The sequence below is a fragment of the Rhodococcus sp. P4_F5 genome, from assembly GCF_056401315.1.
Map to the genome: position 1 here is coordinate 223246 of NZ_JBFUJP010000001.1, position 56238 is coordinate 279483.

The 56238-nt window shown below is 70.2% G+C and carries 54 protein-coding genes (2 of these 54 cut by a window edge); 20 read left to right on the plus strand and 34 right to left on the minus strand.

The annotated features are described in order from the left end of the window. Both AC1DU4_RS01175 and phoU read left to right on the plus strand, forming a co-directional pair. Positions 1–1392: the 3' portion of an LCP family protein gene (locus AC1DU4_RS01175; protein WP_477837181.1), read on the plus strand. Its footprint begins 507 nt before the window's first position; 1392 of the gene's 1899 nt are visible here — the last part of the coding sequence; the start codon falls outside the window, past its left edge; the stop codon is at positions 1390–1392. A gap of 119 nt (positions 1393–1511) precedes the next feature. After that, entirely contained in the window at positions 1512–2186 is a 675-nt protein-coding gene (phoU, locus tag AC1DU4_RS01180) for a phosphate signaling complex protein PhoU (protein ID WP_477837182.1), read from the plus strand. A gap of 76 nt (positions 2187–2262) precedes the next feature. Here phoU and AC1DU4_RS01185 read toward each other — a convergent pair whose 3' ends face one another. The 8 genes from AC1DU4_RS01185 to AC1DU4_RS01220 form a co-directional block, all read right to left on the minus strand. Further along, positions 2263–3474, minus strand: a complete 1212-nt coding sequence (locus AC1DU4_RS01185) for a trans-sulfuration enzyme family protein (RefSeq protein ID WP_477837184.1) — start codon at positions 3472–3474, stop codon at positions 2263–2265. A 128-nt stretch (positions 3475–3602) separates the two neighbouring features. Then, entirely contained in the window at positions 3603–4379 is a 777-nt protein-coding gene (gene pstB, locus AC1DU4_RS01190; protein ID WP_477837186.1) for a phosphate ABC transporter ATP-binding protein PstB, read from the minus strand. Positions 4380–4420: 41 nt separating this feature from the next. After that, positions 4421–5326 carry a phosphate ABC transporter permease PstA gene (gene pstA, locus AC1DU4_RS01195; RefSeq protein ID WP_072843020.1) on the minus strand — a complete coding sequence of 302 codons (906 nt, stop codon included), beginning with the start codon at positions 5324–5326 and terminating at the stop codon, positions 4421–4423. A 1-nt stretch (position 5327) separates the two neighbouring features. Then, positions 5328–6377, minus strand: a complete 1050-nt coding sequence (pstC, locus tag AC1DU4_RS01200; protein WP_477837188.1) for a phosphate ABC transporter permease subunit PstC — start codon at positions 6375–6377, stop codon at positions 5328–5330. A 55-nt stretch (positions 6378–6432) separates the two neighbouring features. Continuing rightward, on the minus strand, positions 6433–7557 hold the full coding sequence (pstS, locus tag AC1DU4_RS01205; protein ID WP_477837190.1) for a phosphate ABC transporter substrate-binding protein PstS: 1125 nt from the start codon (positions 7555–7557) through the stop codon (positions 6433–6435). A gap of 181 nt (positions 7558–7738) precedes the next feature. Beyond that, positions 7739–8449: a lysophospholipid acyltransferase family protein gene (locus tag AC1DU4_RS01210; protein ID WP_072843023.1), complete on the minus strand. Its 711-nt coding sequence runs from the start codon at positions 8447–8449 to the stop codon at positions 7739–7741. Continuing rightward, a complete protein-coding gene (gene mshD / locus AC1DU4_RS01215) occupies positions 8450–9361 on the minus strand; it encodes a mycothiol synthase (RefSeq protein ID WP_477837192.1) in 912 nt (303 codons plus the stop codon). Positions 9362–9379: 18 nt separating this feature from the next. Further along, positions 9380–10150 carry a winged helix-turn-helix transcriptional regulator gene (locus tag AC1DU4_RS01220; protein ID WP_477837194.1) on the minus strand — a complete coding sequence of 257 codons (771 nt, stop codon included), beginning with the start codon at positions 10148–10150 and terminating at the stop codon, positions 9380–9382. 165 nt (positions 10151–10315) lie between these two features. Here AC1DU4_RS01220 and AC1DU4_RS01225 point away from each other — a divergent pair, with 165 nt between their 5' ends. The 6 genes from AC1DU4_RS01225 (at position 10316) to AC1DU4_RS01250 (ending at position 14409) form a co-directional block, all read left to right on the plus strand. Then, positions 10316–11095, plus strand: a complete 780-nt coding sequence (locus AC1DU4_RS01225) for an LmeA family phospholipid-binding protein (RefSeq protein ID WP_477837196.1) — start codon at positions 10316–10318, stop codon at positions 11093–11095. Beyond that, positions 11092–11571, plus strand: coding sequence for a thioredoxin family protein (locus AC1DU4_RS01230; protein WP_477837198.1), 480 nt, complete (start codon positions 11092–11094; stop codon positions 11569–11571). The genes AC1DU4_RS01225 and AC1DU4_RS01230 overlap by 4 nt, the downstream gene beginning before the upstream one ends. Before the next feature lie 239 nt (positions 11572–11810). After that, entirely contained in the window at positions 11811–12296 is a 486-nt protein-coding gene (locus AC1DU4_RS01235; protein WP_477837200.1) for a DUF4395 domain-containing protein, read from the plus strand. A gap of 47 nt (positions 12297–12343) precedes the next feature. After that, positions 12344–13177, plus strand: a complete 834-nt coding sequence (locus AC1DU4_RS01240; protein WP_072843029.1) for a sulfurtransferase — start codon at positions 12344–12346, stop codon at positions 13175–13177. Positions 13178–13180: 3 nt separating this feature from the next. Then, entirely contained in the window at positions 13181–13486 is a 306-nt protein-coding gene (locus AC1DU4_RS01245; RefSeq protein WP_072843030.1) for a DUF1416 domain-containing protein, read from the plus strand. 284 nt (positions 13487–13770) lie between these two features. Then, positions 13771–14409 (plus strand): heme-binding beta-barrel domain-containing protein, encoded by a 639-nt coding sequence (locus AC1DU4_RS01250; protein ID WP_477837435.1) that lies wholly within the window; start codon positions 13771–13773, stop codon positions 14407–14409. 315 nt (positions 14410–14724) lie between these two features. On the opposite strand, the gene AC1DU4_RS01255 is transcribed toward AC1DU4_RS01250, so the two are convergent. The 6 genes from AC1DU4_RS01255 to AC1DU4_RS01280 all read right to left on the minus strand — a co-directional run bounded on the left by AC1DU4_RS01255 (position 14725) and on the right by AC1DU4_RS01280 (position 23045). Then, complete coding sequence (locus AC1DU4_RS01255; protein ID WP_477837203.1) at positions 14725–15945, minus strand: lipase family protein; 1221 nt, start codon at positions 15943–15945, stop codon at positions 14725–14727. A gap of 87 nt (positions 15946–16032) precedes the next feature. Continuing rightward, on the minus strand, positions 16033–17763 hold the full coding sequence (cydC, locus tag AC1DU4_RS01260; RefSeq protein WP_477837206.1) for a thiol reductant ABC exporter subunit CydC: 1731 nt from the start codon (positions 17761–17763) through the stop codon (positions 16033–16035). Continuing rightward, positions 17760–19478, minus strand: a complete 1719-nt coding sequence (gene cydD / locus AC1DU4_RS01265; protein ID WP_477837208.1) for a thiol reductant ABC exporter subunit CydD — start codon at positions 19476–19478, stop codon at positions 17760–17762. The genes cydC and cydD overlap by 4 nt, the downstream gene beginning before the upstream one ends. Further along, entirely contained in the window at positions 19479–20501 is a 1023-nt protein-coding gene (gene cydB, locus AC1DU4_RS01270) for a cytochrome d ubiquinol oxidase subunit II (protein WP_477837210.1), read from the minus strand. It abuts the gene before it with no gap. Between the two features lie 14 nt (positions 20502–20515). After that, positions 20516–22012 (minus strand): cytochrome ubiquinol oxidase subunit I, encoded by a 1497-nt coding sequence (locus tag AC1DU4_RS01275; RefSeq protein WP_477837212.1) that lies wholly within the window; start codon positions 22010–22012, stop codon positions 20516–20518. 160 nt (positions 22013–22172) lie between these two features. Further along, complete coding sequence (locus AC1DU4_RS01280; protein WP_477837213.1) at positions 22173–23045, minus strand: aminodeoxychorismate lyase; 873 nt, start codon at positions 23043–23045, stop codon at positions 22173–22175. 66 nt (positions 23046–23111) lie between these two features. Here AC1DU4_RS01280 and ygfZ point away from each other — a divergent pair, with 66 nt between their 5' ends. The 4 genes from ygfZ (at position 23112) to AC1DU4_RS01300 (ending at position 26216) form a co-directional block, all read left to right on the plus strand. Continuing rightward, entirely contained in the window at positions 23112–24239 is a 1128-nt protein-coding gene (gene ygfZ / locus AC1DU4_RS01285) for a CAF17-like 4Fe-4S cluster assembly/insertion protein YgfZ (protein ID WP_477837215.1), read from the plus strand. Next, the gene (locus AC1DU4_RS01290) at positions 24236–24916 is read left to right on the plus strand and encodes an MOSC domain-containing protein (protein WP_477837216.1); all 681 of its coding nucleotides are present in this window, start codon (positions 24236–24238) and stop codon (positions 24914–24916) included. The genes ygfZ and AC1DU4_RS01290 overlap by 4 nt, the downstream gene beginning before the upstream one ends. Continuing rightward, positions 24913–25869, plus strand: coding sequence for an asparaginase (locus tag AC1DU4_RS01295; protein ID WP_072843040.1), 957 nt, complete (start codon positions 24913–24915; stop codon positions 25867–25869). The genes AC1DU4_RS01290 and AC1DU4_RS01295 overlap by 4 nt, the downstream gene beginning before the upstream one ends. A gap of 137 nt (positions 25870–26006) precedes the next feature. Continuing rightward, entirely contained in the window at positions 26007–26216 is a 210-nt protein-coding gene (locus AC1DU4_RS01300) for a DUF3073 domain-containing protein (RefSeq protein WP_072843041.1), read from the plus strand. A 153-nt stretch (positions 26217–26369) separates the two neighbouring features. Here the strand turns inward: AC1DU4_RS01300 and purM are convergent, their stop codons facing one another. The 9 genes from purM to AC1DU4_RS01345 form a co-directional block, all read right to left on the minus strand. Further along, entirely contained in the window at positions 26370–27458 is a 1089-nt protein-coding gene (gene purM / locus AC1DU4_RS01305) for a phosphoribosylformylglycinamidine cyclo-ligase (RefSeq protein ID WP_072843042.1), read from the minus strand. Between the two features lie 124 nt (positions 27459–27582). After that, positions 27583–29187, minus strand: coding sequence for an amidophosphoribosyltransferase (gene purF, locus AC1DU4_RS01310; RefSeq protein WP_477837224.1), 1605 nt, complete (start codon positions 29185–29187; stop codon positions 27583–27585). 123 nt (positions 29188–29310) lie between these two features. Then, positions 29311–29715, minus strand: coding sequence for a sterol carrier family protein (locus tag AC1DU4_RS01315; RefSeq protein WP_477837226.1), 405 nt, complete (start codon positions 29713–29715; stop codon positions 29311–29313). Next, positions 29712–30365 (minus strand): CPBP family glutamic-type intramembrane protease, encoded by a 654-nt coding sequence (locus AC1DU4_RS01320; RefSeq protein ID WP_477837228.1) that lies wholly within the window; start codon positions 30363–30365, stop codon positions 29712–29714. The genes AC1DU4_RS01315 and AC1DU4_RS01320 overlap by 4 nt, the downstream gene beginning before the upstream one ends. Positions 30366–30395: 30 nt before the next feature. After that, entirely contained in the window at positions 30396–32180 is a 1785-nt protein-coding gene (locus AC1DU4_RS01325) for an alpha/beta hydrolase (protein WP_477837229.1), read from the minus strand. A gap of 3 nt (positions 32181–32183) precedes the next feature. Next, the gene (purL, locus tag AC1DU4_RS01330; protein ID WP_072843047.1) at positions 32184–34463 is read right to left on the minus strand and encodes a phosphoribosylformylglycinamidine synthase subunit PurL; all 2280 of its coding nucleotides are present in this window, start codon (positions 34461–34463) and stop codon (positions 32184–32186) included. Positions 34464–34626: 163 nt separating this feature from the next. Further along, the gene (locus AC1DU4_RS01335) at positions 34627–35976 is read right to left on the minus strand and encodes a DUF4185 domain-containing protein (RefSeq protein ID WP_477837231.1); all 1350 of its coding nucleotides are present in this window, start codon (positions 35974–35976) and stop codon (positions 34627–34629) included. A 190-nt stretch (positions 35977–36166) separates the two neighbouring features. After that, positions 36167–37453: a M18 family aminopeptidase gene (locus AC1DU4_RS01340; protein WP_477837233.1), complete on the minus strand. Its 1287-nt coding sequence runs from the start codon at positions 37451–37453 to the stop codon at positions 36167–36169. A gap of 54 nt (positions 37454–37507) precedes the next feature. Further along, a complete protein-coding gene (locus AC1DU4_RS01345) occupies positions 37508–37861 on the minus strand; it encodes a VOC family protein (RefSeq protein ID WP_477837235.1) in 354 nt (117 codons plus the stop codon). Between the two features lie 131 nt (positions 37862–37992). Here AC1DU4_RS01345 and AC1DU4_RS01350 point away from each other — a divergent pair, with 131 nt between their 5' ends. After that, positions 37993–38928, plus strand: coding sequence for a Dyp-type peroxidase (locus AC1DU4_RS01350; protein ID WP_477837237.1), 936 nt, complete (start codon positions 37993–37995; stop codon positions 38926–38928). A 40-nt stretch (positions 38929–38968) separates the two neighbouring features. On the opposite strand, the gene AC1DU4_RS01355 is transcribed toward AC1DU4_RS01350, so the two are convergent. The 4 genes from AC1DU4_RS01355 to purS all read right to left on the minus strand — a co-directional run bounded on the left by AC1DU4_RS01355 (position 38969) and on the right by purS (position 41576). Beyond that, the gene (locus AC1DU4_RS01355) at positions 38969–39448 is read right to left on the minus strand and encodes a carboxymuconolactone decarboxylase family protein (RefSeq protein WP_072843052.1); all 480 of its coding nucleotides are present in this window, start codon (positions 39446–39448) and stop codon (positions 38969–38971) included. Beyond that, positions 39445–40539, minus strand: coding sequence for an NAD(P)H-dependent amine dehydrogenase family protein (locus tag AC1DU4_RS01360; protein WP_477837239.1), 1095 nt, complete (start codon positions 40537–40539; stop codon positions 39445–39447). Before AC1DU4_RS01360 ends, AC1DU4_RS01355 begins: the two co-directional genes overlap by 4 nt. Before the next feature lie 126 nt (positions 40540–40665). Beyond that, positions 40666–41343, minus strand: a complete 678-nt coding sequence (purQ, locus tag AC1DU4_RS01365) for a phosphoribosylformylglycinamidine synthase subunit PurQ (protein ID WP_477837241.1) — start codon at positions 41341–41343, stop codon at positions 40666–40668. Then, on the minus strand, positions 41340–41576 hold the full coding sequence (gene purS, locus AC1DU4_RS01370) for a phosphoribosylformylglycinamidine synthase subunit PurS (RefSeq protein ID WP_072843055.1): 237 nt from the start codon (positions 41574–41576) through the stop codon (positions 41340–41342). Before purS ends, purQ begins: the two co-directional genes overlap by 4 nt. 167 nt (positions 41577–41743) lie before the next feature. On the opposite strand from purS, the gene AC1DU4_RS01375 reads away from it, so the two are divergent. Beyond that, positions 41744–42391, plus strand: a complete 648-nt coding sequence (locus AC1DU4_RS01375; protein ID WP_477837244.1) for an MBL fold metallo-hydrolase — start codon at positions 41744–41746, stop codon at positions 42389–42391. Between the two features lie 2 nt (positions 42392–42393). Here the strand turns inward: AC1DU4_RS01375 and AC1DU4_RS01380 are convergent, their stop codons facing one another. The 3 genes from AC1DU4_RS01380 to AC1DU4_RS01390 all read right to left on the minus strand — a co-directional run bounded on the left by AC1DU4_RS01380 (position 42394) and on the right by AC1DU4_RS01390 (position 45166). After that, positions 42394–43095: a DUF2334 domain-containing protein gene (locus tag AC1DU4_RS01380; protein ID WP_477837246.1), complete on the minus strand. Its 702-nt coding sequence runs from the start codon at positions 43093–43095 to the stop codon at positions 42394–42396. Positions 43096–43218: 123 nt separating this feature from the next. Beyond that, complete coding sequence (locus AC1DU4_RS01385; protein ID WP_072843058.1) at positions 43219–43713, minus strand: glutathione peroxidase; 495 nt, start codon at positions 43711–43713, stop codon at positions 43219–43221. A gap of 49 nt (positions 43714–43762) precedes the next feature. After that, complete coding sequence (locus tag AC1DU4_RS01390; RefSeq protein WP_477837247.1) at positions 43763–45166, minus strand: cation:dicarboxylate symporter family transporter; 1404 nt, start codon at positions 45164–45166, stop codon at positions 43763–43765. A gap of 147 nt (positions 45167–45313) precedes the next feature. Here AC1DU4_RS01390 and AC1DU4_RS01395 point away from each other — a divergent pair, with 147 nt between their 5' ends. Together AC1DU4_RS01395 and AC1DU4_RS01400 are read left to right on the plus strand one after the other, a co-directional pair. Then, the gene (locus AC1DU4_RS01395; RefSeq protein ID WP_477837436.1) at positions 45314–46867 is read left to right on the plus strand and encodes a sensor histidine kinase; all 1554 of its coding nucleotides are present in this window, start codon (positions 45314–45316) and stop codon (positions 46865–46867) included. Further along, positions 46864–47553, plus strand: coding sequence for a response regulator (locus tag AC1DU4_RS01400; protein ID WP_477837249.1), 690 nt, complete (start codon positions 46864–46866; stop codon positions 47551–47553). Before AC1DU4_RS01395 ends, AC1DU4_RS01400 begins: the two co-directional genes overlap by 4 nt. A gap of 10 nt (positions 47554–47563) precedes the next feature. On the opposite strand, the gene AC1DU4_RS01405 is transcribed toward AC1DU4_RS01400, so the two are convergent. Together AC1DU4_RS01405 and AC1DU4_RS01410 are read right to left on the minus strand one after the other, a co-directional pair. Continuing rightward, positions 47564–48631 (minus strand): NAD(P)H-dependent amine dehydrogenase family protein, encoded by a 1068-nt coding sequence (locus tag AC1DU4_RS01405; protein WP_477837251.1) that lies wholly within the window; start codon positions 48629–48631, stop codon positions 47564–47566. A 47-nt stretch (positions 48632–48678) separates the two neighbouring features. Next, on the minus strand, positions 48679–49461 hold the full coding sequence (locus tag AC1DU4_RS01410; protein ID WP_072843063.1) for an SDR family oxidoreductase: 783 nt from the start codon (positions 49459–49461) through the stop codon (positions 48679–48681). A gap of 87 nt (positions 49462–49548) precedes the next feature. On the opposite strand from AC1DU4_RS01410, the gene AC1DU4_RS01415 reads away from it, so the two are divergent. Beyond that, positions 49549–50220: a TetR/AcrR family transcriptional regulator gene (locus AC1DU4_RS01415; RefSeq protein ID WP_477837254.1), complete on the plus strand. Its 672-nt coding sequence runs from the start codon at positions 49549–49551 to the stop codon at positions 50218–50220. A gap of 28 nt (positions 50221–50248) precedes the next feature. Here AC1DU4_RS01415 and AC1DU4_RS01420 read toward each other — a convergent pair whose 3' ends face one another. Further along, complete coding sequence (locus AC1DU4_RS01420) at positions 50249–52417, minus strand: S9 family peptidase (protein ID WP_477837255.1); 2169 nt, start codon at positions 52415–52417, stop codon at positions 50249–50251. Positions 52418–52453: 36 nt separating this feature from the next. Then, complete coding sequence (locus AC1DU4_RS01425) at positions 52454–53335, minus strand: phosphoribosylaminoimidazolesuccinocarboxamide synthase (RefSeq protein WP_477837257.1); 882 nt, start codon at positions 53333–53335, stop codon at positions 52454–52456. Positions 53336–53500: 165 nt separating this feature from the next. On the opposite strand from AC1DU4_RS01425, the gene AC1DU4_RS01430 reads away from it, so the two are divergent. From AC1DU4_RS01430 to AC1DU4_RS01440, 3 genes are all read left to right on the plus strand, one after another. After that, the gene (locus tag AC1DU4_RS01430; protein ID WP_477837259.1) at positions 53501–54922 is read left to right on the plus strand and encodes an MDR family MFS transporter; all 1422 of its coding nucleotides are present in this window, start codon (positions 53501–53503) and stop codon (positions 54920–54922) included. A 49-nt stretch (positions 54923–54971) separates the two neighbouring features. After that, positions 54972–55253, plus strand: a complete 282-nt coding sequence (locus tag AC1DU4_RS01435; RefSeq protein WP_477837260.1) for an Rdx family protein — start codon at positions 54972–54974, stop codon at positions 55251–55253. A gap of 181 nt (positions 55254–55434) precedes the next feature. Then, on the plus strand, positions 55435–56238 hold the 5' portion of the coding sequence (locus AC1DU4_RS01440) for an aldehyde dehydrogenase family protein (protein ID WP_477837262.1). 612 nt of this gene lie beyond the right edge of the window; only the first 804 of its 1416 coding nucleotides appear in the window; its start codon is at positions 55435–55437; the stop codon falls past the right edge of the window.

Below are 56238 nucleotides of genomic sequence, written 5' to 3' on the forward strand. Positions count from 1 at the left end.
GACAGCACCGACGTCGTCGACCCCGGCGGCCAGTACGGCGACGAGACCTACCTGATCGTCGGCACCGACACCCGCGCGGGCGCCAACGGCGAGATCGGCGCGGGCTCGGTCGCCGACGCCGAGGGCACCCGCGCCGACACCGTCATCCTGGTGAACATCCCGGCCGACCGCAGCCGGGTGGTCGCGGTCTCCTTCCCCCGGGACCTCGACATCGTGCGCCCCAGCTGCCAGGCCTGGGACAACGACAAGGGCCAGTACACCAACGAGATCAACCCCGGCGCCGACAACGACAAGCTGAACTCCGCGTACGCGTACGGCGGGCCGAAATGCCTGGTCAAGGTCGTCCAGAAGATGTCGGGCCTGAAGATCGGCCACTTCATCGGGATGGACTTCTCCGGATTCGAGTCGATGGTCAACCAGATCGGCGGCGTGGAGGTGTGCACGTCCACCCCCCTGATCGACGACGAACTCGGTGCCGTGCTGCCGAACGCAGGCCGCCAGACCGTGGACGGCGCCACCGCACTGAACTACGTGCGGGCCCGCAAGGTGGAGGCCGAGGGCAACGGCGACTACGGCAGGATCAAGCGTCAGCAGATCTTCCTGTCCTCGCTCTTGCGGTCGGCACTGTCGAACAAGGTCCTCTTCGACCCGGGCAAGCTCAACGGGTTCATCACCGCGTTCACCCGGGAGACGTTCGTGCAGAACGTCGACACCAAGTCGCTGGTGACGCTGGGCCGGTCGCTGCAGAAGGTGGACGCCGGCGCGGTCACCTTCCTGACCGTCCCGACCGCGGGCACCAACGAGCTGGGCAACGAGATCCCGCGACTGGACGACATCAAGGCGATCTTCCAGGCGATCATCGACGACGAACCGCTGCCCGGCGAGGAGCGCAAGGCACCCGAGCCCGACAAGTCGGCCGCCGCCGCCCCCGCGACCGCCACCACGCCGGCCCCGGAGCCGCAACTGCTCTCGGTGGACCCGAGCGAGGTGTCCCTGCAGGTGTCGAACGCGTCGGGCGTGACCGGTATCGCCGCCGGCGCCGCCGAGCAGCTCGGCGCGGAGGGCTTCCAGATCTACAGCGTCGGCAACTACAGCGGCACCAGCACGAACACCCTGATCCGCTACGCCCCCGGCCAGGCCGACGAGGCCGCCACCGTGGCCGCCTCCATCCCCGGCGCCCTGCTCCAGGAGACCTCCACGGCGGACCTCGGCGGCCTGATCGACGTGGTGCTCGGCTCGAACTTCACCGGCGCAGTCAACCCCGCGAAGCCGGCGGGCACCGCGCTGCAGCCGCAGATGGCGCCGAAGAGCACCGTCATCTCCGGCACCACGATCGAGGAGTTGCCCGCGGACCTGTCGTTCACCAATGCGGCGGACGACACCTGCGCGTGAGGCGTCCGGCCTCCGCACTGACCTGGCCGCCCGTACCGCGCTGACGTGCACTGCCGGTTCACGCAACGTTCACCCGCTGCTCGTGACTTGGTCCCTACCAGGCCGTAGGCTGTGGCATCATGCGCGTGGCATACAACGAACAGATGACCGGGCTCGCCGACATGCTCGGCGAGATGGCCGGCCTCGCCGGGACGGCGATGGAGGTGGCGACCCAGTCGCTGCTGCAGGCAGACCTCTCGCTCGCCGAGCAGGTCATCAGCGATCACGACAAGATCACCGAGCTGAGCGTCGCCTGCGAGGAGCGGGCCTTCGCCCTGCTCGCGCTGCAGGCGCCCGTCGCCGGTGACCTCCGCTCGGTGGTCAGCGGAATCCAGATCGTCGCCGACATCGACCGGATGGGCGCGCTGGCGCTGCACGTGGCGAAGATCGCCCGCCGCCGGCACCCGAACCACGTCCTCCCCGAGGAGGTCAACGGCTACTTCGCCGAGATGGGCCGGCTCGCCGTCACCCTCGGCGCCGGCGCCAAGGAGGTCCTCGAGACCCGCGATCCCGAGCGTGCCGCGCAACTGCGCGAAGAAGACGACGCGATGGACGACCTGCACCGGCACCTGTTCAGCGTGCTGATGGACCGGGAGTGGAAGCACGGAGTGGCCGCGGCCGTCGACGTCACGCTGCTCGGACGGTTCTACGAGCGTTTCGCCGACCACGCCGTCGAGGTCGCCCGCCGGGTGATCTTCCTGGTCACCGGCAAGATGCCGGTCGACCCCGACGAGACCACCGAACTCGAGTCCTGACCTACGCGCACCGAAACCTGACATGCCCCGGCCGGATTCCCCCGGTCGGGGCGTAGTCGTCTCTGACCCTCCGTCGTCAGAAGGTAGCGTCCAGCGCGGCCCGGAGGTCGCCGATGATGTCCTCGGTCTCCTCGAGCCCCACCGAGAAACGCAGATGCCCCCAGGTCCGGAACGCCTCGGGATAGGCCGCCACCCGCGGGCCCGTGCTCGACACGTGCACGATCAGGGATTCGTCGTGCCCCAGGGRCACCGCGGAGGTGATCACGCGCAGGTTCGAGACGAAGCGGTTGTGGGTGTCGGGATCGCCCTGCAGCGCGAACGCCATCATGCCGCCGAAACCGCCGTGCATCTGCCGCGCCGCCAACTCGTGCTGGGGATGTGAGGGCAACCCCGGGTAGGCCACGAACGCCACCCGCGGATCGGATTCGAGGAACTCCGCCACGGCCTGCGCGCTGGCGTTGTGCTGGCGCATCCGCAGCGGCAGGGTGATCGCCCCGCGGTTGATCAGCCAGGCGTTGAACGGGCTCATCACGCCGCCGACGTCCACCATCGCCTCGGTCTTGATCCGGTCGACCAGCGCCCGCGAACCGGCGACCGACCCGCCCATCGCGTCGCCGTGGCCGTTGACGTACTTGGTGAGGGAATGCACCGACAGGTCGGCGCCGAGTTCCAGCGGCCGCAGCAGCAGCGGCGTCGCGAAGGTGGCGTCGACCGACAGCAGCGCGCCGACGCCGTGCGCCAACTCGGCAACGGCGGTCACGTCGGCGATCCGGGTGGTGGGGTTGGCGGGTGTCTCGATGTGCACCAGCGCGGTCTCCGGTCGCAGCGCGGCGCGCACGGCGTCCAGGTCGCTGGTGTCGACGAAGGTCACGTCGATGCCGTACTTGGTAGGCAGCAGTTCCGTGAACATCCGGAACACGGCCTCGTACGTGACGTCGGCGACGACGACGTGGTCACCCGTCTTCAGGAAGGTGAAGAACACCGCGTGCAGTGCCGCCACCCCGCTGGCCAGGACGACCGCGTCCTCGGCCCGTTCGAGCGCCGCCAGTTTGCGCTGCAGCGCGACCTGGTTGACCCCGCCGTTGCGCGTGTAGAAGAGCACGTCGGTGGCCGACCAGTTCATCTGCGACGGGTCCTCGGGCAGCGCATACGAGTTCGCCAGCACCAGCGGGGTCCGGACCGCGCCGGTACCCGGGTCGATCTGGTTCCCGGCGTGCACACTCTGGGTCATCGCGCCGAGGGTCTCGGGGCTGTGCTTGTCGGGTCGGGGCCGGTCGGCGTTCGTCATCGATCCAACCTATCCCCCACCGCGCGCGGCCCTGCTCGGGTGCGCATGACGACGAACGGGCGGTTATCGGAGCATCGCCCGAGAGCGTGCCCCGACAACCGCCCGTTCGACCGAACAGTTGGCAGTGTCTACCCGAAGCGGCCCGAGATGTAGTCCTCGGTGGCCTTCTGCGTCGGGTTGGAGAAGATCTTCTCGGTGTCGTCGATCTCCACCAGCCGGCCGGGCTTGCCTGTGGCCTCGAGGTTGAAGAACGCGGTCTGGTCGCTTACCCGGGCGGCCTGCTGCATGTTGTGCGTGACGATCACGATGGTGAACTCCTGCTTGAGTTCGGTGATCAGGTCCTCGATCGCCAGCGTCGAGATCGGGTCCAGGGCGGAGCAGGGCTCGTCCATCAGGAGCACGTCCGGCGAGACCGCGATGGCCCGGGCGATGCACAGACGCTGCTGCTGACCGCCGGAGAGCCCGCCGCCGGGCTTGTCGAGTCGGTCCTTGACCTCGTTCCACAGGTTGGCGCCGCGCAGCGACTGCTCGGCGATCTCTTCGAGCTCGGTCTTGTTGCGCACCCCCTGCAGCTTCAGGCCGGCCACCACGTTGTCGCGAATCGACATGGTGGGGAACGGGTTGGGCCGCTGGAAGACCATGCCGATGGTGCGTCGCACGCCCACCGGGTCCACCTGGGAGCCGTAGATGTCCTCGCCGTCGAGCATGATGGCGCCCTCGACGCGGGCACCCGGGGTGACCTCGTGCATGCGGTTGAGCGAGCGCAGCACCGTGGACTTGCCACAGCCGGACGGGCCGATGAACGCGGTCACGTTGCGCGGGGGAACGGACAGGCCGACGTCCGCGACGGCGTGGAACTTGCCGTAGAAGATGTTGACGTCCTTGAGGTCAAGACGCTTGGCCATGGTGGCTCCCTCGGTATTCGGTGATCGAGAAGGTCATTGGGTCACTTGCTCCGCACGCGGGACAGGTGCCCGATCGCCTTGGCCGCGATGTTGAGCACCGCGATGAGCAGGATGAGAGTCAGCGCGGCGCCCCAGATCCGGTTGGCGCCCGCGGCCGTCGGGTTGTTCATCTCGGCGACCATCACGCCGGGCAGCGAACCCATCTCGCCGTTGAACATGTCGAAGTTGATGAACGGCGCGTAGCCGACCAGGATCAGCAGCGGCGCGGTCTCGCCGAGCACCCGGGCCAGCGCCAGCATGACGCCGGTGATGATGCCGGGCAGCGCGGTCGGGATCACGATCCGCATGATCGTCTTCCACTTCGGCACACCCAACGCGTACGACGCCTCACGCAGGTCCTGCGGGACGATCCGGAGCATCTCCTCGGTGCTGCGGATGACGACCGGCACCATCAGCAGCACCAGCGCCAGCGACACCGCGAACGCGGACTTCGGGAACCCGAACGTCGCGATCCACAGCGCGTAGATGAACAGCGCCGCCACGATCGACGGGACACCGCTGAGGATGTCGACCATGAAGGTGGTCAGCCGGCCCAGCCGCGAACCGTTCGCGTACTCCACCAGGTACACCGCGACGAACAGGCCCACCGGGATCGAGAGCGCCGCGCACACCAGTCCCTGGAGGATGGTGCCGATCAGCGCGTGGTAGATGCCGCCGCCCTCGGCCGACGCCGACAACCCGTTGAGGGAGTTGGTGAACCAGGTGGCACTCATCAGCGCCGGCAGGCCCTTGGCGATCACCGTCACCAGCACCCACACCAGGGGCACCAACGCCAGCAGCACCGAGCCGGTGACCAGTACGCGGGCCATCACGTCGGTGAAGCGGCGCCGACCGCTGACCCCCTGGAAGGTGGGCTTCTTGACCGGGCGGTCCAGAGTCGCCGTCATGTCAGTCCTTCTTTCCGGCGATGGCGGCGCGGGCCGCGGCGTTGACCAGGAAGGTCAGCACGAACAGCACCAGACCCGCCGCGATGTAGGCGCCGGCCTGGATGTTGTTGTTGAACTCCGCGTAGCCGAGGGCGATCTTCGAGGCGAGGGTGGAGCCGGTGTCGAACAGCGACCAGCCGAACTCCTTCGTGGTGGTGCGCAGGATCATGTACAGCGCCATCGTCTCGCCGAGCGCGCGGCCCAGTCCGAGCATCGAGCCGCTGACGTAGCCGGACTTGCCGAACGGGATCACCGTGGTCTTGACGACCTCCCACTTGGTCGCGCCCAGCGCCAGCGCCGCCTCGATGTGCGCGGTCGGGGTCTGGGTGAACACCTCGCGGGTGACCGCGGTGATGATCGGCAGGATCATCACCGCGAGCACGATGCCAGCGGTGAAGATGGTGCCGCCGCCGCGCACCGAGCCGGAGCCCGTGGCGAACAGCGGGATCCAGGAGAGGTTCTCGTTGAGCCACACCGCCAGCGGCCGGATCGCGGGCGCGAAGATCAACATGCCCCACAGGCCGTAGACGATGGACGGCACCGCGGCCAGCAGGTCGATCACGTAGGCCAGCGGCCGGGCCAGCCGCTTGGGCGAGTACTGCGTCAGGAAGATCGCGATGCCCAGCGCCACCGGCATCGCCAGCACCAACGCGAACAGCGACACCAGCACGGTGACCTGGAGCAGGTCCAGGATGCCGAACGCCATGTGGGTGATGTCGTCGGTGATCCAGACGCTGCTGGTGAGGAAGTTCGCCTCGTTGCGCGAGAGCGCCGGCACCGCTCGCCAGACCAGGAACGCCCCGATCGCGCCGATCAGCACCGTGATGAACACCGCCGACCCCGACGCGAGCGTGGTGAAGATCCGGTCGCCCGGACGGGTCACCGTCTTTGCGGGGGCCTTGGGTGACGAAGTGATCGGAGCCTCCGGTGTTCCTGGTGGACCACCCACCCCCGCCCCGGTGTCATCGGGGCCGGAGGTGAGGGGTGCCGATTGGGCTGGCGCGTCGCTCATCTGCGCTCGCAATCTTCCTGGTGTGAATATAGAGCGGAGTCCGGTTCGGGAAAACTCAGCCGATGGCGGCGATGGACGCGGTCAGCTTGTCCTGCACCGTGGCGGGCAGCGGAACGTAGCCCTGCGCGGCCAGGTCGGCCTGCCCCTCGCTGGCGGCGCTGGTCAGGAACGACTTCACGGCCGCCGAGGTGTCGGCGTCGTAGCCCTTCGAGCAGACGATCTCGTAGGTCGCCAGCACCAGCGGGTACGCGCCCGGCTCGGAGGTGCCGAAGATCGAGTTGAGGTCCAGCGACAGGTCGCCGGTGCCCTCGTTCTTGAACTTGGCGCTGCTGATCGCCTTGCCCGCGGTTTCCTCGGTCAGCTCGACCGGGCCCGTGCCGGTGTCGATCCGCGCCATCGCCAGCTTGTTCTGGTCCGCGAAGGACTTCTCGACGTAGGTGATCGACCCGGGCGCACCGGCCACGGCCTGCGACACACCGGCCGAGCCCTTGGCGCCCTCGCCGACGCCGCCGACGAAGTCGGAACCGGCACCCTTGGTCCACGCGCCGTTGGAGGCGGTGGTCAGGTACTGCTGGAAGTTGTCGGTGGTGCCCGAGGAGTCCGAGCGGACGATCGGGACGATCGCCTCGTCGGGCAGGCTCACGCCGCTGTTGAGTGCGGCGATCGCGGGGTCGTTCCACTTGGTGATCGCGCCGCTGAAGATCTTGGCGAGCGTCTCGCCGTTGAGCGTGAGGTCCTCGATGCCGTCGAGGTTGTAGGCGATCGCGACGGGGCCGAACACCAGCGGGAGGTTCCAGGCGTCGTTGCCGGCGCAACGCTCCTTGGCCGCCGCGGCCTGGTCGCCCTTGATGGCGGAGTCCGAGCCGGCGAAGTCGACCTGCTTGGCGATGAACTGGGTGCGCCCGTCGCCGGAACCGCTGGGGTTGTACGCGACCTTGACGTCCTTGCCCTTGTCCGCGCACACCGCGATGTAGGTGGAGGCGAAGGCATCCATCGCGTTCTTCTGCGCCGAGGAACCCGCGGCGGAGAGCGTGCTCTTGCCCTCACAGGTGGCGTTCGAGGCCGCGCTGTTCACCGTGGTGGTGTTGCTGGCGGAGTTGTTGTCGCTGCCGCACGCGGTCAGGGCCATGGCCCCGACGGCCACCGCACCGAGCACTGCACCACTGCGCTTGAAGTTCACGCTAATTCCTCCGGGAGGCTCAACCATTTCGCCCGAGTCGGGCGACATTGCGAGGCGCAGTTCGGGGTCCGATGCACCGGGCAGCGCATCGCCGCCCACCAAGAAAGCTAAGGGCCGGTGGTGGACAGACGGTCCCGGAACGGTGAACGGAAGGTGAACTCCTCCACAGCAGTGTTGAGGATCACGCCGCCGTCGGGCGCGCCGCCTCGAGATCCTGGGGCCGCGGGTTCTTCAGGGTGGACGCGTAGACGTCGACGTACTCCTGGCCCGACATCTGCATGAGCGCGTACATCACCTCGTCGGTGATCGCCCGCTCCACCCAGCGATTTCCACTCATCCCGTCGAAGCGGGAGAAGTCGATCGGTGCGCCGAACTTCACCTGCACCCGGCGACGACGCCAGCGGAACGGACCGGGCGGGCACACCTCGCCGGTACCGATGACCGCGACCGGGATCACCGGGATGCCGGTGGCCAGCGCCACCCGCGCCATCCCGGTCTTGCCCTTGTACAGCCGGCCGTCCGGCGAGCGGGTGCCCTCGGGGAACAGCCCCACCAGCTTGCCCTCGTCGAGCAGGCGGGTGGCGGTCGCGAGCGCCGACTGCGCGGCGTCCGCTCCGCTGCGGTCGATCGGCACCTGGCCGGCGCCGCTGTAGAACCAGCGCTGCAGCGTGCCCTTGAACCCGGGCGTGGTGAAGTACTCGCTCTTGGCCAGGTACGTGATCCGGCGCGGCGACGCCAGGGGCGCGAACAGCCAGTCCGCGACGGACAGGTGGTTGCCGGCCAGGATCGCGGGACCGTGAGTCGGGATGTTCTCCACCCCTTCAACTTTCGGACGGTTGATCAGAGCGATCAACGGTCCGACGAACGCGTACTTCAACAGCCAGTAGAACATCTACGCCCCTTCGACCCCGGTGTATGCGACGTCCACGTGGAATCGACCGAATCCGAGCCGGTCGTAGGTGTGCAGCGCCGCGGTGTTGTCCGCTTCGGTGTACAGCAGCACCGAACCGAGTCCCCGGTCGCGAAGGTACCGGAGGCCGGCAACGGTCAGGAGTCGGCCCAGTCCACGGCCCTGCGCGGCCGGGTCGATCGCCACCACGTACACCTCCCCGATCGCGGGTCCGTCCGCGGTGGCCGGGTGCACCTTGGTCCAGTGGAAGCCCAGCACCGCACCGGTCGCGGCGTCGGCCGCGACGAACAGTCCGGCCGGGTCGAACCACGGCTCCGCCACCCGCTCGTCGATCTCGTGCTGGGCCCAGGAGCCCTGCTCGGGGTGCCAGTCGAACGCGGCGGCGTTCACCCGCAGCAGCTCGGCGTCGTCCGCGGCCCCCGCGTAGGTGCGCAGGGTGACGTCGGCCGGCACCGGCACCTCGGGCAGCTCCGGGGCGTCCAGCCGACGGCGCAGCTGCAGCAGTTCGCGGGCCGGCCGCAGCCCCAGGTGCGCGGCGACGGCACGGGCGGCCGGCAGGTCGCCGTGCGCCCAGACCCGGGTGCCGGCTCCGCCCGCGGCCAGTGCGTCGGCGACCAGCGCGCGGCCGATCCCCCGGCCGCGACGGTCGGGATCGACGGCGACCTCCGCCATGGCCGGGTGCTCGCCGTGCGCGGGTTCGACCCCGGCGTAGCCGACGACCACGCCGTCGTGGGTGGCCAGCAGGTGTCCGGCATCGGCGGCCAGGTTGTGCACGGCCTGCTCGGAAACCGGCGCGGTGCCGTCCACCGCGGTGGCCCGGTCCAGCACGGCGCGTACCTGCGCCTGCTGCCCGGCGTCGAGCCGCGTCGGCCGGCTCAGGTCGAACTCGTCCATGTACTACACCGTCTCCATCTACTGCGCGGTCCCGTTGGTCGTGGTCAGAGTCGCGTCGGCCGCCTCGCCGGTGTCGTCGTCGGCGACGGTCTCCGCGTCCGCCTGACCGCCCCCGGACTTGCGGCTGGGCCGGACGGCCTTGTAGCCGACGTTGCGGACGGTCCCGATCAGGGACTCGTGCTCGGGGCCGAGTTTGGCCCGCAGCCGTCGCACGTGAACGTCGACCGTGCGGGTGCCGCCGAAGAAGTCGTAGCCCCAGACCTCCTGCAGCAGCTGGGCCCGGGTGAAGACCCGGCCGGAGTGCTGCGCGAGGTACTTGAGCAGCTCGAACTCCTTGTAGGTGAGGTCGAGGGGGCGCCCGCGCAACCGCGCGGTGTAGGTGCCCTCGTCGATCGTCAGCTCACCGAGGGTGATCTTGCCGGACGCCTCCGGACTGGCCAGCCCGCCGCTGCGCCCGACCAGCAGCCGCAGCCGCGCGTCGAGTTCGGCGGGGCCGGTGCCGGGCAGCAGGATGTCGTCGAGACCCCATTCGGAGTTCACCGCGACCAGTCCGCCCTCGGTCACGACCGCGACCACGGGAACCGCCGAACCGGTGCTGCCGAGCAGCCGGCACAGTCCGCGCGCGGCCGCGAGGTCGGTGCGCGCGTCGACCAGTGCCACGTCCGCGGACCCGGCCTCGAGCAGCGACGACACTTCCGTGGGCGCCGGCCTGAGGGTGTGCGCCAACAGCGCGAGTGAAGGCAGCACTGCCTCCGGGTGCGGGTCCGAGGTCAGCAGGAGCAGCTCCACGCGGGCCTTCCCCTCTCGTCGTCCATGTCGAGCACGGTGGTGTGCCTGAACACGGTGATGTGCCTGAACACGCGGCGACGGTGACGCGATACCTCGAAACAGACTAGCTTGCCGCCTTCGACAGCCGGACCGACCAGTCCCGGCGCGTTCGGTCACAATGGTGCGGTGCGCAAACTGATACTCGCCCTGGTGTGCCTGCTGGCGCTTGTCGTCGTCGTCGACTTCGGTGCGGCCGCCTACTCCGAGTACCGGGTCTCACGAGGCCTGCGGGCCGGCGGTGAGCTCACCGCCGACCCCGACGTGACCATCACCGGCTTCCCGTTCCTCACTCAGGCCGCCGCCGGGAAGTACTCGAACGTCGAGATCCGCGCCCAGGGCGTGAACAGCAACGTCGTGGGCGAGGTGACCGTGGAGGCGAACCTGCACGGCGTCAGCATCCCGGCGTCCGACCTGGTCAACGGCACGGTGAAGACGGTCCCCGTCGACCAGATCGACGGCCGTGTGCTGATCGACGCCACCGAGCTCGGCACTTTCCTCGGCATCCCCGACCTGCAGGTTTCCGCGCCGCCGGCCGACCCGTCCGACGGGACCGGCGGCTCCGGCGGCTCCGGGATGACCACCTCGGGCGGCGTCGTGCTCACCGGCACTGTCCCGGTCGGGCCGCTGCGGGCCAGCGTCAGCGTGCAGGCCGACCTGGTCCTCGACGGCGAGAACGTCAAGGTCGTCGCCACCGACCTCTACTTCGGGCCTGAGGGCCGTGCCGACTTCACCGTCCCGGAGATCCTGAAGCCGACCGTGCTCGGGCTGTTCACCAAGACCATCGACGCGCAGCAGTTGCCGTTCGGCGTGGTCCCCAGCAAGGTCTACGCGGAGGGATCCCAGCTGGTGATCGAGGGTGTCGGCGAGAACGTGGTGATCAACCTCGACGATCTGCAGACGCCGTGACCGCCCTCGTCGTCCTCTCCGTCGTGCTGGTGGCCGCTCTCGCGGCCGGGGCGTTGCTGCGCGCGCGCTCGGGCACGGTCCGGGCCACCGAATCCGGGCCCGTGGTCGACGAAGCCCTGCGCGAGCTGCTCACCGAGGCCGGGGTGAACACCGCGGGGCCCACTGTCCTGCACTTCTCCGCGGACTGGTGCGGGCCCTGCGCTGCGGTGCGACGGGTGATCCACCAGGTCCTCGGGAACCTCGACACCCGGCTCGGCCCCGACGCGGCCCGCACCGTCGAGGTGGAGCTGGACATCGACGAAAACCCCGTCCTGGCAAAAGAACTGGGCGTACTGTCGCTGCCCACCACCTTCATCTTCGACGCCGCGCTGGTGCAGCGGCACCGGATTTCCGGGGTCCCCGCCGCCGCGGACCTCGAGACCGCGCTGCTCCCACTGTGCGGACCCGGCAACTCTGTTCCGGGAAAAAACGGGTAAGCTCGCCGACGTGCACTCCAGCCAAGAGCTCATGCTCACCCGTCGCCGCACAGTTGACCTGTGCCGCCTCGGTGGTTGTTGCTGTCTCTGCTGCTGATCGCACGGCTGACCGCATTCAGGCTCATTTCCGGCATTCCGCCTGAGCCCCGCGCCGTGCCGATCGGAACACGCGCCCTCTTTACGTAACCAGGTCTTCACGTACTCACGAGGCACTCGTTCGAGCGCAGGAGCACATCCCGATGCCTACCTTCACCACCCAATCCGTAACCAGTTCGACGCCGACCCAGGTCGACGTCCGCGGACCTCGCTTCGCCGCCTGGATCACCACCGCTGTCCTCGTCGCCGTCCTCGCGTTGTCCACCGTCTCCGCGGTCGCGGCCGGCCTGCTGCTTGCCGTGCAGGCCGTGGTGTTCGCGATCGGCGCCGCCCTCGGCCCGCGCCGCAGCCCGTACGGGCAGGTCTTCGCCCTGTTCGTGGCGCCGCGACTGGCACCGACCAGCGAACGCGAACCGGCCGCGCCGCTGAAGTTCGCGCAGCTCGTCGGCCTGGCGTTCGCCGTCGTCGGCGTCGCCGGGTTCCTCACCGGCCTGGCCACGCTCGGCGCGGTCGCCACCGGCTTCGCCCTCTTCGCCGCCCTGCTCAATGCGGCGTTCGGCATCTGCCTCGGATGCCAGATCTACCCACTCGTGGCCCGCTTCCGCGGTCCGACGCGGCTTGCGACGTAGTCCGCGCCTCCCACCCAGACCCAAGCAGTAAGAACGAAAGGAAACCCATGGCTCGCTCCGACGTCCTGGTCTCAGCCGACTGGGCAGAGCAGAATCTCTCCGCCCCGAAGACGGTTTTCGTCGAGGTCGACGAAGATGCCTCGGCATACGACGGCGGCCACATCGAGGGCGCAGTCAAGCTCGACTGGCGAAAGGACCTGCAGGACGCCGTCCGCCGGGACTTCCTCAACCGGGAGCAGTTCTCCGAGCTGCTGTCCGCCAAGGGCATCTCCAACGACGACACCGTCGTGCTCTACGGCGGCAACAACAACTGGTTCGCGGCGTACGCGTACTGGTACTTCAAGCTGTACGGCCACCAGGACATCAAGCTGATCGACGGCGGCCGCAAGAAGTGGGAGCTCGACGGCCGCCCGCTGTCGGCAGCCGAGGTCACCCGCCCGGTCACCGACTACAAGGCCGCCGAGCCGGACACCTCCATCCGCGCGTTCCGCGACGAGGTCATCAACGCCATCGGCAGCAAGAACCTCGTCGACGTGCGCTCGCCCGACGAGTTCTCCGGCAAGATCCTCGCGCCGGCGCACCTCCCGCAGGAGCAGGCGCAGCAGCGGGGCCACGTCCCCGGCGCCATCAACATCCCGTGGAGCACCACCGCCAACGAGGACGGCACCTTCAAGTCGGACGACGACCTGGAGAAGCTGTACGCCGCAAAGGGATTCGACGACAGCCGCGAGACCATCGCGTACTGCCGTATCGGCGAGCGGTCGAGCCACACCTGGTTCGTGCTGCAGGAGATCCTGGGCAAGAGCAATGTCAAGAACTACGACGGCAGCTGGGTCGAGTACGGCTCTCTCGTCGGCGCACCGATCGAATTGGGAGCATAAATCATGTGCGGAGCACCTGTTCAGGGTCAGACCCTGCCGTCCGGCGTCAACGTCGAGAAGGAAACCGTCATCACCGGTCGCGTGCTGAGCGCTGACGGCCAGCCCGTCGGCGGCGCGTTCGTCCGCCTGCTCGACGGCACCGGCGAGTTCACCGCCGAGGTCGTCGCGTCCGGCACCGGCGACTTCCGCTTCTTCGCCGCCCCGGGCACCTGGACCGTGCGTGCACTGTCCAGCACCGGCAACGGCGACACCACCCTCTCCCCCGAGGGCAGCGGCATCCACAACGTGGACATCACCGTCAGCAAGTAGGACGCGTCGCGTCACGGCCCCGCTCCCGGTTCGCCCGGGGCGGGGCCGTCGTGCGTCCGGACCCAGGTCCGGACGCCACCCGACGCACCTGCACCACCCGAGGCGGCCGGATCCGGCGGCCCGGTCTAGAATGACGCCGTGGTCATTTTCTTCGAGGTGCTGCTGGTTCTCGCAGCCATTCTGATTACCTGGTTCTCGCTCTACGTCGTGTACCGCTTGGTCACCGACCAGCCGTGAGTCCGACCGGGGTCCCCGAGGACGATCAGTCGCCCGACCAGCCAGCCGTGCAACGCGGCTCCGGCGACAAGGCCGTGGCCGACGCGATCGAGCGGTCCAAGGACACTGCCGGGCGCAACATCCCGGTACTGTCCGGACTTCCGCTGCCCGAGGAGACCGCGAACCTGCGCCTCGGCCCCGACCTGCATCCCGGCCTGCTCGCGCTGCTGCCGCTCGTCGGCGTCTGGCGCGGCGAGGGCGAGGGACACGACCTCGAGGGCGAGTACCGGTTCGGCCAGCAGGTGGTCGTCAGCCACGACGGCGGCAACTTCCTGTCCTGGGAGTCACGGTCCTGGCGCCTGGACGTCGACGGTCAGTACACCGGACCGGACCTGCGCGAGAGCGGGTTCTGGCGGGTCAGCGGCGACGGCGTCCCCGGCAGCGTCGACGAGGAGACCGTCGAACTGCTGCTCACGCACGCCTCCGGCGTCGTCGAGCTGTACTACGGCCAGGCGCTCACCCAGTCCAGCTGGGAACTGGCGACCGACGTCGTCATCCGCAGCAAGCACGGGGCGATGGTCGGCGGCGCCAAGCGCCTCTACGGCATCGTCGAGGGCGGTGACCTCGCCTACGTCGAGGAGCGCATCCTCGCCGACGGTCCGCTGAAGCCGCACCTGTCCGCGAGGCTGTCCCGCTACATCGGGTAGCACTCCCGTCTGATCGCTGCCCCTCCGTCTGATTGCTGCCCGTCGACGCGGAACGGCCCCCGAGCCGTACCGCCGACGGACGCTTGTCGTCGCACGGTCCCGGTCGGGACTGACCGGGGGCTCGGGGGCCGGGTGACTGTCGGGGATTCGCCAGCCGCACACGCGGTCAGTGAATTCCGCTGGCGCGGCTAGCTGACAGCCACCTCACGCGTCCTGTAGTTCTTCAACTTCAGACCACCTCCTTCCTCGTGTACGGACGAAGGTACGCCCGGCCACGAGGGTGTGCAACGGATTATTTTCCGGTCCGTGCGCAGGTCAGCAGGTGGACGGTGCGGCGTCCCCGCGGAACCTGTCCTCCATCCAGTCGAGCGCCCGCGGCAGACCCAGGACCGCGGCGGAGAGATGGTCCGGGGTGGGCGTCAGGAGCGACTCCACCGGAGTGCCGGCCCCGCAGTAACGCCGCAGGGTGTTGTCGATGGAGTCGACCGGGATCAATCCGTCGGTGGGGCTGTGCCATTCGAAGATCGGGAAGTCCGGGACGCCCGGGTACAGCTCGAGGCTGTTCTCGTCCATCACCTCCCAGGCGGCCGGATAGTTCATGAAGTCCTTGTTGTCCGTCACCTGCGCCGCGCTGCGCCCGATGCCCCAGAACATGATCTCGTTGGTACAGCCGTTCTTGATCATGTCCTGGAGCCAGCGGCCCTGGTCGTTGAGCTGGCCCGACACGTTGATCCGGTCCGGGTACTCGCGTTCGAGCCCCAGCGCGGCCGCCATCGCGAGGCCGAAGGCCGGATGCGGGTTCGCGCCGAGCGCCTGGGCCATCTTCGCCAGGTTCATCGGGACGCCGCCCTCGGCCGCGCCGACGATGTTCAGTTCGGGCGCGTAGGTGGGTGCCATCGCGGCGGCCCATCCGGTCGCCATCCCGCCCCCGGAGTAGCCGGCCAGACCGATCGGGCTGTTCGCCACCTGGAACTCGGGGATCTTCCGCACGGCCTTGAGCCCGTCGAGAGTGATCTGCCCGCCGAGCTTCGCGGCGCCGTACGCCATCCTCGGCCCGAGATGGTCGGGAAGTGTCACCGCCCACCCCCGCGCGAGCGCGATGTTCAGGCCGGGCGCCTCCCGGATCTGGGTGAACGGGTCGGTCGTGTAGAGCTCGGTCGCGATCTTGCACTTGTTCCCGAGCGCGTTGATGATGTGCTGGTACGACACCAGCGGACCGTCCGGGACGCGGTTCGGCGGCAGCAGGAAGGTGGTGTTCGCCGCCATCGGATGCCCCTGGGAGTCCTTCGTGCTGAAGAGCACCTCCCACACCTGGCTCCCGGGAAAGTAGAGGTTGGGCGGCATCTGCCGGAGCTTGAGCACCTCGCCGGGAGCATGCGCGGCCAGGTCCGGCGGCGCACTGAAGAAGGGATCCGGGTCGGCCACCGGGTAGACCGGGAGCGCGGCCGCACCGCCGGCCCCCGCCGTCGCCGCTACCAGGACCGACGCCAACCCGACCACGACGCCGCCTACCAGACTTCGAATCAACGCTCCCATGGACCACTCCCCAGTCGTCAGGACGTTCGATCGAGCATTCCGTCGGTSACTATGCCAGGGGTCTCGGACGGCCCATCGGGTTTCGTGTCACTGCTTGGTCTCGACAGCGGGCCGTTCGGTCACGATTCGATCACTCCGACCGCTCGCCTCATTACGGTCGGCTCCCACCTCGAGCACCCGATCCACGGCACTGCCGCTCGGCAGTTGATGCGTCACCACGACCACCGTTCGGCCCGGGTCCACCAGGTTGCCGGAGCGGTCGAGGAGCGCGCGGAGCAGCGCCGCGCCCTCCTCGGCGTCAAGGTGTTCCGTCGGCTCGTCGAGCAGCAGCACCTGCGCGGGCGAGACCAGCGCCCGGGCGAGCAGGAGCCGGCGACGCTGACCCCCGGACAGCGACCGGCCCCCCGACGCGAGAGAGGTGTGCACGCCGTCCGGCAGTCCGGCGAGCCACTCGCCCAGACCCACCGATTCCAACGTCGCCAACGCCTCGGCCTGGTCGAGGTCGCCGCGGGCCACCCGCAGGTTCTCCAGCAGTGACGTCTCGAACAGGTGCGCATCCTCGGCGAAGAACCCGACCTCGCGACGCACCTGGGCCGGGTCCAGGTCCCCGACCGCCGCCCCGTTCACGGTGACGTCGCCGTCAGCCGGGCCGAGCAGACCCGCGAGGGTCATCAGCAGCGCCGTCTTGCCGGCGCCGCTCGGTCCCACCACCGCGGTCCGCGAACCGGGCGGCAGGTCCAGGTCCATCGGGTCGGTGTCGGTGCCGCCGGGCCAGCCGCACCGCAACCGTCGGGCCCGCACGTGCACCGGTTCCGTCACCGGAGCCGTGCTCGGCGCGGGCGCCTCGCCTGCCCGGTCCAGCAGTTCCATGATGCGGGCGGACGCGATCCGGGCCCGGGTCAGCGCGACCGCGGCGGCCGGCAGCACGGCCGTAGCCTCGAACGAGGCGAGCGGGAGCAGCACCAGGATCGCCAGCGACATCGGGGTCATCGCGCCGGGTGTGCCCCCGTCGACGCCGTACGCCGCGATGCCGATCAGCAGGGCACCGAGCACGCTCGCGCCGACGGCGAGCGGGGTCGCGGCCGCGGCGAACCCGGCGGGTACCGCCGCCCGATCCGTCGCCCGGATCTCCTGACGCTCCCAGGCCTGCGCCCGGCGGCGCATCTCGTCCAGGCGGCCGGCCACCCGCAGTTCCGCGGCATGGTCGAGGGCCAGGACCGCGGACTCGCTGAACCGCGCCGCCGCGAGCGCACCGTCCGCCTCTGCCATCCGAGCGGCCCGCGCCGAGAGCATCGGCGCCGCGATCCCCGAAACCGCCAGTGCGACGGCCAGTACCAGCGCACCGGCGGGCGAGATCAACGCCAGACCACCGACCGCGACTAGGGCGAGAACCACCGCGACCGCGATCGGGACCAGCGCCCGTACCACCACGTCGCCGAGCGCGTCGACGTCCGCCCCCGTGCGGGCCAGCAGGTCACCGCGCCGGAGGCCGGCGGGCGCGGCCGGATCGCCCTCCGACAGCCGCCGGTAGATCCGCTCCCGCGCCGACACCGTGCCCCGCAGGGCGGCGTCGTGGGTGGCCAACCGCTCGAGGTAGCGGAAGATGCCGCGGGAGATGCCCAGCGCCCGCACCGCCACCACGGCGACTGTCAGGTCGAGCACCGGCGGCATCTGCCAGGCCCGGGGGATCAGCCACGCGGACAGCGCGGCCAACGCCAGCGCGCTGCCGAGCGTCGCCACCCCGGCGACCACCGCGTAGGCCACCCGTCGCGGGCTCAAGTCGAGCAGGCGCAGTGCGCGGAGCAAAGGATCGCTCATGCCGCCGCCTCCCCGGTTCCGGAGGGCACTGCCTCGGACTGCGTGGTCACCACGGTGTCTCCGGCGGCCAGCACCGACGGACGATGTCCCACCAGCAGCACGGTCCGACCGGCCGCGGCCAGTCGGCGCAGCGAGGCGAGCACCGTCGCCTCCGTGTCGGCGTCCAGGTGTGCGGTCGGCTCGTCGAGCAACAGGATCGGCGCGGGCGAGAGCAGCACCCGGGTCAGCGCGAGGCGTTGCCGCTGCCCCACCGAGAGCCCCAGCCCCCCGACGCCGACCGTGGTGTCCCAGCGGTCCGGCAGTTCGGCGAGCACCGTGTCGAATCCGGTTGCCGCACAAGCTTTCTCGATATCCAACTCGTCGGCGTCCACCGGACCCGTGAGCTCGAGGTTCTCGCGCAGCGTGCCCGGGACCAGCACCGGATGCTGCGGCAGCCAGGCCACCTCGTGCCACCACCGAGTGGTGTCCAGCCGGTGCACTGGCGTCCCGCCGGCCAGCACCTCCCCCTCGTCCGGGTTCGCGAGACCCAGGATCAGTTGCAGCGCAGTGGACTTGCCGGAGCCGTTGGCGCCGGCGAGGACAGTGACCCGTCCCGGCTCCGCGGTCACGTCCAGGCGCCGCGGCGCCCAGCCCCCGCGCGAACGCACACCGACCCCGCGCAACGTCACCGTGGCCGAGTCCGCCACCTCGCCTCCCCCGAGCGGGCCGGTACCGCGACCGTCGAGAATGTCGAAGGCCTTGTCCGCGGCGGCCTTTCCGTCCTCTGCGGCATGGAACTGGGCCCCGACCATCCGCAGCGGCAGGTACACCTCCGGAGCCAGGATCAGCGCGACGACCCCGTCCCGAAGACCCATGTTGCCGAACACCAGGCGGAGCCCGATGCTCACCGCGATCAGGGCGACGCTGAGCGTGGCCAGCAACTCGAGCACCATCGAGGACAGGAACGCCACCCGAAGCGAGGCCATGGTGGTGCGCCGATGCGCATCACCGAGCTCGCGAACCCGGTCCGCCGGTCCGCGCTCGCGGCCGAGTGCCCGCAGTGTCGGCAGGCCGGCCAGCAGGTCCAGCAGCTGCCCGGACAGGCTGGTCATGGTGGCCAGCGAGGCCTCGGCCTTGCCCCGGGTGAGCAGCCCGATCAGGATCATGAACACCGGGATCAGGGGCAGCGTCACCACCACGATCACGGCCGACGTGACGTCGGTGAGCGCGATGACCAGCAGCGCCAGCGGGGTGACGGTGACCGCGAGCAGCAGGGCTGGCAGGTACCCGGTGAGATACGCACGCAGGCCCTCGATCCCGCGGGTCAGGACCGTCGCCACCTCGTCGCGGCGGGGGTCGAGCTCGCGCGGCGACAGCTCGGTGGCCGCGGTGAGCAACTCGCCCCGCAGCTCACCGATCACCCGCGACGCCGACCGGTGCGCGAAACGCGCGTGCGCCCAGGTGGACACGGTGCGTACCAGGATCGCGCCGGCCAGGACGGCCAGTTCGGTGCGCCAGGCGCCGACGCTGCGGGTCGCGGGGTCGGTGATCACCCCGGCCAGCACGGTTCCGATCATCACCGCGGAGACGATGACTGTCACCGCGGTGACCAGCGCGAGCGCCACCGTCAGGAGCAGGTAGCCGCGGGCGGACCGAGAGTAGCGCCACAGGCGTGGGTCCACCGGGCCGCGCCCGCGGGTGGGTGACTCGGGCGCGGCCTCGGTCTCGGTCGGCATCTAACGCGACTTCGCGGGAAGACCGATCGACGGCGGGATCTGTGCGGTCGAGATCCGCTGGCGGAACACCCAGTACGTCCAGGCCTGRTATCCGATGACCACCGGCGTCATGAAGACGGCCGCCCAAGTCATCACCTTGAGCGTGTACGGGCTCGACGAGGCGTTGTAGATCGTCAGGTTGTACGCCTCGTCGATGGTGGACACCATCAGGTTCGGGTAGAGCGAGCCGAAGAGCAGGACCACCGTGGCGATCACCGCGACCGTGGTGAGCACGAACGCCCAGCCCTCCCGCGCGACGGCCGTCAGCGCGACCACCCCGATCAGGGCGGCGGCGGCCACCGCGACCAGGATCCACGTCCAGCCCTTGCCGTAGGCCAGCTGTGTCCACAGCACGAACGCCCCGGCCACCACGACCGTCGGGATCGACAGTCGTGCAGCGAGTTTCACCGCGTCCTCGCGGACCTCACCGGAGGTCTTGAGCGCGAGGAACACCGCGCCGTGCAGCGCGAACACGATGGCCGTCGTCGCGCCGCCCAGCAGCGCGTACGGGTTGAGCAGGTCGAAGAACCCGGAGACGACCTTCTTGTTCTCGTCGATGGCCACGCCGCGCACGATGTTCGCGAAGGCGACGCCCCAGAGAACCGCGGGCACCCACGAGCCGATCATGATGCCGGCGTCGCACCGCGCGCGCCAGGCCGGATCGTCGATCTTGCCGCGCCACTCGATCGCACAGATGCGCAGGATGAGCGCGACCAGGATCAACAGCAGCGGCAGGTAGAAGCCCGAGAACAGGGTCGCGTACCASTCSGGGAACGCCGCGAACRWSGCRCCGCCSGCGGTGATCAGCCAGACCTCGTTSCCGTCCCACACCGGRCCGATGGTGTTGAGCAGCACCCGACGCCGGGTGTCGGTACGGCCGAGCGCCGGGAACAGCATGCCGACACCGAAGTCGAAGCCCTCGAGCACGAAGTACCCGACGAAGAGCACCGCGATGAGGATGAACCAGAATTCTTGAAGTCCCATGGTCTTCTCCCGCCTCAGTACGCGAACGACAGTTGTCTGGGTTCACCCGAGTCTTCGGGTGGCAATTCGTCGCCCGGCGGACGCATGTCGTGGTCCGACGGCCCGGCGATCGCATACCGGCGGATCAACATGAACCAGACGACACCGAGCGCGGCGTAGACCAGCGTGAAGGTGATCAGCGAGGCGACCACGAGGGCGGTCGGATGGTCGGACACACCCTGATCGACCAGTAGCCGGATCTGGTCCACCCCGGTCGGATTCGGATGTACCACCCAGGGCTGTCGGCCCATCTCGGTGAACACCCAGCCGGCGCTGTTGCCGAGGAACGGCGTAGGGATGGCGAGGAGGGACAGCCAGCCGAACCACTTCTGGTCCGGCACCCGGCCGCCGCGGGTCATCCACAGCCCGACCACGGCGAGGATGGCCGAGCCGGCCGCCCACCCGATCATCGCGCGGAAGGTCCAGTAGGTGACGAACAGGTTGGGCCGGTAGTTACCGGGGCCGAACTGCTCCTCGTATTGCAACTGCAGGTCCTCGACGCCCTGGAGGGTGACACCGGTGAAGCTGCCCTCGGCGAGGTAGGGCAACACGCCGGGAACCTCGAGCACGCGGGTGATGCTGTCGCAGTTGTTCTGGGTGCCGATCGTGAGAATCGAGAAGTTGGGGTCGGTCTCGGTGTGGCACAACGATTCCGCGGAGGCCATCTTCATCGGCTGCTGCTCGAACATCAGCTTGGCCTGGATGTCACCGGTGATCGCGAGGCCGACACCCGAGGCCACCATCACCCACAGGGCGAGGATCGTGACCGGGCGGAACATGGTCCTGGCCTGGTTCTCGTTGGCGGCCGCCACCACGGGGTCCGTGGCCGCCTTGGCCCGCTTCATGTTGCGCACCATCCACCAGCCGCCGATACCCGCGACGAAGGTGCCCGCGGTGAGGAACGCACCCGCCACCACGTGCGGGAAAGCCGCCAGCGCAGTGTTGTTCGTCAGCAGCTCCCAGATACTGGTGAGCTCGGCCCGACCGCGTTCCTCGTTGTACACCGCACCGACCGGGTGCTGCATGAACGARTTTGCGGCGATGATGAAGAAGGCGGACGCGTTGACACCGATCGCGACCAGCCAAATCGTGGCCAGGTGAACGAGTTTCGGCAGCCGACCCCAGCCGAAGATCCACAGGCCGAGGAAGGTGGATTCGAGGAAGAAGGCGACCAGGCCCTCCAGCGCCAGCGGCGCCCCGAACACGTCACCGACGAAGCGCGAGTACTCGCTCCAGTTCATGCCGAACTGGAACTCCTGCACGATGCCGGTGGCGACGCCGAGCGCGAAGTTGATGAGGAAGAACTTGCCGAAGAACTTGGTGAGCCGATACCAGTGATCCTTCTTGGTGATCACCCACATCGTCTGCATGATCGCGATGAGCGGGGCGAGCCCGATCGTCAGGGGGACGAGAATGAAGTGGTAGACGGTTGTGATTCCGAACTGCCAGCGCGAAACATCCAGTGCGTCCATTGACAACTCCCAGACAGGGCCCGTTGGACAGGCATGCCGGAACCGAGGTCGTGGGCTGACGCCTCAGTCCCGAATCAAAAGGTATCTCCCGCGGCGGTATGCCGCAGGTCTTTATCTACTACTAGTCGTAGTATCAATGTCAAGACGACCTGTCCGGGCATCAGGCCGCGTCGAGCTCGACCCCTACCGTCTCCGCAGCCAGGCCCACCAGCGACGACACCTCGTCCGCGATCTCCGGGGCCGGCAGGCTCAGCCCGTCCAGGGTGTGCACCCGTGCGGCGAGAGTCACACTCGACAGCAGCCAGAGTCCGTCCGCCAGAATGAGATCCGCGGGCCTCAAAGCGTCGACCTCGCACCGGAACCGGTGCGCTCCGGCCACCTCGAACAAGGCCTGCTGGGTGGTGCCGGGCAGGATCCCGTGTTCGATCGGCGGGGTGATCAGCGTCCGCCCGCGCGAGATCAGCACCGTCGACCTCGGCCCCTCCAGCACCATGCCCTCGCTGCTCGTGAAGATCACGTCGTCGGCGCCGCGCGCGTGCGCGTGCCGCAGCGCCGCCATGTTGGTCGCATACGACAGGGTCTTGGCCCCCAGCAGCTGCCACGGCGCCGTCGCGGCCATGTCGACCGAGTACCCGCGGGCGAGCGTGAGCACCGACACCCCGTCCCGGCGGGCGGCCTCGACCCGGTCCGCGACCGGCCCGACCGTGAGGTACCCGGTGGGCCCGCCGCCGGACTCACGCCCGCGGCTGAGCACCAGGCGCATGATGCCCTCGCGGTCGGCGCCCCACTCGTCGAGCGCCAGCCCGACCGCGATCCGCCAGTCGTCGAGGTCCGGCTCCGGCAGTTCCAACGCCGCCGCGGACCTCCGCAGCCGCGCCAGGTGCAGCTCGATGGTGCACGGCACCCCGTCGCGCACCAGCACCGTCTCGAAGACGCCGTCGCCGCGCACCGCACCCAGGTCGTCCGCATGCAGCAGGGGGGCGTCGGGATCGTGCACGACGCCGTCCAGGGTCACCAACACCTGATCAGCCATGCCCCAAGCCTATCGGCGCGTCGTTCGGCGCGGCACCGCTGTGCACGGCGCTCCTAGTATGGAGGTGTGTCCGAGTCACCGAGCATCACCACGAGTCCCCTGCTCACCCTCCCCGGCGCCGTGCCGGCCCCCGACGATTCCCTCGACGCGGGTGTCGCCTGGCACTACGGGGATCCGTTGCGCGAGCAGCGATCGGCCGAGACCACCGCCGCGATCGTCGACCGGTCGAACCGGTACGTCCTCTCCATTGCCGGCGCCGAACGCCTCAGCTGGCTGCACACCATCTCCAGCCAGCACGTCGCGAACCTGCCCGACGGCGCGTCGGCGGAGAACCTCAGCCTCGACCTCAACGGTCGCGTCGAACACCACTTCGTGCTCACCGATCTCGACGAGGTGACGTGGATCGACACCGAACCGAAGTACGGCCCCGACCTGCTCGGGTTCCTGCAGAAGATGGTGTTCTGGGCGAAGGCCGAGCCCAAGCCGGCGCCCGACATGGCGGTGCTCACCCTGCTCGGCCCCGACATCCGACGGCCCCGGATCCTCGAGGCGCTCGGCGTCGGCGAGCTGCCCGGGGTCTACGGCGCCGTCGCCGTGGCCGGCGGCGGCTTCCTCCGCACCATGCCGTGGCCCGGCGAGCACGCCTGGGACCTCGTGGTCCCCCGCGACCGGCTCGGCCAATGGTGGGCGGCCCTGACCGGGGCCGGCGCCGCTCCCGCGGGCAGCTGGGCGTTCGAGGCGCTGCGGGTGGCCGCACTGCGCCCCCGGATCGGCCTCGACACCGACGAACGCACCATCCCGCACGAGGTCCGCTGGATCGGCGGAGTCACCGAGCACGGCGCGGTCCACCTCGACAAGGGCTGCTACCGCGGCCAGGAGACGGTGGCTCGGGTGCACAACCTGGGCAAACCGCCGCGGCACCTGGTGCTGCTCCACCTCGACGGCTCGGCGGACACCCTGCCGCAGCCGGGTGACGCCGTCACCGCGGACGGTCGCGCCGTGGGCACGGTCGGCACCGTCGTGGACCACCACGAACTCGGCCCCATCGCGCTGGCCCTGGTCAAGCGGACCGTGCCGGCCGAGACCCCGCTCGTCGTCGGCGGCACCGCCGCGGCCATCGACGCGGACTCCGTCCCCAGCTACGACGCCGTCCAGGCGGGCCGTGCCGCCGTCGACCGGCTCCGCGGACGGTGACCGGGCCCGCCCCGGCGGCGGGCCGCGTCGAAGCGGTCTGCGTGCTGTTCGCCGAGCGCGACAGCGGCACCCGGCGGGTGCCGCGCACCGCGATCGACAAACGCCCTGTGACCGGCCCGGTGGGCGTCCACGCGGCCGGGCTCGACGGCGACCGGGTGTGCGACACCGAGCACCACGGCGGCGCCTTCAAGGCGGTCTACGCCTACCAGGAGGACGAGGCCCGGCGGTGGGCGGCGGAACTGGGCCGCGACCTGCCTGCCGGCTGGTTCGGGGAGAACCTGCGCGTGAGCGGGCTCCCCACCAGCGACGCGGTCATCGGCGAGCGCTGGCGGCTAGGCGACCGCGACGACGCGCCGGAACTCGAGGTGACGGGCCCACGAACCCCGTGCGGCACCTTCGGCGTCTGGGCAGCGGAGCCCGGCTGGGTCAAGCGGTTCGCCGAGCGCGCCGACACCGGCGCCTACCTTCGGGTGGTCCGCGGCGGACGGGTCGCCGCCGGCGACGCGATCGAACGCGTGCACGTCCCGGCGCACGGCGTCACGGTCCGCGACCTGTTCACCGGCCGCGACCCGGAACGGCTGGCGCTGTTGCTCGCGCAACAACCCGACCTGTCGCCTAGTGTCGAGGACAAGGCACGCCGACGGATCACCGGGCTGAAGGTGCAGGTGGAGTATTGAGCGTCGAACTTGTCGAGGTGGTCCGGTCCGGTCTCCGCGAGTGCGTGCACCGGGGTTCCGCGGTGCTGCTGGACCCGCACGGCGAGGTCCTGCTCGCCATCGGTGAGGTGCACACCCCGACCTACCCCCGTTCGTCCAGCAAGCCCATGCAGGCGGTCGGAATGCTGCGTAGCGGGTTCGTCCCCGCCGACAGCCGCGAACTGGCCCTGGCCACCGCCTCGCACCACGGTGAACCGGAGCACGTCGCGGTGGTCCACGGGCTGCTGCAGCGCACCGAAGTCGACGAGAACCGCTTGCAGTGCCCGCCGGACCTGCCGTCCGACGAGGTGGCCCGGGCCCGGGTGCTCGCCTCAGGCGGTCTGCGTCGACGAATCTTCATGAACTGCTCCGGCAAGCATGCGGCGATGCTCGCGGTGTGTGTGGCCCGCGGCTGGCCCCTCGACAGCTACCTCGACCCGGCCCATCCGCTGCAGCAGGCCGTGCTCGACACCGTCTCCGACCTGGCCGGCGAGATCGAGTCCGACCACGGCATCGACGGCTGTGGGCTGCCGACCATCCCGCTGGCGTTGACGGCCCTCGCCCACGCCTTCTCCCGCCTCGTCACCGCGCCGCCGGGGAGCCCGGAACGGGCGGTCGCGGACGCGATCCGCGACCATCCCTGGCTGATCTCGGGCACCGGCGCGGACGATGCGCAGCTGATGGCCGCGGTGCCGGGCCTGGTCTGCAAGGCCGGGGCCGACGGTGTGCACGCGGGCGCGCTGCCCGACGGCACCGCCTTCGCCCTCAAGATCGACGACGGCCACGAGCGGGCCCGGCTGCCCCTCGCCGCGGCGCTGCTGCACCGCCTCGGCGTCGAGTGGACCGAGGACCTCGCGGGGCTGGCGTCGCCGCCAGTCCTGGGCGGAGGCGTGCGAGTCGGCACCATTCGGGCTGTTCCGGGCGCGTTGAGATAATTCAGACACCCCGGACTGCCAGGGGAAGGAGCGGCAAATCCTTTCTCAGGCTAGAGTGTGGGTCAGGAAGAAACACACACTCAAACGGGGCCGCCAAATTCCCCAGGCCGCCCCGCGAAAGCGCGAGGGGGTTAGCCATGGGCCGCGGCCGGGCTAAGGCAAAGCAGACCAAGGTTGCGCGTGAGCTCAAGTACAGCTCGCCGTCCACGGACTTCTCTAGCCTTCAGCAAGAACTGTCGGGAAGCTCGTCCAGCTCGCATCGGACCGGGGTCGGCACCGACCAGCGGTCCGACTCGGATGGTCGTTCGCGCTGGGACGACGACGACTCCGACGACTGGCGCCGCTGACCAACGCAGCTGACAAGTGAGGGGAGCCCACAGGCTCCCCTCATTTCCGCATCTGCGGCAGCGCGCGCTCAGCGGCGCCCAATTATCCCCGGATACGACAACGGTCCGGACACCCCGATGGGAATACGGGGTGTCCGGACCGCTTGTCTTTGCCTAGAAGCGCGGGTGGTCTCCCACCAGGTGCGCCTGGCCGGAGCCGTCCTGCTTGTCCGACGCCTTCGAGACGGTGCCCATGGTCCAGCAGTCGATGTGCCGGGCGGTGAGCACGGCCAGCGCGCGGTCCACGTCCTCCGGCGCCACGATCGCGACCATGCCGACGCCCATGTTGAACGTCTGCTCCATCTCGGCGCGCTCGACGCGGCCGCGCTGGGCGATCATCGCGAACACCGGTGCCGGGCTCCAGCTGCCGCGGTCCAGCTCCGCGACCAGGCCCTTGGGCATGACCCGGGCCAGGTTGTTCGCCAGTCCGCCGCCGGTGACGTGGCAGAAGGTGCGCACGTCGGTCTCGGCGGCCAGTGCCAGGCAGTCCTTGGCGTAGATCTTGGTCGGCTCGAGCAGTTCCTCGCCGAGCGTGCGGCCGAACTCCTCGACGTGGCCGGTCAGCGGCATCCGGTCGATCTCGAGCAGCACCTTGCGGGCCAGCGAGTAGCCGTTGGAGTGCAGACCCGAGGAGCCCATGCCGATCACCACGTCGCCCGGACGGACCCGGTCGGGGCCGAGCACGGAATCCGCCTCGACGACACCGACGCCGGTGGCCGAGAGGTCGTAGTCACCGTCGGCCATCAGGCCGGGGTGCTCCGCGGTCTCGCCGCCGAGCAGCGCGCAGCCGGCGATGATGCAGCCGTCGGCGATGCCCTTGACCAGTTCCGCGACCCGCTCGGGCACGACCCGGCCGACCGCGATGTAGTCCTGCAGGAACAACGGCTCGGCGCCGCACACCACGAGGTCGTCGACGACCATCGCCACCAGGTCCAGGCCCAGCGTGTCGTGCTTGTCCATCGCCTGCGCGACCGCGATCTTGGTCCCGACCCCGTCGGTGGAGGCCGCCAACAGCGGCTCCCGGTAGCCGCCCTTGAGGGCGAACAGACCGGCGAAGCCGCCGAGGCCGCCGAGCACCTCCGGGCGACTGGCCTTCTTCGCGAGCGGCGCAAAAAGCTCGACGGCCCGGTCGCCGGCGGCGATGTCGACACCCGCCGCCGCGTAGGAGGCGCCGGTGGGGCGGGGGTTCTGGTCCTCGGTCATCGCGTTCTGACTCCAGCTGTGTTCTCGACAGTGCCGTCAGAGCACTGTGGTTGGTCCCAGGACGTGGACGACCCGGGTGGTGTGCGTGCCGGTACGACTCGCATTATGCGGTCTCGGCGCGGGTCTAGGGCCGACTCAGCGCACTCGCGTTGTCGTTGTCCGGCTTCGTCGGGGCGCCCGCGGTGACGTCGAGCATCCCTTCGAGCACGTTCTTGCCCATCGAGGTCTCCTTGGGCAACGCGATCGGGTAGTGACCGTCGAAGCACGCGGAGCACAGCCGGGAGGCCGGCTGTTCCGTCGCGGCGATCATGCCCTCGATCGAGACGTACCCCAGGGTGTCGGCGCCGATCGACCGGCGCACACCCTCGAGCATCTCGTCCATGCTGGTGGCGCTGCCGTCGGCCTCGCTCACGCCCGCACCGTTGGCGATCAGCTCCGCCGGGGAGGCGAAGTYGATGCCGTAGAAGCACGGCCACTTCACCGGCGGCGACGCGATCCGCACGTGGATCTCCAGCGCACCGGCCTCGCGGAGCATCCGGATCAGTGCCCGCTGGGTGTTGCCGCGGACGATGGAGTCGTCCACCACGATCAGCCGCTTGCCGCGGATGACCTCCTTGAGCGGGTTCAGCTTGAGCCGGATGCCGAGCTGACGAATCGTCTGCGACGGCTGGATGAAGGTACGGCCCACGTAGGCGTTCTTCATCAGACCCTGGCCGTACGGAATTCCCGAGCCCTGCGCGTAGCCGACCGCGGCGGGCGTACCCGACTCGGGGACCGGGATGACCAGATCGCCGTCGATCGGGTGTTCCTTGGCCAGCCGACGGCCGATCTCGACTCGGGTCGAGTGCACCGATCGTCCGCCGATGACGCTGTCCGGACGGGCGAGGTAGACGTATTCGAAGACACAGCCCTTGGGCGTGGGGTTCGCGAAACGCGAGGAGCGGACGCCGTCGGCGTCGATCGCGAGCAGCTCGCCGGGCTCGATGTCGCGCACGAAGGACGCGCCGACGATGTCGAGAGCGGCGGTCTCGCTGGCGACCACCCAGCCACGGTCGAGCCGACCGAGGCAGAGCGGGCGGACACCGTGCGGGTCACGCGCCGCATACAGGGTGTGCTCGTCCATGAAGGTCAGGCAGAACGCGCCACGCAGGGTGGGCAGCAGTTCCATCGCGGCCTGCTCGACGGTCCGGTCCGCGGCCGCGTGCGCGAGCAGCGCGCCGACGATGTCGGAGTCCGAGGTGGCGCCGCCGGGACGCTTGTCGTTGACCAGCCCGGCCTCGCGGGCCCGGGCAGCGAGCTCGGCCGTGTTGACCAGGTTGCCGTTGTGACCGAGAGCGATGCCAGTGCCCGCCGCGGTGGTCCGGAAGATCGGCTGCGCGTTCTCCCACGTGGTCGAGCCGGTGGTGGAGTACCGACAGTGCCCGACGGCGACATGGCCCGACATCGCACCGAGCGTCTGCTCGTCGAACACCTGACTGACCAGGCCGAGGTCCTTGAACACCAGCACCTGCGCGCCGTCGGCGACGGCGATGCCGGCCGCCTCCTGGCCGCGGTGCTGCAGTGCATACAGCCCGTAGTAAGTGAGCTTCGCCACATCCTCGCCGGGAGCCCAGACGCCGAAGACGCCACACTCCTCGCGGGGTGGTTGCTCGTCCTGATCGGACATGCCCGGAGGGGGCACGGCGGCGAGGAGATTCGGACTGTTGACCGACAATTCGGCTGGAGTCACCGGGGTTGCTCCCTAGGGGATGGGTGTGGGGGGCAACTTCAGTCTACGGCCCTCGCAGGGGTGCTCCTACCACCGGCATCTCTACAGTGCCGGGCTGTAGCGTCGGTCACAGGCGAGCGTCGGTCACAGGCGCAGCAGTGGGAGCCAGTGTGCGATCTCCCCCGCTCGGGTGCCCGACGCGGTGAGCGCGCCCGCGGCCGCGGCCGCCTCGAAGGTCAGCCCCCCGGTGACCAGCTTCAGCCAGGTGCGCGGGTCGGTCTCCACGACATTGGGCGGCGTGCCACGGGTGTGCCGCGGGCCCGCGATGCACTGCACCGCGACGAACGGCGGGACGCGGACCTCCACCGACGAACCCGGCGCGACGTTCTCCAGGGTCCGGGCGCTGAGTCGAACCGCGGCGGCCAGCTCGGCGCGGGCGGGGGCGGCAACCGCCGTGGCGTCGTCCGTGTCGGGGGCGCCGACCCAGTCCCGGACGGTCAGCAGTGCGTCCCGCAGCTGCGCGGGGTCGATCTTGCGGCGTGCGGTCACCGCGCCAATCTACCGGCAGCCCAACGGGCGGCCAGCGCGCCGCCGACGTTCACCGACAGGTGCAGCAACATGGGCGCCAGTACGCCGCCGTCGCGTCGGAGCCGGTCGAAGATCAGGCCGGACGCGGCGGTGACGGCGACGGTCGCGGCAACCGGATCACCCGCCACCCGTGCCGGCCGCACGTGCCAGAGCCCGAACGCGAGCGCTCCGACCGCTCCCCCGGCACGCGGCCAGGCCCGCCGCACCTGCGCGTGCAGCACGGAACRGAACAGCAGTTCCTCGGCGAGCACCGTGCCGAACGGGATCTGCACGCCCACCCAGCGGGCGAACTCGGCCCGCCCGCGGATCGGGGGCTCGCCGGCGCGCGGCGCCAGCAGCGGCGCCGCCAACGACGGGACGGCCAGCGCCGCCGCGTACGCCAGGGCAGGCACCGCGGCGACCGCGGCGGCGCGCGGCAACCCGCGCCGCAGCTCGAGCCCGAGTTCGGCAACGCTCGCTCCGGATCCCAGCGCCAGGCCGGTGAACCCGACCGCCAGGGCCGTGTTCGCGGCCGCGCGACCGTCCGGCCCCAGACGCAGCGCGGGCAGCAGCCAGTTGCTCCAACCGACCAGGGCGAGCGCGCACCCGGCCGCGCGGGCGGGCACGTTCACCGAGTCCGGCCTGTCACTCGTCGGGACCGGTCACTTCTCCGGGCCCTGGGTGCCCACGACGGATTCCAGCACGCCCCGCACCCGGTCGGTGTCGGCCTGCGTCCAGCCGTCGGGCGCGGCGATCGCCAGCCAGCCGTCGAGCACGGTCGTGCCGTAGTTGTGCCCGTGCCCGTCCGGAACCCCCGCGGCGTTGGCCAGGTCCGCCGACACCTGCCAGAACGTCACCACCGGGAACCACCGCATCTGCGGGAGCCGGTCGTATCCGGGCGGCTCCGAGAGCCAGTCCGGTCGCTGGAACAGCAGGTCCGGCGACCACCACACCACGGGGTCGGACGGGTGCTGGATGTAGAGCACCCGCGGGTGGAGCCACGGCGACGGTGGCTGCGAGATGTCGGCGGCGCTGTCGGCGAACCGGACCACCAGGCCGTCGGCGTACACCGGGGCCACCTCCGGGGTGCCGGGGTCTCGGCGGGTGACCAGCTGGTGCCACAGCACGTTGGCATTGGGCGGACCGACCCACAACACCCCGTCGACGGTTTCGCGGATGGCCCCGAGGCTGTCGAACGCACCCTCGCCGGCCTGCGTGCCGAGGCTCTCGCCGTACACGTACAGCTTGGGCCGGGTCTCCGGCGGCTTGGTCAGCCAGCGTTCGTGCACCTTGTCCACCAACGCCTTCCCCGCGTCGGCGGCCTTCTGCCGGTCCGCGATGAAGGAGATCCAGCTGGGCAGGTACGAGTACTGGGCCGCGACCAGGGCGGTGTCCCCGTTGTGCACCAGCTCGATGGCCTCGGCGGCGGTCGGGTTCACCCAGCCGGTGCCGGTGGTGGGAATGACCACCAGGACCTTGCGGTCGAAGGCGCCGGTCCGTTCCAGCTCGTCGACCACCACGTCCATCCGCGCCTCGGTCGTCGGGGCGGTCTCGAGCCCGGCGTAGACCCGGATCGGCTCCATGGCCGGGGCGCCGTTGGCGGCGGACAGCTGCGCGGCGTCCAACCCCCGGGAGACGAAGTTGCGCCCCTCGAAGCCGAGGGTGTCCCAGGGCGCCAACGACTCCGGGCTGCCCGACCGCTCCGGGTTGAGGGGCTCGGTGACGCCGTCGCGGGTGCTGTTGTTCTGCAGGCTGAACGCGGAGTTGGCGAAGGAGTACAGCCCGTTCAGCAGCACGCCGGTGACCAGGGTGTAGGTCAGGAACGCCACCAGCACGACGCCGAGCGGGAACGCGGCCTGCCGCGGCACCTTCAGCCAGCGGTTGAGATAGCGGGCCACCAGCCGGACCAGGTCGCGCAGCACCCGCCACAGCGAAATCGCCGCGGCGGCCACGAGCAGGCTCAGCCCGCCGGTGCGGATGTAACCGGAGGTCGTGGTGCCCTCGGCGTCCATCAGTGCCGCCAGCTCCCGTTGCCAGCCCGCGGAGTACACCAGCATCACCACGGCCGCGACGATCGAGCCGGCGACGACCACGATCTCGAGCACCTGCACGACCCGGGGCGGCAGCGGCCACCAGGACCGCCCCGCCAGCAGGTAGCGGTACACCGCCCAGCCGACGGCGGCGCCCACCCCGTAGCCGATCGCGGCGTTGATTCCACCGATCAGACCCTGGAAGAGCCAGTCGCGTGGCAGCAGCGACGGGGTCAGCGACCAGCAGAAGAACAGCGCCGCGAACGCGATGCCGGTGAAGTCGAGGCGGAGCAGTCCCCATGCCCAGACCACGAACGGGTGGCGGGCGACGAGCTCGTCGGTACGTGACCAGACCCCGGGCTGCGCAGCGTCAGGCTGCGCGGTCCCGGGGTCCTGGGTCTCGTCGACGTCGGTCAATAGCTACCCGAACAGCGCCGGCAGGGTGCCCTCGTGCGCCGCGCGCAGCTCCTCGAGGGTGACGGAGAACTGGCCCTGCACCTCGACGGAGTCGGAGCCCTCGTCGACGACGCCGATCCGCACCCACGGCAGGCCGCGGGCGGTGCACATGCCGGTGAAGCGGGTCTCCTCGGTGCGCGGCACCGCGACCAGCACCCGGCCGGCGGACTCGGAGAACAGCGTCACGAACGGGTCCGCACCCTCGGGCAGCAGGATCCGGCAGCCGGTCTCGCCGGCCAGCGCCGCCTCGACGACGGCCTGCGCGAGGCCACCCTCCGACAGGTCGTGCGCGGCGGAGACGAGTCCGTCGCGGGAGCTGGCCAGCAGGATGTCCGCGAGCAGCTGCTCACGGGCCAGGTCGACCTTCGGCGGCACGCCGCCGAGATGGTCGTGTTCGACCTGGGCCCAGATCGAGCCGTCCAGCTCGTCGTGGGTCTCGCCGAGCAGGATCAGCGTCTCGCCGGGCTCGAGGCCCAGACCGGTCGGGATGCGACGCTGCACGTCGTCGATGACGCCGAGCACAGCCACCACCGGGGTCGGCAGGATCGCCGTGGATCCGGTCTGGTTGTAGAAGCTGACGTTGCCGCCGGTGACCGGGATGCCGAGGGTGGCGCAGCCGTCCGCCAGGCCGCGCACGGCCTGCTGGAACTGCCACATCACGCCCGGATCCTCCGGGGAACCGAAGTTGAGGCAGTTGCTCACGGCCTGCGGGGTGGCACCGGTGACCGCGACGTTGCGGAACGCCTCGGCCAGGGCCAGCTGGGCGCCGGCGTACGGGTCCAGCGCCGTGTAACGGCCGGAGGCGTCGGTGGCCAGGGCGATGCCACGGCCGGTCTTCTCGTCGACCCGGATCACGCCGGCGTCGGCCTGCTCGGCGAGCACCGTGTTGCCGCGGACGTACCGGTCGTACTGCTCGGTGATCCACTTGCGGCTGCACAGCTGCGGCGAGGAGATCATCTTGAGCAGGGTGGCCTGCAGCTCGGCCGCGGTCTCCGGGCGCTCGAGTCCGGCAGTGGTGTTCGCGATCAACGCGTCCTGCGCCTCGGGGCGCTGCACGGGACGCTCGTAGACCGGGCCCTCGTGCGCGACGGTGCGCGGCGGCACGTCGACGACGGTCTCGCCGTGCCAGTCGATGACCAGCCGGTCGCCGTCGGTGACCTCACCGATGACGGTGGCGAGCACGTCCCACTTGCGGCAGACCTCCATGAACGCGTCCACGTTCTCGGGGGTCACCACGGCGCACATGCGCTCCTGCGACTCGCTGGAAAGCACCTCCGCCGCGGTCATGCCGGTGGCGCGCATCGGCACCGCGTCCAGGTTGATGTGCATGCCGCCGTCGCCGGCCGCGGCCAGCTCCGAGGTCGCGCAGGACAGCCCGGCGCCGCCGAGGTCCTGGATGCCGACCACGAGTCCGGCGGCGTACAGGTCGAGGCAGCACTCGATGAGCACCTTCTCGGTGAACGGGTCGCCGACCTGCACGGCGGGCAGCTTCTTGGGACGGCCGCCCGACGACTCGTCGAAGGTCTCCGATGCCAGCACCGAGACGCCGCCGATGCCGTCGAGGCCGGTGCGGGCGCCGAACAGGATGATCTTGTTGCCGGCACCGGACGCGAACGCCAGGTGCAGGTCCTCGACCCGCATCACGCCGGCGCACAGCGCGTTGACCAGCGGGTTGCCCGCGTAGGACGCGTCGAAGACGGTCTCGCCGCCGACGTTGGGCAGGCCGAGGGAGTTGCCGTAGCCGCCGACGCCGCGGACGACGCCGTCGACGACGCGCCGGGTGTCGGGAGCGTCCGCCGCGCCGAAGCGCAGCTGGTCCATGACCGCGATCGGGCGGGCGCCCATGGCCATGATGTCGCGGACGATGCCGCCGACGCCGGTGGCCGCACCCTGGTAGGGCTCGATGTAGGACGGGTGGTTGTGCGACTCGACCTTGAAGGTGACCGCCCAGCCGTCGCCGATGTCGACGACGCCGGCGTTCTCGCCGATGCCTGCCAGCATGGAGGAGCGCATCTCGTCGGTGGTGGTCTCACCGAAGTACTTCAGGTGCACCTTGGAGGACTTGTAGGAGCAGTGCTCGCTCCACATCACCGAGTACATCGCGAGCTCGGCGTCCGTGGGGCGACGACCGAGGATTTCCCGAATGCGGGTGTACTCGTCGTCCTTGAGGCCCAGTTCCCGGTGGGGCTGGGCGACATCCGGGGTCGCTGCGGCGTTGGTGACGGTATCGACCTGCGAAGACACTGGAAGTGGGGTCCCTTCCCTGAAGGAGTCAGATCGGCAGACCGGCGGGGCGCTGCCTGGGCAAAGTCTAGCCGGGCGCACCGACGTCCGACGCACTGGCAGAGCCGACCACGACCCGCCCCTCGGCCGGGGGCGGGCCGCGCGCGTCAGCTCGGCCGGTCCGTCACTTGTCCGCGGGTGTTTCCGCGGGGGTCTCCTCCGGCACACCCGCGGGGTACTCGGTGCCGATCCGCTGCGCCTCACCGGTGGTCGCCGGGTCCGGCCGGTCGACCTGGTCGGTGGCGGCCATCTGCAGGCCCTGGAGGTCGGTGCGCATGTAGATGACGTTGTACCGGTCCCAGGTGGTGACCACGGACTCGAGGTACCGCCCGCTGGCCCACGGGTGCATGAATCCGCCGTACACCGAGGGCAACAGCAAGCCGCTGATGATGGTCTGGGTGCCGCTCCAGGGGCCCTGCGGGTTGTCGGCCTGCCGGATGACCAGACCGTCCAGGTCGGTGTACATGGCGACGTACTTGCCCAGGTAGTCGTTCCACTGCACCGACAGCTCGCTGACCGGCGCGGGCATCACGGCCTTGGCCGCCGCCTGGTCCGGTACCCAGCCGGTGCCGTTCCAGTACTCGTAGGCCGTCGGGTCGAGCAGCTGCGCACCGTGCACCCGGGCCAGCAGGGCGTCGCCGAACCGGCCCGACGGCGTCCCGTACTCGTAGATGTAGCCGTCACCGCGGCCGGTCAGGAACGCGCTCTGCTGCCAGTCCTTGTTGGTCGGCGCGATGGCGGGGATGCCCTCGATGCCGATCCCGGCGGTGTTGGCCCGGACCGTGCCGGGTTGATTGACCCAGTTCTCGCCGTTGTCGGTCGAGGTGGCGATGGCCGAGTAGTTGGTGGTCCAGTTGCCCGGGGTGTCCCAGGACCGCACCGACATGAAGCGGACGTACTGGACACCGCCGAAGGACACGGCGCCGGTCGGGATGGTGGTGAACTCGCCGGGAATCGCGAAGCCGGGGATGATCTCCTTCGAGTGGTTCGGCGCGTCCAGTGGCGAGCTGTCGATCCGCATGCCGTCGGCCAGGTTCGTGTCGGCGCTGCGGAAGAGCACGTTGCTGCGCCAGTCGTCGCCCTCGGAGCCGCACTCGCCGACTGTGTCGCCGAACGCGACCAGTGTGTCGTGGTCCGCGCCGGGCAGGCCGTTGTCCCACATGATGCCGAGATCCGTGCCGGAGACGTTGAACCTGTTGATGGTGTCGTTCGGGCTGCCGGGGCCGGTGACCATCTCGATCGCCTTGGTGCGGCCGGTCAACTGCGGCAGCGCCCCGTCCGGCGAACCGGTGATCCACGGCAGGACCTTGCCCAACGAACCGGTGGCGCTGCCGGAACTGCCGGAGCTGTTCCCACCCTGCCCGCAGGGCCCACCTTCCGCGGCGGTGGCCGGCGGGGCCATCACCACCGACAGCGACACCGTCACCGCGGCGGCCGACACGACTGCTGACCATGATCGTCTCACTGAGCGCACAGGCAATTTCCCTTCCTGCGTAGGCAAGTCCGGCACGGGACAAATGGCCCGATTCCGACGATTCGACGCCACAGCAGACCACGAACAGCTCACAGTTGCCGGGCGACAGCCGTGCGTTATGGGAATTGTTATCGAAGAGATTGCTCGTGCTTGGTCCGCCGAACCGCCGCCGGCCGCCCTCCCGGCGGGGTCAGTCGACCGGCGTCAGGAAGGCCGCGAGCGCGTCCGCGTAGTACGCCACGTCGGCGGCGCCCATCAGCTCCCGAGCCGAGTGCATCGCCAGTTGCGGGGCACCGACATCCACGGTGGACAGCCCCGTACGCGAGGCCGTGATGGGCCCGATCGTCGAGCCGCACGGCAGGTCCGCACGGTGCACGTACCGCTGCAACGGCACCCCCGCCTGGTCGCAGGCCAGCGCGAACGCACCCGCGCCGGCAGCGTCGGTGGCGTACCGCAGGTTCTGGTTCACCTTGAGAACCGGTCCCCCGTTGACCTCGATGCGGTGCGCCGGCTCGTGCCGGTCCGGGTAGTTCGGGTGGGTGGCGTGGGCCATGTCGCCGGACGCGCACACCGAGCCGGCCAGCGCCCGCAGGAAGTCTTCCCGGCCGCCGCCGCGGGCCAGCACGATCCGCTCGAGGACCGAGTTCAGCAGGTCCGAGAAGGCGCCGCGATCGGACATGCTGCCGACCTCCTCGTGGTCGAACAGCGCCAGCACGGGAATGGCCTCGCCCGGCTCCTCGACCGCCGCGAGCAATGCCCTGGTTCCCGCGTAGCAGGTGCCCTGGTTGTCCAGTCGCGGCGCGCTGACCAACTCGTCGTGCAGCCCGACCACCGCGCTCGGCGCGAGGTCGTGGGTCATCAGCTCCCAGCCGAGCACCGCGTCCTCGGCGACCCCCGCCTGCCCGGCCAGGTAGCCGAGGAAGGAGGTCGGCGAGTTGCCGACACCCCAGATCGCGTTGACATGCCGCTGCGGGTCGAGCTGAACGCCCTTGCGTTCCTCGGACAGGTGGATCGCCAGCTGCGGCACCCGCAGGATCGGCCGGTCCACCCGGATCAGCTTCTGCTGCAGCGCGTTTCCCACCCGCACACTGATCCGACCGGAGATCCCGAGGTCGCGGTCGAGCCACGAGTTCAGCCAGGCGCCGCCGTACGGTTCCAGGCCCACCAACTGCCATCCGGCGGACCGCAGGTCGGGGTGCTGCTTGACCCGCAGGTTCGGGCTGTCGGTGTGGCCGCCGACGATCCGGAACGGCGACTCGCCGTGGCCGGACTCCTCGGTGCTCCACGCCACCAGCGAGCCGCCCCGCACCAGGTAGTACCGGCCGGGCGCGGTCGGCCAGCCGTCCGTCTCGCGCAACTCGACGAAGCCGGCCTCCGTCAGCTCGGCCGCGACCGTCTCGCACACGTGGAACGGGGACGGGGAGGCGTCGACGAAGGCACAGAGTCCGGAGGCGGTGGCGTCGGTCATCGTGGGCATGCCCACGATCCTAGGACCGCCGACACCGCCCCGGGCCCGGCGATCGGTGTTCGCTCAGTGCTCGCCGCCGGAGACGCAGAAGCGGTTGCCGTCCGGATCGGTCAGCGTCACCCAGCGGAAGCCGTCCATGTCGTGCCGCTCGTACTCGGTGGCGCCGTTCGCCGTCAGCCGCGCGACCTCCGCGTCCAGGTCCGGCGCGGACAGGTCCAGGTGCATCCGGTTCTTGCCCGGCGTCGGGTCCTCCACCTTCTGGAAGGCCAGCTTGTACGGCGCGCCCGGCACCCCGACCAGGAAGAACCAGCCCTCGTTCTCCTGCTCGATCCGGCCGCCGACCTGCTCCGCCCACCAGGTGGCGAGCGGTCCGGGGTCGGCGCTGTCGACTGTGATCATGCCCAGGGTCAGTGTCATGTCGGCACGCTACCGCCGGGCACCGACATCCCGCGGCCGAGGCGGCGTCGGTGGCCCCAACTAGGGTGAACCGGACATCGGTGACAACCGCCGATGTCGATGTACCGCCCCATGATTGGAGTTTCGAGAAGATGCCCGAGTCCCAGACGGTGGCGACGCCGCTGACCCCCGCGGCACTGTTCCTGGTCGCTACGATCGACGTGGGCGGCGAGGCCACCGCCCGCGGGCTGCTCGCCGACACCGCGGGACTGCGCCGCGCGACCGGGCTGCGGATGCCCGGCTCGGGCCTGGAACTGGTCACCGGCGTCGGTTCGTCGGCGTGGGACCGGCTGTTCGGTGGACCTCGGCCCGCCGAACTGCACGAGTTCACCGAGCTGCGAGGCGAGACCCACCGCGCGCCGTCCACCCCGGGCGACCTGCTCTTCCACATTCGCGCGATGAGCATGGACGCGTGCTTCGAACTGGCCCACCAGATCACCAAGCGGCTGGCGGGCGCGGCCACCGTCGTCGAGGAGGTGCACGGTTTCCAGTACTTCGAGAACCGGGACCTGATCGGGTTCGTCGACGGCACCGAGAACCCGGTGGGCGCCCAGGCCGTCGCCGCCGTCACGGTCGGCGACGAGGACCGCGGCTTCGCGGGCGGGTCCTACTTGCACGTGCAGCGGTACGTGCACGACATGACGTCATGGGAGGCGCTGGAAGTCCCCGAGCAGGAGCGGGTCATCGGGCGCAGCAAGCCCGACGACGTCGAGATGACAGCCGACGTCAAGCCGGCCAACTCGCACGTCGCGCTGAACGCGATCAAGGACGAGGAAGGCCGGTCGCTAGAGATCCTGCGCGCCAACATGCCGTACGGCCGGGCCGGCGGCGAGATGGGCACCTACTTCATCGGGTACTGCCGCACGCCCGCGATCACCGAGCGCATGCTCGAGAACATGTTCCTCGGCAGCCCGCGCGGCAACCACGACCGGCTGCTGGACTTCTCGACCGCCGTCACCGGTTCGCTGTTCTTCGCGCCGAGCGCGGACTTCCTCGACGCGCTGCCCGACGCCCCGGCCGCCGTCTGACGCACGGCGGGGCGGCGCTCAGTTCCCGGGGAGTATGCGCTCAGTTCCCGGGGAGTACGCAGACGGTGTCGAGGCCGAGGACATGGTTGAGCCTGCCGAAGGCCAGCCAGGCGCCGATGCTCATGCTCAGTTCCACGATCTCGGTCTGGCTGTAGTGCGCGCCCATCCGCTCCCAGAACTCGTCGTCGAGGCCGTGGTGGTCGAGGGCGTATCGGTCGGCGTACTCGGCGGCCAGCCGGGTGCGGTCGTCGAAGACGTCGGTGGTGCGCCACTGCTCGACGGCCTCGTCGAAGCCGGCCTCGACCTTCTGGCCGTCACGTTCGGTCCGCCAGTCCTGGCAGAAGATGCACCCGTTGATCTGTGCGATCCGCAGCCGCGCCGCCTCGAAGGCACGCAGGTCGATGGTCGAGTGCTCGTAGACCGACAGGGAGAACTTCGAGGCCGCGATCCCGATGCCGGGGACCATCTCGCCCCACACGTAGCCGATCGGATCCTTGCCCTCGGGAATGTCGATGTTCATGCGCGTCCTTTCGAGTTCACTGTCTTGACGAGTTTGCCGACGGCAGGGCGCAACGGGACGTCGAGCGCGTCGTAGAGTCCGGGTTCGGCGTCCACCAGCCAGTCGATGGCGCTCACCAGTCGACCGACCGCCGTGGCGTTTCCGCCGGCGGACCGGCTGCCGTCCTCGTCGGTGCACTCGACGGACACCTCGATGCGCGGGCGGCCCTCGATGATCACCCGGTGGGCGCCGTCGCCGTCCGGCGGCATCGGCCAGTCGGTGGCACAGGTCGGGTGGATGCGGGTGACGTGCTCGACGACGATCCTGGGCTCGCCGTCGACGATGCCCTGCACCTCGAACCGCACCGCGCCCTGCGTGCCGGCCTCGAAGTCGCCCATCGTGGTGGTGCTGACGGTCTCGTCGAGCGCGCGCCGGTCCAGGGTCTCGCGGATCTCGTCCAGTTCGACGCCCAGCGCCCGGGCCATCATCCGAACCTGTCCGCCCCACACCATGGTCGGGATCGTCGGCGCGATCATCGGCGGCAGGTAGTCCATCGGCTGGCCCATGCCGACCAGGTAGCGCACCGAGTCCGGCTGGTCGTAGGTGGAGTAGTCGAAGATCTCCTGGCAGCGGATCACGTCGACGGTGCTGCCGAGCCCGCTGAGCAGCAGCGGCAGCACGTCGTTGCCCCAGCCGGGGTCGACGCCGGACGCGAACAGCGAGCCGCCGCCCTCCGCGATCGCGGCGAGCACCGGATCCCGCAGTTCGGGCGGGGCGTTCGTCGGGTCGTAGAGCGGGTACAGCGCGGGACTGACGACGACGGCGCCGGCGCGGATCGCGCGGCAGATGTCGGCCAGCGCGTCGTCGGGCCGGATGTCGCCGGACGCCGCGTACACCACGGCCGCGGGGCCGGCGGCCAGCACCGCGTCGATGTCGTCGGTCGCGGCGACCCCCAGGTTGCAGCCGAGCCCGGACAGGTCGCCGGCGTCGCGGCCGACCTTGTCGGGGTTGTTCACGAGCACGTTCGTGAGCTCGAGCAGCGGGTGCGCCTCGACGGCGCGGATGGCCGCGCGTCCGACATTTCCGGTACCCCAGACAACCGTTGAGATCATGGGCGGGAGGCTACCGAGTTGGAACACGTTCTCGTGGCCGTTCCGGCCACGAAGACCGCACGAAGCGAAAAGAAAAAGGACGGACCGGGGTGACCGGTCCGTCCTTTTTGTCTTGCGCTGCTGGAATCAGGCGGTGAGCACCGCGTCCAGGGCCGAGTAGAACAGGCCGAGGCCGTCGTCGCTGGGACCGGTGAGGGCCTCGGTGGCGTGCTCGGGGTGCGGCATCAGTCCGACGACGCGACCGTTCTCGGAGGCGATGCCGGCGATGCCACGCTTGGAGCCGTTCGGGTTGTCGCCCGCGTAGCGGAAGACCACGCGGCCCTCGCCCTCGAGCTCGTCGAGGACCCGCTCGGACGCCTGGTAGCGGCCCTCGCCGGACTTGAGCGGCACCAGGATCTCGGCGCCGGACTCGTACCGTGAGGACCAGGCGGTCGAGGTGGACTCCACCTTGAGCCACTGGTCGCGGCAGATGAAGTGCAGTCCCTCGTTGCGGGTGAGCGCGCCGGGGAGCAGTCCCGCCTCGCACAGCACCTGGAAGCCGTTGCAGATGCCCAGGACGGGCATGCCGCCCTGCGCGGCCTTGACGACCTCGCCCATCACCGGGGCGAACCGGGCGATGGCGCCGCAGCGCAGGTAGTCGCCGTAGGAGAAGCCGCCGGGCACGACCACCGCGTCGACACCCTTGAGGTCGGCGTCGCCGTGCCAGAGGTTGACGGCCTCGCCACCGGCGAGGTTGACCGCGCGCACCGCGTCGACGTCGTCGAGGGTGCCGGGGAAGGTGATGACTCCGATGCGGGTGCTCACTGGACTCGGGTGACCTTCCAGTCCTCGATCACCGTGTTCGCCAGCAGCGACTCGGCGATCTCCGAGAGCTCGGCGTCGGTGACGCTGTCGTCGACCTCGAGCTCGAAACGCTTGCCCTGTCGCACGTCGGCGACGCCGGCGTGCCCGAGGCGGCCGAGAGCGCCGACAATGGCCTGGCCTTGCGGATCGAGAATCTCGGTCTTGGGCATGACATCGACAACGACACGGGCCACGTGCTGCTCCTCGCTAGGTGCTCCGGTACCGCCCGGCACAGACCACCGGGCAACAGGCAGTTTACCGGTCCGCCCCGCTGCTCTCTGCACCGACTGAGCTGTCCGTTCGTTCGGTCGCGACAATCGGTGTGATGCGCGCACATTCGCCGCCGCGCATACTCGTCTGCATGCGACTGACCCACTTCGGACACTCCTGCGTGCTCGTCGAGTTGGGCGGCGCGACCGTCCTGTTCGACCCCGGCAACTTCTCGCACGGCTTCGAGGGCATCACCGGCCTGGACGCCATCCTGATCACCCACCAGCACCCCGACCACGTCGACGTGAACCGACTGCCGGCCCTGCTCGAGGCGAACCCCGGTGCGGCGCTGTACTCGGATCCGCAGACCGCGGCGCAGCTCGGCGGGTCCTGGACCGGCGTGCACGCGGGCGACACCTTCAACGTCCGCGACGTGCTGGTGACCGGGGCAGGCGGGCGGCACGCGGTGATCCACCCCGACCTCCCGGTGATCGACAACACCGCGTTCCTGCTGGGCAGCGCGGACCGGCCGGCCCAGCTGATGCACCCCGGCGACTCGCTGTTCGTGCCCGAGCAGCCGGTGGACGTGCTCGCCGTCCCGGCGGTCGCGCCGTGGATGAAGATCTCCGAGACCGTCGACTACCTGCGGGCCGTCGCGCCGCGGGTGGCCGTGCCGATCCACCAGGGCATCATCAACGCCCCGGGGACCCGCATCTACTACGGCCGGCTCACCGAGATGGCACCCGACGGCACCGAGTTCCGGGTGCTCCCGGCGGAGGACGCCACCGAGGTCGCCTGAACTCAGGCCACCCGGATACCCGGCCCGGCCTCCCAGCGGTAGGCGGCCGGGCGGGCCTCGTGGTGCAGCGCGAGGTCGACGGCGTCGAGGACGGCCTGCCGTGGGCCGGGCGAGGCCAGTTGCCTCGCGGAGATCGCCAGCCGCACCAGGGCACCGCGTCGGGCGGTCCGGCCGGCCCCGAGCACCAGGGCCCGGCACCACCACGGCTCCGCCCGGAACCCCTCGCCGATGCCGAACACCCGACCGCGCTCCACGGTGCCGCGGCCGAGGTCGTGCACGGCTGTCAGGCCGGCCAGCAGGCGGAAACCGGTGGGCACCAACGCGGACACCGCGCCGGGCGAGGCGATCCACCGCGGCGGCGCGAACGCCCGGGTCCGCAGGCCGGTCTGTTCCATCACCCGGTCCGCGGCCGTCAGCCGCAGCGTCGCCTCGTGCTCACGCAGCGCGGCGAACTCGGCGCGGCGCTTCTTGGTGGCGGCCTGGTCGTAGCCGTGCAGCACGATGGCGTCGCCGTGCTCCTGCCGCTCCCGCAGCCACTGCTGGGTCGGCTCGTCCTTGGCCAGCCGGTACTTGTCCTTGAGCCGCGGCGCGACGAGCAGCGACAGCGGCACCCCGCGACTGTCCATCTCCGACGCGAACCCGGCCACCAGTTCGGTGGTCTCGTCGCGGATTCCGGATACCGACACGATCAGTTGCCCGGTCATGCCCTCAGCATGGCCCCCGAAGGTGAACGGACGCTGAAACCCGCCGAAACGATTGAACGGGAGTTCCGGGTCGGATCCGACCTCGAACCCGACCCGGAACTCCCGTTCGGCCTGTGGCAGCGACTAGCGCGGCAGGACGGCCTCGATGGCCGCGACGACCTCCGGCGCGTCCGGCTCGGTACGCGGACGGAACCGGTTCACCACGGTGCCGTCGGGCGCGATCAGGAACTTCTCGAAGTTCCACTGGATGTCGCCTGCCGCGCCGTCCGCGTCGGCCGCCGTGGTCAGCTCCGCGTACAGCGGGTGCCGGCCCTCGCCGTTGACCTCGATCTTCTCCAGCAGCGGGAAGGTCACGCCGTAGGTGGCCGAGCAGAACTCGGCGATCTCGTCGGCGGTGCCCGGCTCCTGGCCCATGAACTGGTTGCACGGCACGCCGACGACGGTGAGGCCGCGGTCCGCGTACTCGGTGGCCAGCTTCTCCAGCGCCGTGTACTGCGGGGTCAGGCCGCACTTGGAGGCGACATTCACCACGAGTACCGCGCGGCCGTCGTAGTCGCCGAGCGAGGTGGGAACGCCGCCGAGCGTGTTGATACCGATGTTCTGTACGGGAGTTGTCATGGGCACCAACGTAGCCACGGCGATCCCCCGGCGCAGCACCGAGCCGGAGTCAGCTGTGGACGAGCGGTCGCGCGGGCTCGGCGACCCGTGCCGGCTCCTGATCCCGGTCCTGATCCTCGGCCCGGTCCTCGTCGAGCATGGTGGCCTCGTCGAAGGGCAGCTCGCCGGCCAGCACCGTGTTGACCCGGTCCCGGTCGACGGTCTTGGTCCAGGCGCCGATCAGCAGCGTCGCGACGGCATTGCCGGAGAAGTTCGTGACCGCGCGGGCCTCGGACATGAACCGGTCGATGCCGACGATCACGCCGACGCCGTCGAGCAGTTCGGGGCGGTGGCTCTGCAGGCCGCCCGCCAGGGTGGCCAGCCCGGCTCCGGTGACGCCGGCCGCGCCCTTGGAGGCGATGATCATGAACACCAGCAGCGAGAGCTGCTCGGTCAGCGAGAGCGGCTGCCCCATCGCGTCGGCGATGAAGATCGACGCCATGGTCAGGTAGATCGCGGTGCCGTCGAGGTTGAACGAGTATCCGGTCGGGACGACGACGCCGACGGTGCTGCGCTCGACGCCGACGTGCTCCATCTTCGCGATCAGGCGCGGCAGCGCCGACTCGGACGACGATGTCGCGAAGATCAGCAGGTACTCGCGGGCCAGGTACTTCACCAGCTTGAAGATCGAGAATCCGGTCGCCAGGCGCAGCAGGCTGCCGAGCACGCCGAAGACGAAGATCAGGCAGGTCAGGTAGAAGCCGACCATCAGGGTGCCCAGCTGCACGACCGCGCCGAGGCCGGTCTGCCCGACCACGTTGGCCATCGCGCCGAAGGCGCCGATCGGCGCGAGCCACAGGATCATCGACAGGATCTTGAAGACCAGCTTCTGGAGGTGTCCGACGCCCTTGAGGATCGGCTCGCCCTGCTTGCCCAGGGCCTGCACGCCGAAGCCGACCAGCAGCGCCACGAACAGCGTCTGCAGGACGCTGCCGGCGGTCAGCGCCGACAGCAGCGACGTCGGGATGATCGAGGCGATGAAGTCCATCGTCCCGCCCGCGCCGTGTGCCTTGTCGGCCAGTGCCGCACCCTGACCGGCGGTCGCCGCGGAGATGTCGAGGCCGCTGCCCGGTTCCAGCAGGTTGCCGACGACCAGACCGATGCCGAGAGCCACGGTCGACATGCCGATGAAGTAGGCCAACGCGAGCCCGCCGACCCGGCCGACCTTGGCCGCGGCCTTCACCGACCCGATGCCCAGCACGATGGTGCAGAAGATGACGGGGCTGATCATCATCTTGATCAAGGAGACGAACAGCGTCCCGAGCACGCCGAGAGACTTGCCGACGTCCGGCGCCAGCCAGCCGACGAGAATGCCGCCGATCACGGCGATCACGACACCGACGTACAGCCAGTGGGTGCGGTCACGCTTGCTGACCGTCGCCTGTGGGGCCTGGTCCTGGATGGTCGCACTCATCGGTGCTCCTCTGATCGAATGGCAACGAAGTGACGGCACTCACGTCGAGTCAGGGAGAATTCTGCGGGCGCGCCCGAAACCGATGAAGATTGTGTTCATTACGTTCACGAGAGGAGTGCGGTGGCCCGCCGATCGCCCCGACGGCCGATGAGCCTCGCGCGCCAACTCCTGCTGCTGCAGGTCGCGGTGCTGGCTCTGGTCATCGCCGCGGGCACGGCGCTGGGCATCGTCGACCAGCTCCGCGACAGCGACGACGCCAACCGGCGCGAGGTGACCGCGGTCACCGAGACCCTGGCGTTGTCGGGCTCGACCGCCGCCGCACTGCGCTCCCCCGACCCGACGGCGCTGCTGCAGCCGGAGACCGAACGCATCCGGCAGGCCACCGGCGTCGACTTCATCGTGGTGATGGCGCCCGACCGCACCCGGTACACCCACACCAACCCGGCGCTGATCGGGCAGCCGTTCGGCGGGAACATCGACCGCGCCCTCGCCGGCGAGACGTTCACCGAGACCTACGCCGGCTCGCTGGGCCCGTCCGTCCGCGCCGTGACGCCGGTCTACGACGACGGCACCCTGGTCGGGCTGGTCGCGGTCGGCATCACCCGTGCCCGGGTGGGCGCGGAGGTCGCGGCCAGCCTGCCCCTGCTCTTCACGCTCGCCGGTGCGGGCCTGGTGGCGTCGACGCTCGGCGCCCTGCTGCTCAGCCGCCGGCTGCGCCGCCAGACGCTGGGACTGGCCCCGGACGAACTGCGCCGGCTCTACGAGCACCACGACGCCGTGCTGCACTCCATCGGCGAGGGGCTGGTGGTGTTCGGCCGCGGCGAGGAGGTGGCGGACCTGGTCAACGACGAGGCCCGGCGACTGCTCGAGCTGCCCGACGGTCCGGTGCGGCTGGCGTCGCTGCCGGCGTCGCTGCGCCGCCTCGACCTCTCCGACGCCACCGATGCGGGCGACGAGGTGCACCTGACCACGAACCGGGTGCTCGTGGTCAACCGGCATCCGGTCAACTGGGAGGGCCGCCGGATCGGCACGGTGCTGACCATCCGGGACCACACCGAACTCCAGGACGTGCTCGGTGAGCTCGACTCGGTGCGCGGGTTCGCCGAGACCCTGCGATCGCAGGCCCACGAGTCGGCGAACCGGCTGCACACGATCGTCACCATGGTCGAGCTCGGCCGCTACGACGAGGCCGTCGCCTTCGCCACCGACGAGCTGCGGCTCTCCCAGCAGCTCATCGACCGGCTGATGGCCACGGTCGAGGAGCCGGCCCTGGCGGCGCTGCTGCTGGGCAAGGTCGGGGAGGCTGCCGAGCGGGGCGTGACGCTGACCGTCACCGAGGACACCGCGCTCGGCCCGGTGCCGACGCTGCGGGCCCGGGAGCTGGTGACGCTGGTCGGCAACCTCGTCGACAACGCCGTCGACGCCGCCCGCGACACCGACGACCCGTGGGTGGAAGTCTCGGTCCGGCAGGAGGACTCGATGCTGGTGGTCCGGGTCGCCGACAGCGGGCCCGGCCTGTCCCCGGACTCGTTGGCGAACGCGACCACCCGCGGGTACTCGACCAAGTCGGGTTCCCGGGGGCTGGGGCTGGCGTTGGTCTCCCAGGTGGTCGGCCGGCACCGCGGCGTCCTGCGTGCCGAGCCGTCGCTGGGTTCGATGCTCGTCGTCGAGATCCCGCTGCCACCCGGGGGCGGGTCGTGATCCGGGTCCTGATCGTCGAGGACGAGCCGCTGATCGCGCAGGCGCACCGCTCGTATGTCGAACGGGTGCCGGGGTTCTCGGTGCACGGCGTGGTGCACACCGGCAATGCCGCCGTGCGCGCCGTGGTCGCGGCGGGCGACACCGACGACCCGGTGGACCTCGTCCTGCTCGACTTCGGTCTGCCCGACGCCGGCGGCCTCGACGTCGCCGCCGCGCTGTCCGGCGTGCGCCCGCAACCGGACGTCATCGCGGTCACCTCCGCGCGCGACCTCGAGGTGGTGCGCACCGCGGTCGCCCGGGGCATCGCCGTGTACCTGCTCAAGCCGTTCACCTTCGCCGCATTCCGCGACAAGCTCGAGCGGTACCTCGAATTCCGCAACGCCCTGCCCGCAGGCCGGTCCGCCGCCGGACAGCACGAGATCGACCGGGCCATGGCCGCGTTGCGCGGCTCCAGCGAACGCCCCGTGACGCCGAAAGGTGTTGCGCGGCAGACCCTCGACCACGTCGCGTCCTGCGTCCGCGACGCCGACCGGGCGTTGACCGCCGCCGAGGTCGCGGCGGCCGTCGGGGTGTCCCGGGTGACCGCGTGGCGCTACCTGGAGCGGATGGCCGAGGACGGGCTGGTCGACCGGCGCACCGAGTACGGGCGCGCCGGCCGGCCCCAGGTGCGGTACGCCTGGCGCTGAGCGTCGCCGTCTACGACCGGATGGTGCCCCGGCCCGGGATCACCGGCAGGTCGAGCGCGGACAGCAGTCCGGGCTTGGCGTCGCCGAGGTACGGGATCGCGTTGATCGCGCGCATCCCGGTGGCCAGGCACCCGCCGGTGATCGGGTTGTCGTCGAGTTCACCGCGGAAGACGGTCTCCTGGGTGATGTTCGGGCTGCCCTTGATGATCACCCGGTACACGTCGTTGTCCACCGAGGTGGCCCGCGGCCAGTGCGTGGCCGCGTCGTTGGTGATCCGGTTGACGTGCTCGATGACGATCTTCGCCTCGTCGCCCACCCAGCCGCGGATCTCGAATCGCACCGCGGCGCACTGGCCGGGTTCGATGACGCCGAACTTGTACTCGATCGGCTCGGTGGCCGCCCACTTCTCGTAGACGGTGTCGATCCGGTCCAGCTTCACCCCCACCGCATCGGCGATCATCGGAATGGTGTGACCCCACGCGAAGATCAGCACCTCCGGGATCTCGAGCACCGCCGCCTGCTCGATCGGCGCGCCGATTCCCATGGTCGGGCCGTAGTCACCCTCGTAGGTGGCGTAGTCCAGCAGTTCCTGCACCCGCACGCTGTCCACCCGCCCGCACACGCCCATCAGGGTCATCGGGAACAGGTCGTTGGCGAACCCGGGGTCGATCCCGGTGGTGAAGCAGGACTTTCCGCTCTCCTCGCAGGCCTGCTCGAGCGCGACCTTCATCTCCGGCGGGCACGGCTCGGGGTAGACCAGCGGCGTCATCGAGGTGGACACCACGTGCTTGCCGGACCGCAGCGCGGCGGTCATGTTGTCGATGTTCTGCACCGCGTACTCGGCGGTCGGGCCGTAGTACGCGACCGCGTCGGCGTCCAGCCGAAGGACCGCCTCCCAGTCCGTGGTGGCGGCGAGCCCGGCCGGCTCGGCGCCGATCAGGGTGCCGACGTCGACGCCGTCCTTCTCCGGGTCGTGCACGATGACGCCCACGAGCTCGAACTCCGGGTGGTCGAGGAGCTCACGGATGACGAGCTTGCCGACGACGCCCGTGCCCCAGACGATGACCTTGTGCTTCATGCCTTACTGCCTTTCAAGAATTGTTGTGCGTCAACAGGTTCCGAACTTCAGCGGAAGTACTCGCCCGCGTTCACGAATAGCGTCTGGCCGGTGAGCATCCGGGCCCGGTCGGAGGCGAAGAAGACCACCGAGTTGGCCACGTCGTCGTCGGCGGGAATCTCGCCGAGCGGCATGTTCTTGGTGATCTCGCCGATCACGGTCTCCTCGGGGACGTCGCGCTGCTTGGCGGACAGCGCGACGTACAGCTCGATCGGCGGGCCCCACATCCACGTCGGGACGACGGTGTTCACCCGGATCTTGTGCGGGCCGAGCTCCTTTGCCAGTGACCACATCGCCGCGTGCAGTGCTCCCTTCGACGTGGCGTATGCGGACTGCGGCAGCTGCGGGTGGAACATCGCCTGCGAGCCGATCAGCACCACAGACCCGCCCCGCTTCTTCAGCTCCGGCAGCGCGGCCTGCGTCAGGGTGAGCGTGCCGATCACGTTGGCGTCGAGCATCGCCTTCCAGGCGTCGAGGTCGGCTCCCTCGAGCCCACCGAAGACGTCCTCCTTCGCGGCGACGTTCACCAGGGCGTCCACCGACCCGAAGCGGTCGGCAGCCGTGCCGATCAGCCCCGCGCAGGCCTGTTTGTCGAGGATGTCGGTGACCGCGTAAGCGACCCGCTCCCCGGTGGGGTCGATCTCATCGGCCACCGACTTCAGGTTTGCCTCGGTCCGCGCGCCGAGCACGACGTTCGCGCCGTCCCGGTACGCGGCCAGCGCGATCTCCCGCCCGAGTCCGTTGCCGACCCCCGAGACAACGACCGTCTTGCCATCCAACAGCTCCGCCATGTCCAGCTTCCTCCGGTGTGATGCAGKTCATTACGTAACGTCGAGTTACGAATTTTTGCAACGTAACACCGCGATACGCTATTGACAATGACTTCCGGCGAAGAGACGACAGGGACGGCCGCCGAGCGCAGGCGCGGGCGCCCGCGGAGCGCGGCGATCGACGACGCCGCACTGGCCGCTGCGCGCGACTTGCTGGCCGAGGTCGGCTGGGACCAGACCACCATGGTGGCGATCGCCGATCGCGCCGGAGTCGGCAAGCCCGCCCTCTACCGGCGCTGGCCGTCCAAGACGCACCTGGTGTTCGAGGCGGTCTTCGGATGGGTCGACGAGGCCACCCCAGTCGCCGACGCGACGGACGCCGCGGACTGGATCCGACGCTCCTGCGCGTACTCCCTCGAACTCTTCGGCCGCCCCGAGGTGAAGGCCGCGCTCCCCGGGCTGCTCGCGGCGTTCCGGGACCGCGCGGACCTGCTGGCCACGCTGTGGACCGACTTCGGCGGCCCGGGCGTCGGGATGCTGGCCGACGTCCTCCGCGCGGACGAGAAGCGAGGCGAGGGCGAGGGCGACGGTGCGGCACTGGACGCGCAGGCCACCATGCTGTTCATCGTCGGCGGCGCCATGGTGCTGCGCCTGATGATGGCCGACGAGGACGCCGCCGGCGTCGTCGCCCGGATGCCGGACATCCTGCTCGGCGGCGTGGAACGGGCACAGCCCTCGGGCGGCGTGAAACGGGCACGGCCCTCACCCGACGAGGGGTGAGGGCCGTGGCGGAGGCCGAAGCCGAGGGCTACGCGGCGCCGCAGGTGTCGAGCACCCAGGCGTACTCGAACGCGACCTCTTTCCACTTCTCGTAGCGGCCGCTGACGCCGCCGTGACCGGCGCTCATCTCCGTCTTCAGCAGCAGCGGCGCGTCGCCGGTCTTGGTGGCCCGCAGCGCCGCAACCCACTTGGCGGGCTCGACGTAGAGCACCCGGGTGTCGTTGATGCTGGTGATCGCGAGGATCGCCGGGTAGTCCTGCGCGGCGACGTTCTCGTACGGCGTGTACGAGCGCATGTACTCGTACACTTCCTTGTCCGCCAACGGGTTTCCCCACTCGTCCCATTCGATCACCGTCAGCGGCAGGGACGGGTCCAGGATCGAGGTGAGCGGGTCCACGAACGGCACGTTCGCGAGGATCCCGGCGAACAGTTCCGGCGCCAGGTTCGCCACCGCGCCCATCAACAGCCCGCCCGCGCTGCCGCCGTCCGCCACCAGCTGCGCGGGAGTGGTGCGGCCGGTGTCGATCAGGTGCCGCGCGCAGTCGACGAAGTCGGTGAAGGTGTTCTTCTTCGTCAGCATCTTGCCGTTCTCGTACCAGTGCCGGCCCATCTCGCCACCGCCGCGCACGTGCGCGACCACGAACACCACGCCGCGGTCGAGCAGCGAGAGCCGCGCCACCGAGAAGCCGGGGTCCATGCTGGCCTCGTAGGAGCCGTAGCCGTAGAGCAGCAGCGGCGCGGGCCCGGCGGCGTCCCGATCCCCCGTCGCTGCGCTCGCCCCGTCCGCCTCGCCGCGCTTGCGCTGCACGATCGAGATCGGGATCTGCGTGCCGTCGGCCGCCTCCGCCCAGTCCCGGTGCTGTTCGTAGTCGGCGGGGTCGTACCCGCCCAGGACCGGCTGCGACTTGCGCAGCATCAGCTCACCGGTGGCCACGTCGTAGTCGTAGACGCGGCTGGGGGTGAGGAAAGAGGTGTAGCCGAGCCGCAGCAGGGGTCCGGTCCACTCCGGGTTGGAGCCCGCGCCCACGGAGTAGAGCTCCTCGTCGAACTCCAGCTCGTGCCGATCGCCGTAGCCGTCGGCCGCGAGCGGCCACACCGCCAGCCGGGTCAGGGCCTCGCGCCGGTAGCTGAGTACCAGGTGCCCGGCGAACGCCTCGACCTCCTCGAGCCGGACGTCCTCGTCGTGCGGGAGCAACGTCCGCTGGTCCGTGGGATCGGTCACCGGCGCGTCGACCAGGGTGAAGTTCTCCGCCTTCACCCCGTCCACGACGCCGTTGTGCAGGATCAGGAAGCGGTCCTCGCCGGCCACGACGGCATGCTCGACGCTGTACTCGACGCCGTCCTCGCGGGGCAGCACCACCCGGAACTCGCCCTCGGGCGTCGCCGACTCCAGGCACAGGATCTCGGAGGTGATCTTGGAGCCGACCCAGATCATCAGGTACTTCTCGCTGCGGGTGGAGCCGCAGCCCACCCAGAACCGCTCGTCCGGCTCGTGGAAGACCTTGACGTCGTCGGCAGGCGCGGTGCCGAGCCGGTGCCGCCACACGGTGTCGGGGCGCCACGCGTCGTCGACGGTGAGGTAGAAGACGTGCTGGTCGTCCACCGACCAGGTCACTCCCGGCGCGGTCCCCGGGATCTCGTCGGCCAGCAGCTCGCCGGTGCGCAGGTCCTTGAACCGCAGCGTGTACCGCTCGTCGCCCGCGGTGTCGACGGAGTAGGCGAGCAGGTTGCCGTCGAGGGTGACGGAGAAGGCGCCCAGGGAGAAGAACGCGTGACCCTCGGCCAGCACGTTGCCGTCGAGCAGGACCTGCTCGCCCGGGATGTCGGTGTCCGCGGACAGCACCGGCGGGGTCCAGTCGTCCGGCCCGGTGATCGGGCACCGGCACTGCACGCCGTACTGCTTGCCCTCGAAGCTGCGCGAGTAGTACCACCACTGCCCCATCCGGGACGGCACCGACAGGTCGGTCTCCTGGGTGCGGGACTTGATCTCCTGGAAGATCGCCTCCCGCAGCGGCGCCAGGTGCTCGGTGTGCGCGTCGGTGTAGGCGTTCTCCGCCTCCAGGTACGCGAGGACCTCCGGGGACTCCTTGTCCCGCAGCCACTCGTAGTTGTCGACGAAGGTCTCGCCGTGGTGGGTGCGTTCGAGGGGAACCTTCTTGGCCACCGGAGCGGTGACCGGGGAGACGGACGAAGTCATGGCGCCCACCCTATGCGGTGGGCGCCGCGACGTGAGTCAGACCCAGTCGGCGAAGGACAGCCCGGAGATCCGCTCGTAGGCCTCGATGTAGCGCGCCCGGGTGGCCTCGACGATCTCGTCCGGCAGCGGGGGCGGCGGGGCGTCGCCCGCCCGGTCCCATCCGGACTCGGCACTGGTCAGCCAGTTGCGGACGAACTGCTTGTCGAAGCTCGGCTGCACCCGGCCCGGCTCGTAGCCCTCGGCGGGCCAGTAACGCGACGAGTCCGGTGTGAGCACCTCGTCGGCGAGCACCAGGTTTCCGTCGTTGTCGAGACCGAACTCGAACTTGGTGTCGGCCAAGATGATTCCGCGGTCGGCGGCGAAGCTGGCGGCCCGGAAGTAGATCTCGAGGGTGTCCTCCCGCAGCTTGACGGCGAGGTCCTGCCCGAGCTGCTCGACGACGGTGGCGAAGTCCACGTTCTCGTCGTGCTCACCCATCACGGCCTTGGTGGCCGGGGTGAAGATCGGCTCGGGCAACTGGCTCGCCTCGACCAGGCCCTCGGGCAGCTGCACGCCGCACACGGCGCCGGTGCGCTGGTAGTCGGCCAGTCCGGAGCCGGTGAGGTAGCCACGGGCCACGCACTCGACGGGCACCATGTTCAGCTTCCGCACGACCAGCGCACGGCCGAGCACCTCCGCCGGGATCCGCTCGTCGTCCGGGGGTCCGGCCAGGTGGTTGTAGCCGCCGAGCTCGTTGAAGAAGAACACGCTCATCGCGGTGAGCACGCGCCCCTTGTCCGGGATCGGCGTGTCCAGCACGTGGTCGTAGGCCGAGATCCGGTCACTGGCGACGAGCAGCAGGTGCTCGTCGTCGATCGTGTACAGGTCACGGACCTTGCCGCCGGCCAGGTGGGCGTAGTCGGAAAGTGAAGGGCGCACGTCGAGTAACCCTATCGGGTGTGGCACCCACCCGACAGTGCCGCCGCACCGCGACCCGGCAGCAGGTTGCCGAGAGTGACCCGCGCCACGCCGACGCGGAGGCCGGACAGGCACCGATACGTAGCGTGATACACAATCGAGTCCTTCCGACGACAGGGGCGCGCAATGACAACCGAGGTGGTGGACAGGCGCAGCATCGGACTGCGCTCGGATCGCGGGCCGGTCCTGATCTCGCTGATGCTCACCACGGCCCTGGTCGCGCTGGACTCCACCATCATCGCGACCGCGGTACTCACCATCGTCGACGACCTCGGCGGCTTCACCTCGTTCCCGTGGCTGTTCTCGATCTACCTGCTCGCGCAGGCCGTCTCGACGCCGATCTACGGCAAGCTCGCCGACCTGTTCGGCCGCAAGCCGATCATGCTGTGGGGCATCGGAGTCTTCTGCGTCGGCTCGGTGCTGTGCGCGAGCGCATGGTCGATGCCGGCGCTGATCGCGTTCCGCGCCGTCCAGGGCCTCGGCGCGGGAGCGGTGCAGCCGATGGGCCTGACCATTGCCGGCGACATCTACACGCTCGCCGAACGGGCGAAGGCGCAGGCGTACCTGGCCAGCGTCTGGGGAATGTCCGCGGTGGTCGGCCCGACCCTCGGCGGTCTGTTCTCGGAGTACCTCTCCTGGCGCTGGATCTTCTGGGTCAACGTGCCGCTGTGCGCACTGGCCGCGGTGATGCTGATCCGCAACTTCGTCGAACCGCCGCGGGCCCGGAACCGGCCCCGCATCGACTACCTGGGCGCCACCCTGCTCAGCGTCGGCGCCGCGCTGCTGATCCTGGGCCTGCTCGAGGGCGGGCAGGCCTGGGCGTGGGGCTCCCCGGTCGGATTCGGGGTGTTCGCCGTCGCCGCCGTCGCGCTGGGACTGTTCGTCCTGGTCGAGTCCCGCGCCAAGGATCCGGTCCTGCCGCTGTGGGTGCTGACCCGCCGGGTGCTGGTGGCGAGCAGCCTGGTCGCGGTGAGCATCGGCGCCATCGTGATGGGACTGGCCTCCTACGTGCCGACGTTCGCGCAGGGTGTGCTCGGCACCGGCGCCCTCGTCGGGGGGTTCGCACTGGCCGCCCTCACCGTCGGCTGGCCGGTCTCCGCGGCGCTGGCCGGCCGGCTGTACCTGCGGCTGGGCTTCCGCTCCACCGCGCTCGTGGGCGGCGCCCTGACCCTGATCGGCACGGCGGCAACCACGCAGCTCGGGACCGGGTCGCAGGTGTGGCACGTGGCGGCCGCATGCTTCGTGACCGGCGCCGGGCTGGGGCTGGCCACGACCCCAACCCTGATCGCCTCGCAGACGAGCGTGGACTGGGAGCAGCGGGGCGTGGTGACGGCCACCAACATGTTCGCGCGCTCGCTGGGCAGCGCCGTGGGGGTCGCGATCTTCGGCGCCCTCGCCAACGGCCGCCTCGGCGGGGCCCAGGATCCGTCGGCCGCGGAGCTGTCCTCGGCCCTGGACCCCGTGTTCCTGGCGGTGACGGTGGCCGCGGCGGCGGTGCTGGTCGCGGCGGCGTTCATGCCGGGCCGCACCACAACCGACGGTCGCTGAGCCGGACACTCGCCGAGCCTGGCCGGGCCGGGTTTGGCAGGCTGAGACGATGAGCTCCCCTCGCGTCACCATCACCTACTGCACCCAGTGCAACTGGCTGCTCCGCGCCGGCTGGATGGCCCAGGAGCTGCTGCAGACGTTCGCGGTCGAGCTCGGCGAGGTGGCGCTGGTCCCCGGAACCGGCGGTATCTTCCAGATCGAGGCCGACGGGCAGTTGCTGTGGGACCGGGCCCGCGACGGCGGTTTCCCGGACATCGTGGCGCTGAAGAGGCTGGTACGCGATGCCGTCGCGCCGGACCGGGACCTCGGGCACGCGGACCGGTCGCGCTGACACCCTGGTCTTCACCCCGGCACCCGGGCCTTGACTGGGCCCGCGGAGGCGACAAGTGTTGACCGCTAGGGGGGAACGGCAGCTCTGACGCCGCCGAACGGCTCACCGCCACTTCACGGTCGGCCCCGAACACCTCACATGCGATGACTCGAGCCGTGCCACCACACGATCGAGGTGCGCCATGACCGCCAATCCGAGCACCGTCACCGCCACCGTCGACACCGATGCCGCCATCCCCGGAATCGTCGGGTCGCTTCGCACGACGTACGCCTCGGGTCGCACCAGACCGGCGACGTGGCGGATCGAGCAACTGCGCGGCATCGAGCGGATGCTGGACGAGCGTGAGGACGAGATCGCCGGCGCCCTCGCCGAGGATCACGGGCGCGACGCCTTCGAGGCCTGGATGACCGACATCCTCGCCGCCAAGATCGAGGCCGCGTACGCGCGCAAACGGGTGCGCCGGTGGATGCGCAGCCGGCCGCGGCCGCTGCCGCTGCACCAGATGCCCGCGCTGGGATGGGTGCAGTACGAGCCGCTCGGGGTGGTGCTCGTCATCGGGGCCTGGAACGGTCCACTGACTGTCACCCTGGGACCGCTGGTCGCGGTCGTGTCGGCGGGAAACTGCGCCGTCGTCAAGCCTTCGGAGCTGGCCCCCGCGACCTCGCGCCTGCTGGCCCGACTGCTCCCCGAGTACCTCGACGCCGAGGCCGTCGCCGTGGTCGAGGGCGACGGGCACACCACCCAGACGCTGCTCGCCCAGGGCTTCGACCACGTGTTCTTCACCGGAGGCACCGAGATCGGCCGGAAGATCCTGGCCGGGGCGGCGCCGCACCTGACGCCGGTGACCCTCGAACTCGGCGGCAAGAGCCCGGCGATCGTCATGCGGGACGCGGACCTCGCCGTCACCGCCCGGCGCATCGCGGGGACGAAGGTGCTCATCTCCGGCCAGGCCTGCGTCGCGGCGGACTATGTGCTGGTCGAGCGC

What these genes read in the sequence shown, in the direction of transcription:
- phoU (WP_477837182.1), top strand. Translation starts at nt 1,512, where the DNA reads ATGCGCGTGGCATACAACGAACAGATGACCGGGCTCGCCGACATGCTC.
- pstB (WP_477837186.1), bottom strand. Translation starts at nt 4,379, where the DNA reads ATGGCCAAGCGTCTTGACCTCAAGGACGTCAACATCTTCTACGGCAAG.
- pstA (WP_072843020.1), bottom strand. Translation starts at nt 5,326, where the DNA reads ATGACGGCGACTCTGGACCGCCCGGTCAAGAAGCCCACCTTCCAGGGG.
- pstC (WP_477837188.1), bottom strand. Translation starts at nt 6,377, where the DNA reads ATGAGCGACGCGCCAGCCCAATCGGCACCCCTCACCTCCGGCCCCGAT.
- AC1DU4_RS01210 (WP_072843023.1), bottom strand. Translation starts at nt 8,449, where the DNA reads ATGTTCTACTGGCTGTTGAAGTACGCGTTCGTCGGACCGTTGATCGCT.
- mshD (WP_477837192.1), bottom strand. Translation starts at nt 9,361, where the DNA reads ATGGACGAGTTCGACCTGAGCCGGCCGACGCGGCTCGACGCCGGGCAG.
- AC1DU4_RS01235 (WP_477837200.1), top strand. Translation starts at nt 11,811, where the DNA reads ATGCCTACCTTCACCACCCAATCCGTAACCAGTTCGACGCCGACCCAG.
- AC1DU4_RS01240 (WP_072843029.1), top strand. Translation starts at nt 12,344, where the DNA reads ATGGCTCGCTCCGACGTCCTGGTCTCAGCCGACTGGGCAGAGCAGAAT.
- AC1DU4_RS01245 (WP_072843030.1), top strand. Translation starts at nt 13,181, where the DNA reads ATGTGCGGAGCACCTGTTCAGGGTCAGACCCTGCCGTCCGGCGTCAAC.
- AC1DU4_RS01255 (WP_477837203.1), bottom strand. Translation starts at nt 15,945, where the DNA reads ATGGGAGCGTTGATTCGAAGTCTGGTAGGCGGCGTCGTGGTCGGGTTG.
- cydC (WP_477837206.1), bottom strand. Translation starts at nt 17,763, where the DNA reads ATGAGCGATCCTTTGCTCCGCGCACTGCGCCTGCTCGACTTGAGCCCG.
- cydD (WP_477837208.1), bottom strand. Translation starts at nt 19,478, where the DNA reads ATGCCGACCGAGACCGAGGCCGCGCCCGAGTCACCCACCCGCGGGCGC.
- AC1DU4_RS01280 (WP_477837213.1), bottom strand. Translation starts at nt 23,045, where the DNA reads ATGGCTGATCAGGTGTTGGTGACCCTGGACGGCGTCGTGCACGATCCC.
- AC1DU4_RS01300 (WP_072843041.1), top strand. Translation starts at nt 26,007, where the DNA reads ATGGGCCGCGGCCGGGCTAAGGCAAAGCAGACCAAGGTTGCGCGTGAG.
- purM (WP_072843042.1), bottom strand. Translation starts at nt 27,458, where the DNA reads ATGACCGAGGACCAGAACCCCCGCCCCACCGGCGCCTCCTACGCGGCG.
- AC1DU4_RS01340 (WP_477837233.1), bottom strand. Translation starts at nt 37,453, where the DNA reads ATGCCCACGATGACCGACGCCACCGCCTCCGGACTCTGTGCCTTCGTC.
- AC1DU4_RS01345 (WP_477837235.1), bottom strand. Translation starts at nt 37,861, where the DNA reads ATGACACTGACCCTGGGCATGATCACAGTCGACAGCGCCGACCCCGGA.
- AC1DU4_RS01350 (WP_477837237.1), top strand. Translation starts at nt 37,993, where the DNA reads ATGCCCGAGTCCCAGACGGTGGCGACGCCGCTGACCCCCGCGGCACTG.
- AC1DU4_RS01355 (WP_072843052.1), bottom strand. Translation starts at nt 39,448, where the DNA reads ATGAACATCGACATTCCCGAGGGCAAGGATCCGATCGGCTACGTGTGG.
- AC1DU4_RS01360 (WP_477837239.1), bottom strand. Translation starts at nt 40,539, where the DNA reads ATGATCTCAACGGTTGTCTGGGGTACCGGAAATGTCGGACGCGCGGCC.
- AC1DU4_RS01375 (WP_477837244.1), top strand. Translation starts at nt 41,744, where the DNA reads ATGCGACTGACCCACTTCGGACACTCCTGCGTGCTCGTCGAGTTGGGC.
- AC1DU4_RS01380 (WP_477837246.1), bottom strand. Translation starts at nt 43,095, where the DNA reads ATGACCGGGCAACTGATCGTGTCGGTATCCGGAATCCGCGACGAGACC.
- AC1DU4_RS01385 (WP_072843058.1), bottom strand. Translation starts at nt 43,713, where the DNA reads ATGACAACTCCCGTACAGAACATCGGTATCAACACGCTCGGCGGCGTT.
- AC1DU4_RS01390 (WP_477837247.1), bottom strand. Translation starts at nt 45,166, where the DNA reads ATGAGTGCGACCATCCAGGACCAGGCCCCACAGGCGACGGTCAGCAAG.
- AC1DU4_RS01395 (WP_477837436.1), top strand. Translation starts at nt 45,314, where the DNA reads ATGAGCCTCGCGCGCCAACTCCTGCTGCTGCAGGTCGCGGTGCTGGCT.
- AC1DU4_RS01405 (WP_477837251.1), bottom strand. Translation starts at nt 48,631, where the DNA reads ATGAAGCACAAGGTCATCGTCTGGGGCACGGGCGTCGTCGGCAAGCTC.
- AC1DU4_RS01410 (WP_072843063.1), bottom strand. Translation starts at nt 49,461, where the DNA reads ATGGCGGAGCTGTTGGATGGCAAGACGGTCGTTGTCTCGGGGGTCGGC.
- AC1DU4_RS01415 (WP_477837254.1), top strand. Translation starts at nt 49,549, where the DNA reads ATGACTTCCGGCGAAGAGACGACAGGGACGGCCGCCGAGCGCAGGCGC.
- AC1DU4_RS01420 (WP_477837255.1), bottom strand. Translation starts at nt 52,417, where the DNA reads ATGACTTCGTCCGTCTCCCCGGTCACCGCTCCGGTGGCCAAGAAGGTT.
- AC1DU4_RS01430 (WP_477837259.1), top strand. Translation starts at nt 53,501, where the DNA reads ATGACAACCGAGGTGGTGGACAGGCGCAGCATCGGACTGCGCTCGGAT.
- AC1DU4_RS01435 (WP_477837260.1), top strand. Translation starts at nt 54,972, where the DNA reads ATGAGCTCCCCTCGCGTCACCATCACCTACTGCACCCAGTGCAACTGG.